Below are 57671 nucleotides of genomic sequence, written 5' to 3' on the forward strand. Positions count from 1 at the left end.
TCTTTAATCATCTCAATGTAGTGGCACAGTGAATTTGGTCACATAGTTGGATTAGGAAAAGTAAGTCAGATGAAGCTTTGGTAATGGATGTGTTGAATCATTCGAAACAAGGAATGGGGCATTAGTTAGTTCTATTGCCGAAGCGACGAGATCAGAAGCGGGTTAGAGCAGAGGTGATTTACGAAACAACCTGTTGGACAATTGGGAAACAGCTTGTTTCACGAATAAATCTCATGACGGCTTCTTGCGCTCTAAACACATCTTGGGGCATTTTTGATTCAGGCTAATTTGTGCAACAGGCTGTTGCACAATTGGGGGCGGTGACAGTAGTTGCTGATTTTGCAACAACTGAAGTTTTTCACCTCTCAGGCAACTATTGCACATTTTGCAACAGTTCCCGAATCCACTGGAAAGAAGGAATACTGGGTAGTTGATTGATAAGCAATGCCCATATTACTCCTACTGCCAAAACGATGTGTCGAGTAAAAGATTTACGAAATAACTTGTTTCGCAATTTTGCAAGAGCCTCTTGCATAATTAGGTACGAGAAATTGTCCAACAGCCTGTTGGACAAACTATCCCTATGTCGGCTTGCTACTAAAAGCACATTTCAGGACACTTTCAAGGAAAACAAAATCCATTTTCTTCGTTTTGGTACCATAGTAAGCTTGCGATTTTCAACGCTCAATTTTAGACTATGCTTGAGAGCCTCGGGTATTCCTGCTTATTCTTTGAGTTACTATTTACTGTCTGGCCAGAAGTAATAGTTTCGATTTGAGCTTGGCATAACTGCAAAGTAGCCCACCGAGGACATCCGATAAGCTTAGGTGTTTTCCCTCCCTATTGTGGTGATAAAACACCCAGCGCTGCACACAGAATGCGTTCCCTCTTCAAATTGAATGAAAAACATTCTGTCGCTGTTATACAAAGCCACAGGTCCTGCTTGTGGCTTTGTCGTATCTGAGAGAGCGAAAAATAGCTGTACCGTTTGCCTAATAAAGCATTCCAATTCGAAATCAAAGAGTGGCTTAGTCCTGCGGTTAGAAGAGGTACTCAAACGCTGTCATTGTGCGCCATAGTTACGTTTTGTTTGTTTATTCGACTAATGTGGGTGCGTAGCGTACCTCGATTCAATCCTAGTATTCTTGAAGCTTTCGCTTGATTGCCTCGACAATGTATGACGACTTCCTCAAGCACAACGTCTCGAACAAATGGCAAAAGAGCAGACACATCCGGCGTAGCTGTCCGACTGTCGCGAGTGTGCGAAAGAAGTGCATTGAGGTGTTCTAGAAAGAGTTTATTATCAATAGGTTTACAAGGCATGATGGTATTGCTGTGTTATGACGATGAATGCCCTCATTATACGACACAACTCTCAAAATACTTGATCAAGCTTGAGACGCAATATGGCAAAATGATGCTATCTGAATGCTCAACGTTGGGAAGAGATGGGAAAACTCAATGATGCACAATTGCAGCATCGCATCGAACATATTTTAGAGCGCCATCCTAATGCCTCGTCCTTAGTCGTGCGCCAGCGTCTAATGTCAAATCTAAAGCAATCGCACATATATCCGCTCTTAGTGCCCTTCTACGAGCAGTACCGCATTGATGATAGTGCCGATATTCAGCGCGAGCTGCAAAAAATGATGTCGATGCACTTAGGGCTGAGCATCATCGCGCAAACCTTGTCGATAGGTTGCTTTAACTACCGGCAAGTAGAAAAAGCCTTGTTAGAGTTGACGGCTGATTTTGACCATCTAGCACAAGCTCAACGCTGTAAAGAGTTGCGCTTTGGTCATGGCGCACCAACGGATGAACATCACCAATCTCAAATTGTGATGACGTTACAAAGGCTAGGTCACCGCTTACCCGACATTTGGCAAGTATTGCGGCAAACCACCGAAAGTAACAAGATAGCCAAACCAAGATAACAAATGTTATCCCTCGAATTATCAGTAGCCTATCTCTATTTTGGGAGACTTGCTATAACTTCAAAGTATGATGACAATCCCCACTTGTTGGTGCTTTAGAAGCCTCTTAAACTAGCGATGCGGCTTTTCGAGCTGTGGGTTAAAGTGAGAGCATTGAGTACAGCTATAGGGACGTACAAGGATGTGAAAAGCCGCCCACAGTCTGTCTTTATCCTTTTTTGTTTTTGAGCAAAACACGCCAATTACCGCTCATTAATCAGACGCATTTTAGGAGCTGCATCGCTAATTAGGCTTTGAATAATCAATCGTGTATCGACACGTTGGAAACGAAGTACAACCATAGAATGCCTTCCCTTTATTTACTCCTCGTTTCGCCACTCGTTTTACAAGGATAGACTGACAGTTTGGACACACTTTCGGTACCGGTTTCGCGTCGCTCGTTGGTTTTGGTGGTTTATTTTCAAAGCTCCGTCCATCCTCAATCATATGAACCAACTCTGAGCCGTTGACCAACCACAGGCGTTTATCTTGTGCGTAAGCAATGGCTTCTGATGTAAAGTCTCCTGACGTGACGATAATCATTTTGCTTGCGTGGTGCTCTATCATGACACCGTACATTTCTCGAAGTACCTGAATGCCAACTTTCTTGGCCTTCCAGTGCTTACATTGCACTAGGCTTAGCTCTCCATCTTTTGTCAACCAAATATCAATGCCGCCGTCAGGCTTTTGTGAAAAAGACTGCTTCACCGTATAGCCTTGATGCTTAAAGTACTCGCCGACATAGGATTCAAACTCTAGCCAGCTTAATTGGTGAAATGGCGTGGTTACTCGTCTCGAGCGAATATGTGAAGTGGTCGTCCGATACCTCTGCCTTCTCTGAAATTGTTTAAAAAAAGCAATCGGCGCGGGAATGAAAAACAGCAACGCAAAATACGGTGCGAACATGGAAAGATTTGGGGCGACAGCATTAAAAACAAAGTTGTTACTGCTAGCAGCAAGCTCTGGTAATACATATGAAAGAGCGACATACACACCTATCGATAAAATCACACTTAACCACCACGGTGCATCCATCAAATGCCAGATGATGCCATCACTTTTCCTTGCCATTAACCTTTCCTTAAATATGCACCAATGCGCATTTAACCATAGTTTGGGTGGTAGGCAAATCATGATGAGCATTAATCCATAAAACAATTCGTTACGGGCTCCAATTTTTATCTTCTTCTAGGGCAACTTCCTTAAAGTATCGTGTCACTCTCAAATATTTTTGCCTACCAACGTCACAAAACTGAACTGTTAGAGATGGCCTAAATCCGCTCATATCACTATGCAAAGTGTGAACTTTCAGATTGGAACATTTAATCTCTCTACCTACTCAACCAAATGCACTGTTGAATACTCACATTTCCCGTCAAATCACCACGGTGATGAGTGTCATGGAGCTTGATACAGTTTGACTATTTATCGTGTGGCGGTGAGCCCTTTCCGCTCATTTCCTCGTTGTCATAAGAGCCGAATGGTATGGTTAATGATGTAAATTTCACCTTTGATGTTTCTGGATTCTCCGGTGCATTTAAAGTCGAAAGCTTCCGGGTCACGGAAACAGTCTCTTCTCCCTTTGAAATGAATCTAACGGTATTGTCTGACGATGATGCCATCACGTTTGATGCCTTAAGCCGAAAAATGGGTGTTCTGAGCCTGTTTGGCCAAGGGGTGGGAACGGCTCGTCAGTTTAACGGCAGCATCTCTGAGCTCCGCTACTTAGGCTCTGGTCGCCGCTTCTCGCGCTATCATATTACCTTGGTTCCACACCTTTGGTTTCTCACTCAGCGCCAAGACTGTCGTATTTTCCAAATGCAAACCACTCCGGACATCCTTCGTCAGGTCTTTGATGATGCAGGCATGAGCGATTACCGCTTTGAGTTGTCAGCGCAATACGAAGCGAAAGAGTACGTTCTTCAATACCGTGAGAGTGACCAGCACTTTGTTCAGCGATTAATGGCAGAGCACGGGCTTTGGTACTATTTCGAACATAGCGACGCTGGACATTCCATGGTCATTGTCGATAGCAATGATGCGATACCAGAGCTTATCAGTTCGCCCACTAATGCTTCTTACCTAGGACCTGTGATTTATCATGCCCAAGGTGGTGGTACGCCAGACCGAGAACATATTTTCGACCTTGAGCAAATCCATCGAACTCGTACTGGGTTAGTGAGCTACGGCGATTACAACTATCTCACGCCAAAAATTCCGCAAGGAAAAAGCGCCGATGAAGGCCCAAACTTTGATTTGCAGCGCTACGACTATCTTGGTCGTTACACAACGCCAGAATTAGGTCAGCAGCGTGCAACAGAGTGGATGTCCGAATACACGGTGGATAGCCATCAGATTGAGGCCGCGAGCGATATCATGCGTCTCACCGCAGGTTACAGCTTCGATATCAGCCAACATCCTCGTTCCAACATCAACCGTAATTACCTCATGTTGACGGTGATGCACACAGGCTTTAACCCTCGTGTACACGAAGAAGAATCGAGCGATGAGCCTACGACTTATCACAATCAGTTTGTCTGCTTACCACGAAACGTAACATTCCGTGCACCTAAAATGGCGTCACCTGTCGTTGATGGTCCTCAAACCGCGGTTGTAGTTGGTCCTGCGGGTGAAGAAATCTACACCGATGAATATGGACGCATCAAAGTTCAGTTCCATTGGGACCGCTATGCGCAAAGTGATGAGCATAGTTCATGCTGGCTACGTGTTAGTCAATCAATGGCAGCCCCGAACTGGGGAGCTGTCTATCTACCTCGTATTGGGCATGAAGTGATTGTGACCTTCCTAGAGGGTGACCCAGACCGCCCGTTAGTGACGGGCGCAGTGTACAACGGTTTACACACGCCGCCATACCCATTACCAGAGAACAAAACGCGTACCGTGTTTAGAACCCAAAGCCACAAGGCTGAAGGTTACAATGAAATGTACTTTGAGGATGAGAGTGACCAAGAAGAGGTGCATTTCCGTGCTCAGAAAGACATGAAGACCAAAGTGCTCAATAACCGTTATCGAGATATCGGTAATGATGAAGAGTTAAAAGTCGGCAACAATCAAGAAAATAATATCTTAGGCGACCGTAAAGAAGTGATTGATGGGCATAAAACCTCCATCACTAAGCAAACCTTTATGGAGCAAGTTGAGGAAGATGTTCACGTTACTTACAACGCGAATGAATCCGAGAAAATAGCCAACAACCGAGATTTGTACATCGACGAAAATCGTCAAACTTTGATTGGTAAAGACGATTCTCTGGATGTAGGGCAAGACCAAAACACGGTAATCATGGCATCGCGCTCTATTGATGTAGGGGCTGACGACACACATAGCATCGGCAATAACCTCAGTGTCGAAGTGAACGGTAACACCTCTATCCGCTCTGATGGCGAAACTGCGGTGGTCTCTGCGGATGAAATCAAGGTCCTCGTCGGCGCATCCAGCTTAGTGCTAAAGAGCAGCGGTAATATTCATTTAAACGGCACCTCCATTACGATTGATGGTGCGAGCAACGTTACTGCAACGGGTGGAAAAGTAGACATCAATCCTGGCGGCGCGGCAAATGGCAACAGCAGCGTTTCTACAAGGCGTCCTAAAGGATTATCTATAGCGAAGAAAACACCACCTGTTATGTCTCCGGCCGCTTATAAAGGGTTTGTTGAAGATGGTGGCTTAATGCAAGAACTGTGTGATTGTGGGAGCGGTAAAACATGTCAAATACACAGCTAAATCCAAACTGGCGAATTCAAGGTAATGCCCAACCGAACCTAATTACGAATCAACAAGCGTACGCGATTATCGAACCTCTTCTTTGGCCTGAATGGAAAAAGAAATTGGAGGCGCATCTTGAGTCATTCGAGGTTATCCCGTTGATGGCTGGTACTCGTCTATCACACCTCAATGAGGGGCCTGTCTTAGTTTCTATCGGATCATCAGAAGAGGCTCTTCAGGCATGCGTAGCTAAGATGAGCCAGACCCCTTGTGGTTGTTTGGTTTGGAGTTCGCCATCTTACTCTTCTTCGGAGGTCGCAACCTCATTGCGTCAGCGTCTATTTGTATCGCGCAATCAAGGAGAAGCATTGTTTCGATTTTATGAGCCCAGAACTCTAGTACCTTTAATGGCAGCATTAAGTGATGAGGAGCGACGACAAATGTTTCCTTTACTCTCATCTCTGCATTGGCATAGCAAACAATGGCTAAGTATTAACTTATTCCACGCTAATAAGGCTACTACGTCAATTCAACCTTGGACACTCTCGCAAGAACAACTGAGCACAATGCAAAACATTGCGCAGCAATGGTAATGGACGCGTTTCATGAGTAACAAAACCTACGTAATTAAACCCGGTGACACCCTTATTGGCATCGGTATCGAGCAAAGTGTTAACTTCAACATCTTGTTAGAACTAAACCCCAAGTACCAACCAAATCCTGATTTAATCCAAGTTGGCGATACGTTAATCCTTCCTAGTCAGGAAGAGGAAGAGCCTATCCCTGTCGAGTTTCCGGTAGAGCCAATCGCCAAAATGTGTCCAAAAGAGAAAGGGACAATTGTTGCGCCGCCTTTGTGTGAACCAAAGGAAATTGAAGATATCATTTTTGCCACGGGTGAATCAGCAAACCGATTCTATTGCCTAACGAAAGAATCGGTGGAAAAGCTTGATAAGGAAATCGAAGAAACGACGAAGTTGTTTCAATGCTACAGTGGCCTAGTCCACCAAGCTCCAACGGGCAAAGAAACATGGGCTGAGTTGGAAAAGCATACGCAAAAGCGAGAAGCCCTATGCGCCGACCTGATATACGCAGGCATATTGCCAGATCCCAGCCGTAAAAATCCAGCAAGTGTCAAAGCAGAACAGTCTCGAAAAGAAAAGGCTGAGAGAGAAAAAGCTTTAGAAAACCAGCGAATGGCTAACGCTAAAGTAACCGAGTTGAAAAAGCGTATCCGCTACATTGAGGAATACTCAAATTGGTTTGGCTCTGAAGATTCAGCCATTGAGCTAAAAGAGCGTTTGACTGCGACAGTCGTACCAAACCTTAAGAAAGAGCTTGCGAAGTGGGAAAAGATGGCCAAAGTCCCACCAACCAAAGAGAGCTCTTCTGGCAAGCCTGTTGATGCTAAAAAAATGGCGGTAAAAGAGAGAGCATTGGATGGCATTGTAACAAATACTGGGGTTAGAGAGTTGTACTCGATTAATCGCGGCGTTTACACCTATGTTCGAGAAGCATTCTTTCAAGAGGAAACTACCGTTCGTAACAGTTGGCGAAATACCTCTAATACCAACAACGCGAACCGAGCATTACGTACGGGGAATATCAAAGAATTTGGTAAAGCTATCGCTGACGATATTACAAGCGACCTTGAGCAGAAAAAGCTTGGCCCTGATATTAAAGCCAATCTTGCGAAGTGGCAGGCGCCCGGCGGAAAAATTGCTGAATGGAAATCTACGGATACACTCTTGCGCGATGATGAAGGCAATACAATGTTTGCGGTGAGTTCTGAGGCGCAACTTGGTCGCTGGGGAATGCAAGCGGCTGTCGATGCTGAGTTAAACCCATTTGAGAAAGATGAGCACGGTAATGCGAAAGGAAACGTAGATTTAGGTGTAGGTGCTTCTGCGGGCTTTTCTGCCTTTGAAGCGGCCATTACGGCAGAAGTCTTCTTACCTAGCGATGCGGGTTATACGCCATGCCTAAATTACACCGATGCGAATGGTCAGCCAGCCTTACACTCCTTTGGCAGTTTTCGCTTTAATGCCAAAATGAAAGTGGGTTGTTTTGTGGGCGTAGCTGCTCAAGCAAAAGCAGGTGTCAGTAACAGAAGACCGGAAACTGGTGATGATGTTGGGATATTGTTTGACCCTCATGTCAGCATGGGCAACGCAGGAGGTGGTCAAATAGGCATCAAGGCCAGTGTTTTTGGTGGTGGCCAGTTAAGTGGTGAGTTTGCAGGTGGCGTTCAATGGAAAGCGCCAGAAATAGATCAAATCACAAACTTTAACTCTTTGGCTGAAATTCAGACCGAAGGTAATGTTTCCGTTGGTGGTGGATATAATGCGGATTTTGAGCTCTATTTAGATGGTACAAAGTTCTTCCTTAAAATCTCAGCCAAACTGGTTTGGGGGGCAGGCGGCGGCGGTGGCTTTTCTGTCGCTATAAACGCACAAGAAATTTGGAATCTAGCGAAAGTAATCTGGCAAGGACTTCAATATATCGACTACCGACGTTTAGATAACATTAATAACGAAGCATATAAATATTTGGTGGATGCGACTTACTTTGCCTTTGCGATTGCCGAAGGATTTGTCTCACCTCATGATGCTCTTAAAAACGCAGTTGAGAAAGGGAATAACACGATACAACTTATTAGGGAAGCGAGGGAAGAAGCGCTAAATTTCGAGAGTGAAGCAATAACATTAGCAGAACGCGTATTAAATGATTCGACGCGCAGCGGAGTTTCTTTTGACCAACTCCAACCTGAGGCAATTGGCAGAATGCTCGATACTTTAACGCGAACCTTCATATTCAATTGGGAGGAAAAGCAAGAGGATGCCATTTGTAAATTACTCGCAGAAAGCACCCATAGTTGGCATAAGTTTGAAGAAATTCTTGCGAGAATGAATGACAAAGGAGAAAAGGTTTCAGGTGAACAAGCTCTCTTTAAGAGCATTCAGCGAATCAATGCCACACTTGATGGGAAGCAGCAAAAAGAATTTAATCTTTGGGTAGCAATCTTAGCAGAAACAAACTCTGCTGTTGAAATTGCGTCTGCTCCTTTTACACCCTATAACAGCACAGACTTTACTCATAAAAGAGTACAAATAGAGCAACAATATGCTTCACTATACGGTGTTGGCGACATGTTCCCCTACGTATAGACAGCAGGCCCAGTTGGGCCTGCTCGATTTTACTTCGTCAAAGGTTTCAGTTTCTGAACTGAACAACGAAAGCTAAGTCGTGAAGTATAGACATCCGACTCTAAATCTTCTCCGCTACGTCCAAAGGTCATTTTGTTGCTTACGCTATCGCGTAAAACTTTTTGTGTTCCTGTATTTGGACCTACAGGATTAGTTTCCGCTGAGCTGAGGTAATAGTCTTTTTCGTACCAATCATTAACCCATTCAGAAATACCATTGCTCATCCCATAAATACCCAAGGGATTAGCAGGCCATTGACCGATATATTCCTCAGTACTAATGCTGCTATTGACTTCTGTAGCTAGTATATCTTTGAATTTACCGAAATTTGAATCGTAATATTGCCCTTCCTGAAGAGAGCGGTAACCATCATTGGTTGCATAATAGTAATGCTGTCCACGGCTTCGAGCTGCGAATTCCCACTGTGCCTCGGTGGGAAGGTCAAAAGGTAAATTGGATACCTCTCCTAGCCACTGACAATAATCTTTACTCTCTTGCCATGCTTTGGTCTTCGCAACTTTCTGACGCTTCAAATGCCGCTTGATTAAAGTAGAATATTCTTCTGTACCGCGTTCAACAGCTTCTTTAAGTTGTACATACCCTTTTAGTTTGTTGGCTGCTACCGGTAATCCATTTATTTGGCGCATCCACTCCATATCCAAGAAGCTCGTTTCATACTTAGATATCGAATAAGAGTCGAGGGTTACCCTGTGCAAGTACTGAGCACCAAACATACTACTCGCAAAATGACTTAAACATTGCGCATCAGGAGACCAGTCTAAACGGTTCTCAGATTTTGTTGGGAAATCACAATCCATCTTGAAATCACCCATATCGAAGCTGCCGCCTTCGACGAACACCATGTTCTCGATTGCTCGTACCACCACTTCTGCCGCTTTCTGCTTTTGCTCTGGAGTTGCTTCTGGGTAGAGCTTATTGATATTCGACGTTATCGTATCTATTTGCTTTTGTGAGACGGTCTCGCTAGACACCTTAATTGCTGAACTTTCGATGTTGCACGCAACCAATAAGGGAAGCAAGCAAGCCATACCTAACCATCTGTTTTTCATTTGGTATTCCTTTTACTTTATGTGCATATTTTACGCAAAAATAAAAGATGAGAACAGTTTCAAAGGCACTGTATGACTAGTTATAACGACGGCGTTCCTGTTTTTTGTTTAGGAGGAGGCGAGACTGTGCACAAGTGAGTTTAAGCATGTGGTGCTTATTTAGGGATGAAATGACAATACTGTTTGAGTAGACAGGAGGGAAATGTGTTGGCTCATATCTTGTCTATTCTGTAAGTGGTTTTGGTTGTTGAACTGAACAACGGAAGCTGTGGGTTGGGGAGTAAGCGTCAAGAACAGGATCTTTACCAAAACGGTCAAAGGTTTTTACTCCTCCACCATCTCGAACAACCTTTTGAATACCATTTTCCGGTCCTTGCGGGTTGTGTTCAGGTGAGTTTAGGTAATACTCTTTTACATACCAATCATTAACCCACTCCTGAATACCATTACTCATCCCATATATCCCCAGAGGATTTGCTGGCCATTGACCAATATATTCTTCACTACTCGTACTACTATTTACTTCTGAAGGGAGTATATCTATATATTTACCCATATCTGGATCAAAATATTGTCCTTCAGTTAGAGAACGATAACCATCATTGGTTGCATAGTAATAATGCTGTCCGCGACTCCTTGCCGCAAACTCTCATTGCGCTTCTGTCGGAATATCAAATTCTAAAGTGGAAACTTTGCCCAACCACTGACAGTAATCCTTTGCCTCTTGCCAAGATTTTGTATATGCAGCCTCATTGTTTTTCAAATTGTATTCAATAGCTTTCTTATATTTTTCATCTGTCCGCTCCATAGGCTTTGTCTTCAAAGGAATTACACTAATGAAGTTAGTGAGGGCTACCGGTAATCCATTTATTTGACGCATCCATTCCATATCTAAAAAGCTAGTTTCATATTCAGAAATCGAATAAGAATCGAGAGTAACTTTATGTAAATGTTGGGCTCCAGATAGATTAGTAGCAAAGTTAAAACACTGCGCGTCTGGAGACCAATCTAAGCGGTTTTCAGTTTTTGTTGGGAAATCACAATCCATCTTGAAATCACCCATATCGAAGCTTCCGCCTTCGACGAACACCATGTTCTCGATCGCTCGGACCACCACTTCTGCCGCTTTCTGTTTCTGATCTGGAGTTGCTTCTGGGTAAAGCTCATTGATATTCGACACAATCGTATCGATTTGCTTTTGTGAAACGGTCTCGCTAGACACCTTAATTGCTGAACTTTCGCTATTGCACGCAACCAATAAAGGAAGCACACAAGCCATACCTAACCATCTGTTTTTCATTTGGTATTCCTTTTACTTTATGAGCATATTTTACGCAAAAATAAAAGGTGAGAACAGTTTCAAAGGCACTGTATGACTAGTTATAACGACTGTGTTCCTATTTTAGGAAAGAGGCTGATTGTCACCAGCGATAAGAGACTTAGAAAATATCGTCCTAATTGGACGTTTGATATGTGTGCCATTTACTGGTGCTGGAAATTTGCGGTGGAACTGCCAGACCTCCCCTTTAAAGAGCCCTCTAACACAGATATTCATAAGATCATTCAGGATGCAACTCTCTTTGCGGTAACAGGGGTTCATACCCTTACAGATAAAAGGGCAAGAATTAGCCCAATCTATTGAACCTGTTTAGGTGAGTGTAGACGCGATACAAGGTCAAAGCTATATTAATGTCTAATCGTTACCGAATGAAATCCGCGGCTAGCCATCTAAGATATACGACATGACACAACAAACTAAAAGAATTCGCCTTTCCGACCAACAGCGTCGTGAAGCAGTTACTCGCTTGATGAGTAGAGTTATTGTGAGTGAGGGTCGTGCCCGCAATATCCAGAAAGTCCACCGTAATGTTATACAACAGATGTGCGTTGCATTTACCAAAGCAGTTCATGCAGAGTAGCAACTACTAGTAATTCTTTCACAACTTTCAATGATGTTTTGTTATCTAGCCAAAAAGCTAGCGCTGTTGTTGCGTTAGCTTTCTCTCTAGAAATTGAATGAAAATGTCATCTTCTATGTAAAACAGATCATAACCAACATGCTGAATACCCTCTTGCGAGATTTCCGTGATTTGCCCTTTACCATCGTTCTCGAGTGAAAACTCTCGTTGAAGGTTATACATCAACTGATTGAACCGAAGGTCAGCATTGTTGCCCCAAAGCTCCTTCAAAAGTAAAAGCGTTGTTTCTATTCGTTTAGGGTCACGCATTGAGGCACTCCTTGTGGTCTAACGTCCAAATACATATTTGAATCAATTTTAATGGTGTTAATTATCAGCGCCAAGAGGCAACACGTCTAGCGTACATACATCTTAATTGAAGTGTTCCCAAAGGTACTACTGTTTAAAACCAATACCAAAATTTAACTCTAGTTTTGGTATTTCACACTTTTCTGGTCGTGTATTTGAGCGCAAATACCAAAAGTAACGTTGAATTTAGTACATATACCAAAAATATGCATAAGTTTTGGTATCGCATGTAGAAAATGCAGGATGCAATATCCCTTCAACCAATTTGTATCAATTTTGTGCATGCAGGAACCTGTTAGCACCTAAAGTGTTGGAGGCGCTTTAGTCTAGAGGAAGCACCTAATAGAGAAAAAGACAATATAAACCTGATTGATTGGAACGATATCTTTACTTAGTTATTACTTGGTCTTTTCCACAAATAAAAGCAAACGTATCACGCAAGTTGCGTCACGCAACCTGCGTGATGCGTTTTTTGGCTCGGAGAAGGAATCAAGAAAGGTTTGCCATTAATGCACAGCACACTCTTGGACAAAAATTAGTTTGGGGGGAATAAAATATTGGTAATCCGTGGATAACTAAGAATATGGAAAGCTTGTGCTTTGTAGCGTTATACCAAAGTCAATCACCTGCGTATTTTCATCCCAGCAGATCAACCAATAACCAGATCTCCTTTATGTAAATACGCAATCACCTAGCTTCGGCCTATGGATAACATTGAGACAAGCTTAGAAGGCAATCACAAAACGTCAACATGCAACCAAGATCGCATCATTCATACTTGTACACTATCCATGCCTCATTACTTCTACTAGATTGACGATGAGGGAAAATGTTTTTTCCTTAGTCAACCATCGCTCGGATCTAACCGCAGAACCAAAAACTAATAAAAATACTCAAGCAGTCGTAGTACTTAGGTGTACCCAGTGAAGTCGACTTAGTTCTGTTTGTAAGCGACGCGCCCCTAAATTACGTTTCTCACACATATCAGGAATCAGCGCTCTTATGTCAGGAGTGAACTTTGTGTTTGGAGAAGAACGAGGGCGTGTGCTTTGACTTTCCAAGCCTAAGAGTCCGTCCTGCCCATATCGGTTTACTCACTGCAGCCTTTGTTGAATTTCTCTGTCCATAGACATCTAGTATAGTTGAAAGGGTATCTATCAATCACACAGTTGAGAATAGTCTTGGGGATTCATATTTCTAGGTGAAAATACCAAAACAGCTTTCGCTTTAGAGCAGCTAAGTGGCTTATTCCCTAGGTTCCAAGAGTTGTCGTAAACCCTGCCGTCCAACGTTAGGCATTTCAGATGCATTTAAGAAAATTCGCTCAAGCGTTTCCAATTGCAAATCACGCTCCTCTGTCAACTGTCTCACTTGGACTTCCAAGCGTTCAATTTTATGAATCAGAGCGGCCCGATCTTTATCGACCAAATTTGAACGCGTCGTGACGACGCCTCTTAGCTCCTTCTTTTTTAAATCATATTCTTTTTTTATGCTGATATAACTTGAAAGAGATTGTCTTGATATATAAAAGCCGCACTCGCGTTTGATGACTTCCACCAACCTCTGCCATGTCAATTTACTCTCCCACAAAGCAATGACGCGACAAATATCGTTTATTTGTTTGTTAGTTAAAGCTTCGTTTATATTTTTCTTCATAAATCAAACTCGTGGAATAAACGCTGTAGCCCTGTCTCGTGTGTTGTCTGCTCAACGACAGCTAAACTTATCGCTTCTTGTAATTTATGAGATGGATCACTTAGAGCAATTTCCTTCAACACACGATTTTTATTCTTCAAATCAATGACAGCAAAACCTGGGGTTGAATCTAGTGGGCGGATTAATGAACCATCTGGAATTTCGTCATCTTGCATCAAGTCAATTAGAGCCTTGTAACGCTCTACCTTTGCAAAATGAATCTTAAACCATCGTTGAGATATCTGATTTATTGATAGATGTTCATTCAATAATGGATCTGACAGCCTAGCCTCTTGTATTTCCAAATCCTGCTGCATCCTTAGTAATGATTTCCTGTCCCCTTTGCAGTAAGCGCTTTTAGAACAACCTATGCAATTCTCCTCAAAATCATTAAAAAATGCACATGGGCTTTCTGTTAAATCTTGAAGACATAGACCAACGCCCGTATCGGTAGCTGCTCGGCCAACCAAAGTAGTGTATTCGGCAGCAGTAATAACTTTTACATCAAATGATAGCCCATTATACAAGTCAACTACTTGTGCATGACGCTCATCCTCTGTTTGGTGGTTATAAACTACATTTGACGTAACGTCTTTACGCCCAGAAAACTCCGCAATAATTTCATCTGATAGGCCTACTTCATGGCACATTGTATTCATAAAATGGCGAGGCTGGTGAGGAGTCATATTAAAACTCTCATCATAGCCTGACTTAGTGAAATACTCTTTAAGATGAGTTGCATACATGGATTTCATCTCATATGGTTCCACCATAAACGCACTATTGGTAAGAGTTTTCCCTGACGATGAGAAAACTTGGGCCCCTGTAAAAACACAGAGAGCTTGCGATAAACGTACAGAGTTTCCATTTTGATGAGAACGATATGGAAAGTTTGGCACGCTCCTCTTAACATATTGAATGAAAGAGTCCTGTAACTGCATAACCGTTTTCAAACCTTGAAGCTCAGGTGGAAGCATTTTATCTATTGCGGTATTGGAGCTCGGGTACTTACCTAGCTTTCTTTGCAAAAAAGACAATTTTTCTTCTAAGCTCAATATCCGGTCTGGATCTATATGATGAGGAAAACCATCTATAGCCTGAATCTTTTGCCTATTTTCTTGCGTAAACAGATCATAAAGCCCAAGTATATCACCCAGCTCCCACAACGTCGTTGCTCGCTCTAAGTTCACTGGTTTTCCCTTGATTCTATATTTTCCTATGATCCGTTTTAATGGTTCTTCTGGGTTTTCCATGAATCGACACAAAATTCTGGCTGGTTCACATGCCTTATCAAAAAAGTGCAATGTTCTTACTAAAGTTGGAGCCATTTGATTAAACATATGCTTTTGCCAATTAGAAAATCCTTTTGAGCCTTGCCAATCTAAGCTATATATTTTTTTTCTATCTCCATTTTGTCCTATAACCTCCTTAGATTTTAACTTTTGATTAGCTAAATATAGCTGTTCGGCAGCTGCTCGGTTTGGTGACGAAAAACTGATGGAAAGCATACCAGCAACGAACTTCCTTCTTATATCATCATAACAATCAATAGATTCTTCTTCAGCAGGCATTATCTCGTTAAAAATTCGACCAGCTGCCACTACAGATTTCTTGCTTGGTAATCGACTACGACTATGGTTCAATGACGCTTTTGTGTCTTGTTTGAAGTTTATGTAAGGAAGCCTTGTACTATGAGAACAGTGCTGCTGTGATATTACCCAATCAAAACACCCTTTGAGTATGATCTTAGTTTTATCTGATAGCTTTTCTATCTCTTTGTGTTCAAAGAAGTCTATGACTATTTTCGTATTTATGTCAGATATAAATAGGTTGTTAAGCTCTAAGAATGAAAGAACGGTTCGGAAACCAACCATCCAATTAGAGTTTGTTTTAGCCTGAAACTCTCTCATTCCAAACTGTAATGATACAGCCTTTAAATAATCTGAGTAGTATTTAGATAAATAATCACTCTTATTGCACTTCATACGCCTATAAATACGACGGTCACCAATTTTAAATGTATTGACAAATACAATCGCCAGATTTTCGAACACAAAATACCCATCATCCCATGAAAACGTTTTGTTATGTTCTTTCATGAAACTAAGAGGAATTGCTTTCTTTTCAGATATAAAATTACTAATTTTTTTTTCAAATCTATTGATCATGATGTCGCTCCAATTGAGAGTTTTGCGCATTCACAAGCTTGAATTGTTGCCTTGATCGCCAAAATTCTATGGGATATAGCTGTCAAAGCTCTAGGAGAAATACCGTTTGCAATCTGATAGTCATACCTTGCCTGGACAGACAAAAGTTGAGACTGATGGTCTGCATCAACAAGGGGACGAAAAGAAGGACAACCATAACAACCAGCAGGTGGTGACTTTTCACAGACTAAACAGAGATTTGCTTCCGAGCTTTTACCCAACCGACCATTTTCACTTTCAATTGAAACCTCATTTTGGCCTATCCATGAAGTGACCTTTCCACTAAATGCGTCAGCAAGAAAAGTATAATCAGATAAATGTGAGTCAATCTTTTCACGAATTTCATCCGCCATATCAATATAAACTGAAGCTGCTTTAGGGGTGTTACCTAACGTGACTGCAATCTCATTTCGAGATAATCCATCAACTACCATTTTTACGGCACGAGTATGCCTTAGGCGATTGTTTCCCAAAGAAAAAGAACCTTGTGGAGCACGATCACTACTTACATTAAGTAGTTTTAGAAACCGCCTAACTCTACCTTCTAAAGCTTCTGGTACGTACACAAAGCCCTTACCATCTATTGAAAAAGAGTGTATAAGAGTACAATCTTCCTTAATATGCTCTTTAAAATCAAAGTGATACAATTCTGTTGTCGGAATTAAAGGCAAACATGAAAACACTTGACTGAATTCCTCTTTGGACAAGGAATAACCTTGTCGCTGAAAGAGCTTCCTTATTAGTTTTTGGTACTTTGATAGGTAATTGGATAACTCAAATAGAAATCGGCCACTTATCCTAATCGAACTGATTTCAAAACTGCGCCTAAAAAGGTCTTCATGCTGTTTTACTGACGGTACTCTAACTGCAATTTCTGGTTCACTGTCATTATGATTCACTTTCAAAGGCATGGTGATTCTTAGCTCATCACCATCAATAAAGTCGTTAGCTCTAAGTTCAAAATCACCAACCTTTAACAAAGCTACTTGAGATAAGCGTTTTTGATAGAGCTGTTGAAAACGAGCGGCAATGAATACTGAAAGTTCAGAGACGTGTGAGTTCGAATCAAAAATAGAACTAGAGTGTTCATTCATTTTGATAGCGAAATCTGTAAACTCGTAATCAGTAAGAGCTCCTTTGTCTGGGTCAAAAACCTTACGCGAATCATTACCAAAGGACTTATCTTTTAAGATAGTTAGTAGTGGATCATACTTATTATCGAAAGCAGCTAGCCTTTCTATTATCTTCTTAACTCGCTTCTTATAACTTAGCGATAGGTTGAAGAAAGCCGACTCAACATCACTTACTCTTAGGCTGCTTGCATTCAATTTCTTGATAGCTACCATTTTCCCTCTCACCGTAGATATTTTTCCATAGGTGGCTTCTTGAGCTAAGCAATACCTGATAGCTAAGTTATCATCTACGTTCAAAAATAACTGATCTACCCAGCTCAGAGAGATATGACGACCGATCACTAGCTCCCAAGAGTTATCAAACATATTGAATGGAACGTTTTCGTAGGATGTAAACTCTGCTCCTCTTGCATATTCATTTTTTAAATCTTCTAGATTGATTACAAGAGAATGATTAAGAGTCATGACTAGTTACCGACAATAGCTTTTCTTGCAATTGATGCTGATATTCTTGTGCTTTTTTGATGATTTGATATCTGTTATATAGCGCCGGCATCTGACTGTTTTCTGACCACCCCATTTGATACTTACGCACTTTTTCAAGGTAATCAGGTGAAATACTCTCGTCCCCATCTTTGATACCATCTAATAATTCATTCCATTTGTGTCTAAGTTTATGAGGCGTAATTTGAAAACCAATGACCTCTGATAATCTTCTCAAAATATTATTCACAGACGAAATTGACAACGGCTTCCCACTTTCTCCTTGTGTCGCCATCTCTGAGATAAAAACGAACTCATGACGTTCTGCACCAATATATGCTTTCCGTTTGTTTGCAATGTAACTCTTCAATTCCAACATCGTTTCCTTAGCTACGTATGCTGTGTGCTCTCGAGTCTTCTGACTAGGTTTATCTTTCCTTGGATCAGCCAAATCATTAGGTGTTCTTCGTACATAAATTCTTGTACATGTACCTGTAAAATCACAATCTGATATTTTCAGTTTTAAAATTGCTCCCTTTCTCTCACCTACTTGAGCTAGGAGAAGAACTATCAGCGCATTACGCCACTGAGAGTGCTTAAAAGGATTACTAGGATGATTTGGTTGAATGATTTCTAATAGCCTGTAGAAAGCTTCATCTGGAATGACGGATACTTCAGGATCACCATTCAATGTACGAAGCTCCGTATCACGCCGAATACCAAGTAACATGACCGACTTCATATCAGAAAAGCGTTTATCGATATAAGCAGGTACATTTCCAGTATTGTGGTGATCTAGGTATAAATATTCGAGAAATGCAAGAGACCTTCTAATTCGATTATTTGTCGTTGGAGGCACTACAAGCGACGAAATCGTCTTAGTGGAATGAATTAAGTTATTAATCGCCTTGTTTGATAATCGGAAAGAAGCAACTTCTTTATGAACAGTTATACTTTTAAAAGTAAACTTCGAGCTCTGAGTAAAGCGTCTAACTTCTTCTGGCTGCAGCATCTCACCTGTTGAGAATCGTTGCTCAATATCAATACCCTCATGATCTAACCATTCAAAGAAAAATCTTAAATCATGTGCGACTGATATTTGAGTGTTGATAGCGTCATTTCCGTAACTTTGATACAGATGATTACAAAGGGAGTAATCTGGAAGGTAACTACTATTAACAAGGGATACTCGGGTTTTTCCCCCTATTTGGTATATGTGGAGTTTTACTCGCATAATCTGCCTTTACAAAAAAGTTTATACACATTAACTACTAGTACAGTTAGCCAGTAATAACCAGTTAGTGATATGAGTTATCATTAACCTACTAAGAGCCTGATGTTTAATAGTTTAATATAAATAATGTATTTACAGATTAAAGATTACACTTAATTACCGCTCGACCAACTGATTACGACACGTTTTGGTTTCGTCATTTTGTTTTCCAGCCATGTTCTGCACACCAATAATGATAAAGACCGCCAATAAGGCGGCCTTTGTTGTATCAAACGCAATTAGAATCGGTAGTCAGCAGATACAAAGTACTGACGCCCAGGAGTTGCGTAACCTGAGTACATCTCGTAGTTTTTATCGAAAGCGTTGCTTAGTTTGGCGTTGATGTTCCAACTTGAGTTTACAGCGTAAGAAGCGGTGAAGTTCCATAGGCTGTAGCTCGGTAGTCTTGTACTACCATTAAAGCGCTCACCTTGGTAAAGATACTGCGAGCCCAACGTCCATTGGTCAAATGTCGCATAAGCATTCCACTTAGCACCGCGCTTGGAGCGGTATGCTAGTTGGGAATCTTCTGCACCCGACTTGTCGACAGGATCTTTGTAATCTAGGTAGAACTCATGAGAGACAATATCAGTATCGAGTTTAACTTCTAGTTCGATACCTTTAATCTCAGCTTCACCAATGTTTTGCATGCCCGCACCTTTCCAGATCAGCATGTTTTCAATTTGGTTGTAATACCCAGTTACAGTCCAATCAACAATCGATGCCACACCAGATAACGATAGTTCCGTGTTTTTTGACTCTTCTGGCTTTAAGTTCGGCATTTCATAGCCAGGGTAATACAAATCAACAAAGCTAGGCGCACGGAATGCAGTGCCGTGGCTCAGCGTTAATTCGTATCCTTCGTAAACTTTCCAACCTGCTGCGGTTTGCCACGTAGTGTTGTTGCCAAACTGGTTGTTTTCATCATTACGTACGCTGGCTTCGAAGGTCCATGCATTCAATGCATATTGAGCAATTGCGCTGATGCCAATGTTTGTTCTTGGGTTCTTCTCTGGGTTGTAGTCTTTCGCTGGTCCCCAGTCACTTGGTGCAAGGTAGCCTTTTGCTAACTTCTCATTACGGTAATCTAAGCCGCCCCCAATACTCAGTTCATCATTGATGCTGTATGAGTTTAGCCAAATTGCATTGAACTGTTCGATGGCCACGTGATCGCCGGTCGACTTACTTTGGCCCGATTTAAGGTCATAGTTGTCTTGTTGACCGTAAGCTAACTTCAACTCAGAAGTGTAAACATCTTTAGAATACTCAAGTGACAAATCTGCACCTACGTATTCCACTTCACCCGTTTTCTTTTCGTGCTTATCAACTGTTCCCCACCCAGGATTGCCATAACTGCTGTTGTCATAGTCGTATTCGTTGCTGTATGTACTAAAGCCAACGTAACCAGAAAAATTATCAGAAAAGTTTTGCTGGTAACCTAATTTAAGGTTCAACGTTTCAAATCCGTGCTCATCGCCATCATTCAAACCCGGCAAAGGTTTAACGTTAAAACCATCCGTTTTCTCGTAACCTAATACCCCTTTGATGTGCTTACCTTCACCTACAGGTTTAGATACGGCAAACGTGCCTTTTTTATGATTGTTGGAGCCATAACCCGCCGACACTCGGCTTGCATCATCATCAATACTTGCTCGAGTAATAATGTTGATTACGCCGGAAATCGCCTCTGAGCCATAGATAGATGCGCGTGCGCCGCGAATGTAGTCGATACGTTCAATAGAGTTGATTGGAAATTGGTTGAAATCGATACCGCCCATGATTGCGCGAGGCATACGTACACCATCAACCAAAACCAACACTTGGGTGGCACTGCCACCGCGAACAAAAATCGATGCGCTTTGGCCACGGCCACCATACTGAGCAACCTCAATACTAGGCAAAGTACGGAACACATCAAACAAACTGTCGGCTTGCTGACGGCGAATATCTTCTTTCGTTACTGTCACGGTTTGAGCTAGAACAGCACCATCGATTTGCTTGAATCGATTCGCAGTAACAACGATGGTTTCGTCAACAGAAACTTCTTGGGCCTGTAGATAAGAGACAGGTGAAAGCAGCGATGCCAGGGTGATCGCCAATGCGGATTTTTTCATTATATTGTCCTAAATCGCGTAATTCCTTCCGAGCCCTGCCTCCTTAGGCAGTCCAATGCTGTGGCTCAGTTGCTGGCAGGTATTCGGACTGAAGAGCGAGGTTTACACCACCTAGTTGCTCGACTTCCCACATAAACTAATGCAGTGTCGTGATGAGCGTTCGTTCTCTTTTACCGCTGCGCGTCAGTTCTGGATTTTCACCAGATTCCCATTTCAGCCATCTAGATTGCTAGATGCCACCAGCTTGAGGCAAATATTATTCAGCTATTGATTATTTGTCCAGCCAATATTGCCCATAGAAATTGTAACGTTTTGATTAATTTTGCTTTCTCCTCAACCTGTACGCACTATCTTTAAATCAATTCCCGTACAAAACTGGACATACTGTTGAGATTGAATAAAATCTGCGCTCTTAAATTGAATGCACCATAAAAGGTAAGATCATGGCTACTCTTGATGTAAATCCACAACGCTACCAAGAACAACTGGCTGAAAAAGTCGAACGTCTCACTGATATGTTCGCGCCATACCACGTGCCAGAACTGGAAGTGTTTGAATCACCAGAGCAGCATTACCGTATGCGTGCTGAGTTCCGTGTTTGGCATGAAGGCGAAGACCTGTACTACATCATGTTCAACCAAGAAACTCGAGAGAAGTACCGTGTTGACCAATTCCCAGCAGCCAGCCGTCTGATCAACGATTTGATGCCGCTATTGGTTGAAGCGATGAAAGACAACGAATCCCTACGCCGTAAACTATTCCAAGTCGATTTCCTCTCGACGCTAAGCGGTGAGATTCTGGTTTCTCTGCTTTACCATCGTCAATTAGATGAGGAATGGATTGAAAACGCGAAAGCGCTGAAACAGCGCCTCAACGACGAAGGTTTCAACCTCAACATCATTGGCCGCGCACGTAAGATGAAAATCATCCTAGACCGTGACTACGTGATCGAAAAACTGGACGTAAATGGCCAAAGCTACATCTATCAGCAAGTTGAAAACAGCTTCACCCAACCGAATGGCAAAGTAGCAGAGAAGATGTTGGAATGGGCGGTTGACTGTACTCAAGAGAGCACTGGCGACCTACTAGAGCTTTACTGTGGTAACGGCAACTTCTCGTTAGCATTAGCGCAAAACTTCGACCGTGTACTTGCTACTGAGCTTGCTAAGCCTTCGGTAGAATCAGCACAATACAACATTGCAGCGAACAAGATCGACAACGTACAAATCATCCGTATGTCGGCAGAAGAATTTACAGAAGCAATGGAAGGTAAGCGCGAATTCCGTCGTTTAAAAGACAATGGTGTCGACCTGAAGAGCTACAACTGCAACACGATTTTTGTCGATCCACCACGTGCAGGTATGGATGTGGATACGTGCAAAATGGTGCAAGGCTACGAGCGCATCATGTACATCTCTTGTAATCCAGAAACACTAAAAGAGAACTTGGACATTCTAAGCGAAACTCACAATGTGACGCGCTTTGCTCTGTTCGACCAATTCCCTTACACCCACCACATGGAAGCCGGCGTTTTACTAGAACGTAAAGCGTAAGCCACCAGCGAAAGACATAAAAAAAGCGAGCTTAATAGCTCGCTTTTTTGTCGGAATTTTTTCAATTATTCAGCAGAAGTTTTCTTTTCCATGAAACCCAGCTTTTTACCAATCCATGCCAATAGGATCATCGACACCATAATTGCGAAGAAGTTTGAGCCTGCTTCTGGGTATTGCGCTTTGATAAACGCAGAATGACCAAAGGCACCAACAAAGAAACACGCTAAGCCCACTAGCGGAATATCTTCCGACACCGGATTGTTTAAGTACTCTTGGTAAAGAGCTTGTACAGCCAGTACGAGTGCAATCAGTGGGAAGATTGAGAAAGACACTTCACTCATGGTCAACCATGACAATAAAGCATCACCACACATACCTGCAACCAGTGCCAAAATCAGCGTTTTCTTTTCAGATTTATTTCCATTCGACATTATTCTATCCCGCCTTTTAATCGGTTACGTTCACGTTCTTTGCGATACCAATAAGCCCCTTTGGCTATCATTCGCAATTGCATGATCAATCGCTCGGCGAGTTCATCGCGCTCACGTCGATCTAAATCTAAAGCTTCAGCACCCGAACTAAAGACCAAAGTCACCGACGCCTCTGCTTGAGTATACGCCTCTTCTCTGGTCATACCGGTGCTCATTAAATACTCGGTTAATTCTGCCGCAAAATGTTGGATTTCTCGAGCGACGGCAGTACGAAATTCAGAAGAAGTGCCAGAGCGCTCACGCAATAATAAGCGGAATACGTTAGGGCTACTTTCAATGAATTCCATAAAGGTTTCAACCGAAGTTCGAATCACACTGCCTTCTTTGACAATACGTTGACGTGCCTGACGCATCAGTTGACGTAATAGTAAACCGCCTTCATCAACCATTGTTAAGCCTAGCTCATCCATGTCTTTGAAGTGACGATAAAAAGAAGTGGGTGCAATTCCTGCCTCTCGGGCAACTTCTCGCAAGCTGAGACTGGAAAAGCTGCGATCCGCACTTAATTGACTAAATGCCGCATCGATCAGTGATCGACGTGTCTTCTCTTTTTGTTGCGCGCGGATTCCCATCGATTTCATTCTTAACTTGCTCTTTTCTGTAGGGTACAAGAGCTTCAATATAACGCAATTCACCCCTACGGAGAAAGATATGTTGCCTCACCTAAGGTAAGCGGCGAGAACGTTACTATTGGCATGCATCTAATTGCAATGTTCTCGAGTCAATTTATAGACATACAACATACCAATTCATCCTTTTGTTCGATTCTGCGTGATCACTTCCACTCTCTCGCAGCCATTACGTGTACGTATAGAGCAAATGAGTTAAAATCGCGCTAAAGCAATGTTAAGCAAATATAACAAGGAAGGCATCATGGCGCATGTTAATCACTATGACGTGATCGTAATTGGTAGTGGCCCTGGCGGAGAAGGGGCTGCAATGGGGTTAACCAAAGCGGGACTGAATGTTGCCATCGTCGAGAAAGAAAGCAGTGTGGGCGGCGGCTGTACGCACTGGGGAACCATTCCATCGAAAGCGCTGCGCCATGCAGTAAGTCGTATCATCGAATTCAATAGCAACCCGCTATTTTGCAGAAACAACACCAGCCTTCATGCAACATTTTCTGACATTTTAGGCCATGCAAAAACGGTCATCGATAAACAAACTCGCCTTCGTCAGGGGTTTTACGACCGCAATGACTGCACGCTGCTGTTCGGTACTGCACGTTTTATCGATACGCACTCTATCGCGGTAATGCAAAATGACGGTACGGAAGAAACCTACTCGGCCGATAAATTTGTCATCGCGACGGGCTCTCGTCCTTACCGACCAAGCGATGTCGACTTCTTGCATGAACGAATCTACGACAGTGACTCTATCCTGAGCCTGAAACACGACCCTCGTCATATCATCATTTATGGTGCAGGCGTTATCGGTTGTGAGTACGCCTCTATCTTCCGCGGACTTGGTGTGAAAACCGACCTAATCAATACCCGGGATCGTTTGTTGGAGTTCTTGGATAACGAAGTGTCTGATGCACTGTCTTACCACTTCTGGAACAGCGGCGTTGTCATTCGTAACGACGAAACCTACGAGAAAATCGAAGGCACAGAAGATGGCGTCATAATTCACCTGCAGTCAGGCAAGAAAATGCGCGCCGATTGTTTGCTGTATGCGAACGGCAGAACCGGTAACACCGACAAACTCAGTTTGGATGTCGTCGGTCTAGAATCGGATTCTCGCGGCCAGCTTAAAGTGAACCGCAACTACCAAACGGCGGTTGAGCACATTTACGCAGTGGGTGATGTGATTGGTTACCCTAGCCTTGCAAGCGCAGCCTACGACCAAGGACGCTTTGTCGCACAAGCGATCACCAAAGGTCAGGCTGAAAACTATCTGATTGAAGACATCCCAACAGGCATCTACACCATTCCAGAAATCAGCTCTGTTGGTAAAACAGAACAAGAACTGACGGCAGCGAAAGTGCCTTATGAAGTTGGCCGCTCTTCATTCAAACATCTGGCCCGTGCGCAAATTGCAGGCAAAGATGTCGGCAGTTTAAAAATTTTGTTCCATCGTGAAACCAAGGAAATTCTCGGCATTCACTGCTTTGGTGAACGTGCAGCGGAAATCATCCACATTGGTCAAGCCATCATGGAACAGAAAGGCCAAGCCAATACGATTGAATATTTCGTGAATACTACCTTCAACTACCCGACCATGGCCGAAGCCTATCGTGTAGCGGCATTGAATGGGTTGAACCGATTATTCTAGTAGCCATACAATGCTGAGATAATGAGGTTAAATGAGTATTTGGGTTACCATGATCCAAATGCAAAAACAGCAGGTTTTCGACCTGCTGTTTTTATTTACGCGAGGAACGTTCCTTTACGCCATTGATAGAAGAATATTACTCCAAGACCAATCCCTCGCATTGCCATAAAGCTGGTCATCGCAAACCACAGTGCATGGTTTTGCCAGCCAGAGAACAAAAAGAAGATTACGAAGAAACAGCAAGTCGCCACGAACATACTGTTCCGCATATCTTTACCTTTGGTGGCACCAACAAAAATACCATCGAATAAGAAACACCACATAGATGTCAACGGCATCACCACCAGCCAAGGTAGATAGATCGCTGCTTGCTGCTGCACAATCGCAATAGAAGTGATCATGGCGATCAAATTCGATCCCGCTAAGCCAAATACCACAGTAAGCCCTAAGCAGATGATCAGACTCCAAAAGAATGTCCCGATCAGAGAATCACTAAGCTGAGCTCGGTCTTTCGCGCCAATCGCTTTCCCCACCATCGCTTCCATCGCGTAGGCAAAACCATCCATGCCGTAGGAAATCATCATCAAGAAGCTCATCAACACAGCGTTTGCCGCGACAACATCATCACCAAAGCTCGCGCCCTGAAACGTCATAAAGCTAAACGCAGCTTGCAAACATAATGAACGAAGAAAGATATCGCGATTGAGTTTCACAAATAGCCCTAGCCCATGCTGAGTGTCAGCAAGTAATTGCTTGGGTGACGGCAACTGACGTGCTTGCCATGTCTTCCACACGCAGACCAAACCAAACGCCATGCCTGAGTAATCAGCAATCACGGATGCAAGCGCAGCACCTTCAACTTTCCAACCTAAGCCCATCACAAATAACAAATCGAGAGCGATGTTGGTGACATTGGTGATGATCACCATCCACATAGGCGCTTTGGAGTTTTGCGTGCCGAGCAGCCAGCCCAACAACACAAAGTTCATTAGAGCTGCGGGGGCACTCCACACACGGATAGAGAAATATTGCATGCCGTAGTGCTTCACTTCGGCACTGGCATCACTCCAGCCAAAAATCAGATCAGCAAGTGGGCTATGGACTATGAGGAACACAAAAGCAAACAGCAAAGCCATAAGTGAGCCTTGCATAAACACCAAGGCAAGTTGCTTTCGGTCTTCACCGCCATAGGACTGCGCCGCCAACCCAGTAGTCGACATACGCAAAAAACCAAGCAACCAGAACGTTACGCTGATCATAGTGCTGCCCAGCGCAACGCCGCCCAAATACCAAGCGTGGTCTAGATGACCAATCACCGCAGCATCGACCAAACCGAGCAATGGAACAGTAATGTTCGACAACACCATCGGGATCGCGAGCGCTAACACCTGACGATGCACTTGAGGATTCGATAAAGGAGAGAAAATAGAGTTTGTCACAGGCACCTCGTTGTTTAGATCGACGAGTGTACCTGAGTGCTTAATGACTAGCCAATTACCACTTGATGTGAACAAGCACTGGCGTGAGACGGTGCTTTAGCATTGGAATTTTATTGAGCCAGCGTTGCCAAGCTTTCCATCGTGAACAGAATCGGTCGAATGGCGAGAACGCTTTCACCCATTGTGCCCACGGCAGCCATCTCAGAACTTGTTCCGCCGGTGCCTCAAATCCATGGGCATAGTAATCCGAACCAAGCTTTTGCCCCCACTTGCTTTCTGTTAAGTCTCCAGCGAGTACCATACAGAGCTCAGCCGAGACAAAATGGCGACCTAAGTTTTGAATAAACCGCGCAACATGTCGCTCAGAGCAATCCAACAATGCCATTTCGCACAGAATCAATACGGGTGATTTATCTGGAATGGTCAGAGATTCGAGCCACGACATGTCTTCCACACTCCCACTGCGATGTTCGTAGCGTTCGTTTTTATGGAATAGACGCTGACGCCAAACTAGATTCTCCGTAACATCCAATTCAATCCAGTGACAGCGGCCGTTATCCAAACGGTAAAAACGGGTATCGAGTCCAGCACCAACATTGATGATCCAAGCGTCCGGATTTTGCTGCAAAAACTGCGTTACCTGTTGGTCGCACAGTTGAGTCAACGTCACGTGTAGCAGCTGCTTTTGCGCGACATCACCACTTAAACAATCAGGTGCCATCTTGCAGCTTAGACAAGCTTTCGCCGCAATGGGGTCATACACCAAACCATTGTCGACCATGCTTTCACGGCTGCGTAATAGCAAAGGCTTCAATAGATGATTAGGAACTTGATGTTTTGACTTAGACATGGGCATTTCCTGCGCCAGTGAGAAAGAGTGGACACTGGAGAAGATGATAATGAATATCAATTACATTATCAAGCACAGAGAGAGCCGACAAGAATATGAGAAATAAACTGCGAGCAGGAACTCAAAGCGGATGAGAAAAAAAAGTGCTAAGACAAATAGGTAACAGCCCAGCGAAGCTGGGCTGTTACGATAAACTTACATCCAATCGGTATTGCGAATAATACCAACGGCTAAGCCTTCAATAGTCAGATGCTGAGACGTTAAGTCCACTTGAATTGGTGCGAACTCTTCATTCTCGGCATGCAATAAAACGGTTGAACCTTTACGTTCCAAGCGCTTGACGGTCACATCGTCATCAACACGAGCAACGACAACCTGACCATCGCGAACATCTTGTGTTTTGTGCACAGCAAGCAAATCACCGTCCATAATACCGATGTCTTTCATACTTTCGCCATTTACGCGAAGTAAGAAATCCGCTTGCGGCTTGAACATCGCAGGGTCAACTTGGTAGTGCGCTTCTACGTGCTCTTGAGCCAGAATCGGCTCACCCGCAGCGACTTGACCAATCAGAGGCAAGCCCTGTTCGTCATTGGCCGCATCTTCAAGCAGGATTCGGATCCCACGCGATGCGCCCGGAATAATTTCAATGGCTTGCTTACGAGCAAGCGCTTTTAGGTGTTCCTCTGCGGCATTCGCAGAGCGGAAGCCAAGCTCACGCGCAATCTCTGCACGAGTTGGTGGCATTCCGGTGTCATCGATTTTGCTTTTAATCAAATCGAAGACTTGTTGTTGGCGTGGCGTTAACGGCTTCATGTCTCACCTGTCTTTTTATACAGTTAACTGTGAGTATATCCAGTAAATGGTCAAATGGAAACCCAATTGGTTGTTTTTTAATTTATTTGCTGCGCTTTCTGAACTGGCCCACAAACTGTGGCGCAAAGCGCGTTTAAAACACCGTGTCTGAAGTTAATCAAAGTAAAGCAACAACTTAGGAGTTCGACTAATTTCCACTCAATAAAATTAAAAGGTTTGACCAGTTTCTGGTATCCTTGCTGCGCTTAAAATTTATTGCCTAGGCTTATTTCTATTGCCGTACTCATTTCTTTGCCAAGAAGTTGAACCACGCGGACACAGAACTAAGGTTGGGCCTGTTTGAATACCTATTGAGGCTGTGAACTTTATGTCTTCTGGACAATCATTTTCACGTTCATTACTAAAACTACCTTTATCGGTAATGGTAAAGGGCACCACAATCCCATCGAATCCGATTGACGATCTCAACATCGACCTAACTAAGCCGATTGTGTATGCCTTGCCGTTCCGTTCGAACGTGGATTTGCTGACACTGCAAAAACAAGCCATGAGCCTTGGGCTACCAGACCCGCTCAGTCCGCTGGAAATCAATGGCAAAACGCTTAATCGTTTCGTCTTTATTGCCTCACGTCCAACCGTGATGGGTAATGACAACGACATCCCGACAGATTCTGTTTCTCTATTTACTGAGCTGCTGGAACTGCACAAGCTTGATAGCGAGCTTGATGTGCAGATGATCCCAGCGACCGTACTTTGGGGACGCAAACCAGGTAAAGAAGAGAACCATCGCCCGTACCTGCAACCAATGAATGGGCCACAAAAAGCGAAAGCGGTAATGGCAGCAGGTCGTGACTGTTTGGTGCGCTTTAGCCCGGTAGTTTCACTGCGTTATATGGCGGATTCTCACGGTACAGACAGTGCTATTGCGCATAAATTAGCGCGCGTGGCACGTATCCACTTTTCTCGTCAAAAATTGGCGGCATCAGGTCCAAACCTACCGCAACGCCAAGTGCTATTTGCTCGCCTGTTAAAGTCACCTGCAATTGAACAAGCGATTGAAGACGAGGCAAAAAGCAAAGACATTTCGATTGAGAAAGCGCGCAAAGAAGCCCATGACATCATGGATGAAATCGCAGCCGACTTCTCATACGGTCTGGTGAAAAACGGCGATCGCATCCTGAGCTGGCTGTGGACCAAACTATATCAAGGCCTGCACATCAACAACGCTTCGACAGTGCGTCGCTTAGCGCAAGATGGCCATGAGATCGTTTACGTGCCGTGTCACCGTAGTCACATGGACTACCTACTGCTGTCTTACGTTCTGTACCATGAAGGTATGGTGCCACCGCACATTGCTGCGGGTATCAACCTGAATTTCTTCCCTGCGGGTCCGATTTTCCGTCGTGGTGGTGCGTTCTTTATTCGTCGTAGCTTTAAAGGCAACAAACTGTACTCCACGATTTTCCGCGAGTATCTAGCCGAGCTGTTTGCAAAAGGCTACTCGGTAGAGTACTTCAGCGAAGGTGGTCGCTCACGTACCGGTCGTTTACTGCAAGCGAAAACTGGTATGTTGGCCATGACGATTCAAGCGATGCTGCGTGGTCTAAACCGTCCGGTAACGCTGGTACCGGTTTACATCGGTTACGAGCACGTAATGGAAGTGGGCACTTACGCCAAAGAACTGCGCGGTAAACGTAAAGAGAAAGAGAACGCAGGTCTTGTTCTGCGTACTCTACGTAAACTGCGTAACTTTGGTTTGGGCTATGTGAACTTCGGTGAGCCAATTCAGCTCAACCAATACCTTAACGAGCACGCGCCAGAGTGGACAAAAGACATCGATAGCATGGGCGGTAGCAAACCACAATGGATGAATCCTGTGGTCAATGAGCTAGCGAACAAGATGATGACGCATATTAACGATGCGGCAGCGGCAAACGCCTTAACGCTTTGTGCAACAGCATTGTTGGCTTCTCGTCAACGTGCACTGTCTCGTGATTCTCTGATCAATCAGATTGAGTGCTACTTGAAGCTACTCAAGAACAACCCATACTCAAGCACTTCAACCATCCCAACAGAAAGTGCTGAAGAGTTGGTTGATCATGCTATCTCGTTAGATAAGTTTGTGATTGAAACAGACAGTATGGGCGACATCATTTCTCTGGATCGTAGTCAATCGATTCTGATGACTTACTATCGCAACAACATCATTCACTTGTTTGCGCTGCCATCGTTGATTGCTCAGATGATTATTCGTCAGCGCAATCTCACCGTGGAGAAAATCCAAGAGAACGTTGCGCAAATCTACCCATTCTTGAAGAAAGAGCTGTTCCTAAGCTACCAAGAAGAAGATTTAAACGACCTTGTGGTGAAAACGTTGAATGAGTTTGCCGAGCAGAAAATGATCTGTCTTGATGGCAACAAATTGGAAATCAACCAATCAAACAACCAACCGCTGGTTCTACTTGGTCGCACGATTACTGAGACGCTGCAGCGTTACTCAATCGCCATGAACCTATTGGTTGCATACCCTGAGTTGGGTAAATCGGATCTGGAACAGAAGAGCCAAGACATCGCGCAACGTTTAGGTCGCCTGCACGGTATCAACGCGCCGGAGTTCTTCGACAAAGGTGTGTTTACCGCCATGTTCAATACGCTCAAACAGCAAGAGTACCTCGATAGCGACGGCAACTGCGATAAGAAGAAAACGCAGAAATTTGCCAAGCTACTGTTTACGCTGCTGTACCCAGAAGTGAAGTTGACCATCGAAGAAAGTATCCACCAACTTCAGGCATAGCAAACACACAAAAAACAAAAGGCATCCAATTGGATGCCTTTTTTGATCTTCGGATTGATTACCAGAACGCGACTAATAAACCTATCGCTATCACCATACCAACGTAGTTGTTGTTAAGGAAAGCTCTGAAACACAAATCGCGCTCGCGGTGACGGATCAAATGCTGCTGATAAACAAACAATGATGCGGCAATCAGCACCGTCCAGTAGTAACTTTGGCCTAATTGATAAAACTGCCCTAGCCCCACCAACATCGCCAACGTCACTAACTGTAACACTCCAATAATTAACTTGTCGTGGCGACCGAACAGAATCGCTGTCGATTTGATACCGATTTTTAAATCGTCATCGCGATCCACCATTGCATACTGAGTGTCGTAGGCAATCGTCCACAATGCATTAATCACAAACACAAACCAAACCATCACTGGTAGCTCACCGGTTTGTGCCGCCCACGCCATAGGAATCGCCCAGCTAAACGCTAATCCCAAAAACAGCTGCGGGATATGCGTGTAACGCTTCATAAAAGGGTAGATAAAGGCTAAGACAAGGCCCGCAAAAGAGAGCTGAATCGTTAAGGGGTTCATGGTCAACACAAGTAAGAATGAGCTCACGGCCAAAACCAAAAATAAGCCAATCGCCTCTTTCGCCGTGACCTTACCCGAAGGCAATGGACGCTGTTTAGTACGCTTCACATGACCATCGACTTTGCGGTCTGCAAAATCGTTAATGACGCAGCCTGCGCTACGCATTAAAAATACACCCAACACAAATACAATGAGCACATCCCAACTCGGTATGCCTTGGGCTGCAATGACCAGAGCCCAAACCGTTGGCCACAACAATAATAGTGAACCAATTGGGCGATCCATTCGCATCAGCTGCCAATATGCTTTGGCTTTTTCTGCGGACATTTACCCTCTCTCCTTGGCGTAAATAGGTGAATTCGATAAGAATAACTCAGCGACTAACATAGGTTTGTGATTCATCCACAACCTTGAGCGTCGTGCGAGAAAACGGCCTTGAGGCAAGTGAACCCAACCCATTTGGAGCGAGTCGCGCTCGACATTATCGGCGCTAAAGACGGTGAGCCCTAGTGGGATATCGCCTTGCTGCGCTAAGTCGTATTGCTGATCGACCAACGTAGTACGTGGGATCAAAGTACGACCAACAACCCAAGGGCAGTCGTCTCCACACAGGACGACCTCTCTTAGGAGGCAATCTTGCTCAGACAGTAACTGACTTTCATCCGATTTCAGTGTCTTCGCTGTGACGATATGATTTTGCAGCAGTTCTACCGTCAATTCCTGACAGTGCTGCTTTAAACGACGTGACAAAGACCCTTGTTCTTCCAGCCAATGCTTGGCAAATTCGTTTGGAAATTCAAATTCTTCGGGCTTTTGCCACTCTACTTCCAATAAAGAAGCAAGATAGAGTGATGTTGGCTGATTCATACTAGTATTCAATTGGAGGCTTTATGCGTACAATAAAGCAACAACTTACCGTCTTATTGAAACCGTAAGTTCCGTTATTTGTTATAGACGGTCTATTGTATCAAGACTGAAGCGATTCGAATATCGCGATCCAGAGAAAGAAAAGTTAGAAATATGTACAAACGTTATGTAGCCCAAATTATTTTTGCGTTAACAATCCTGATCTCCGCACCAAGTTGGGCTGAAACGGAAGAGACTGGACCAAAATTAGCGTACTTCACCCTAGAGCCAGATTTAACCACTAACTTTTACACCAAAGGTAAAAAATTAGGCTATGTACAAGTGCGTATCGACATCATGGTGATGAGCCAACAAGACCTAGCGATTGTTGAGCACCATCAACCCTTGATTCGCGATGCAGTCATCGAACTCCTAGGCAAACAAACCGAAGATACGATCAAGTCGCTTTCTGGCCGAGAAGACCTACGCAAAACGTTGGTGAAAGAGCTAAACGAAACCTTACTGCCAGAGACCGGGAAAACCGTCATTGCTGATTTGCTGTTTACCAAATACCTCTATCAGTAAGTAACGCTGCTTTAGATAAAAAAAGACCGCTTTCGAGCGGTCTTTTTTTGTTTTTGCTATCACGCTTGTTGTTGGTATTTCTGCTTGCCCGAGTCGAACAGCGCAATCGCCATCCCGGCCAACAAGCCAGCTAAGTGAGCCGTATTGGCAATGGCCATAAACGGTTGCACAAAACCAAGTACCAACCACACCAACATAAAACCAATGATGGATTTCGGCAGCGTTAAACCTAAATGAGGTAAACGGTAACCCAAAACCCACAAATAGCCGAGTAGCGCGTACACAACACCAGATAACCCGCCGAAGTTCGCACCTTCAACATAGAACTGGCCAGCACCAGAGAGTGCCGCAGACACCACAAAGATTTGCAGTAACTTGCCAGAACCAAGTCGACGTTCAATATCGCCACCAAGTTGCCACCACCACAACAAGTTAAAGATGATGTGTGTTACCGAGAAATGCAGCAATGCATGACTCACCCAACGCCACAATTGCCATTGCTGGCCTTCAAATGCGGGAAAGTGCAACAGAGCAAATACCCCACTTCCAAAGCCTAACATCTGCAAACCATAAATCACGGCGCATACGGTCATGATCAATAAGGTCACTGGACCGGCTTTGGCTTTGATCATTCCCATGATGCTTGGGCTAGCGTAATGAAATTGGCTCTTACGAGTATCGGCAACGTCCCAGGAAGCGGCGCTGTATTTGCTCGCGGATGGATTCGCCAAAAATTGCTTCAGTTCGGCCTCTGCCTCAACTTCATGCTGGCTGTCCGTAAGCCAAAGTGCAAATTGTCCTTCACCTTCGGGCATCATCTCAATATCTATCTGACGAGAGGCCATATAATCGATAAAGGCTTGCGCCATGCGTGGATTATTTAACGTTACCAATCTCTTCATTAACTTCTCACTATCGGTAGTTGTGCTCGCTGCCAGGCTTCAAAGCCACCGTCTACACTGTACACCTGTTCGAAGCCTTGGTTAACTAAATATTGCGCTGCGCCTTGGCTGCTAATTCCGTGATAACACATCACAAGGATCGGCTGTTCAAACTCTACATCTTCCATAAACGCCACAATCGTATCGTTGGTTAGATGATAAGCCGACTCAGCATGTGCCACGGCAAACGATTGAGGATCACGAATATCTACAAGCTTTGCCTCGCCCTGCTCAAGCAAAGCCTGTGCACCTTGTACATCGATATGCTGAAACTGGTCCATTTACTTTCTCATTTTGTCGTTATGAATATACCCAAATAACCTTGGCACCCGAACTAAACACTCAGCTGCTCGGTGTATTAAGTCGGAAAAAGTCATTTGGGTATACTGCCGCCATTGTAACCTATCCAGTGGCAAACTTAGACACAAGGATAATCAGGGCTTTTAAAATTGTACACATTCCAACCATTTGTGGATAAAGCTGTGAATTGCGTTGATAAAGTATATTTGGATCTTTTGATCCACAAGATGTAGTGATGATCCTGATCTAGCTGTGTGTATATTTATAACTATCCCCAAGCGACAAAACCGCTATCACCCTTATTTTGTCTGGGTTTCGAACAGTTGATAAATAATTACTTCACAGAGTTATGCACAGGTAGCACAGAAAATTGAGATCGCAAACGCTATCTATTTTCGATCGAAAATAAAAAAGCCGAGATCACATGATCTCGGCTTTCTATGAAAATCTTACTTTATATTAGAGACTGAAGTTAGAACTCACCAACGGCCAATTTCAGCTTCTTCATCGCATTCTTTTCTAACTGACGAATACGCTCTGCAGAAACGCCAAACTCATCAGCCAAGTCTTGCAATGTTGCTTTCTCATCGTCTAACCAACGAGAGCGCACAATGCGTTGGCTACGCTCATCTAGGCTTGCTAGTGCGTGACCAAGACGATTATTAGTGTGCATTTCCCAGTTTGCAGCTTCGATGTTGTCAGCCACGTCCGACGATTTGTCTTCTAGGTACAGCATCGGGGCAGTGTATGAGCTAGTCGCACTGTCATCATCGTCAGTTGGCATATCGAACGTTGAATCGACCGCCGCAAGACGTGATTCCATCTCGCGAACTTCGGAAGGTTCTACGCCCAACTCACGAGCTACGGTTTCGACTTCGCCATTGTTAAACCAACCTAAGCGTTTTTTCGATTTGCGTAGATTGAAGAACAATTTACGCTGCGCTTTGGTTGTAGCGATTTTAACGATACGCCAGTTACGTAGTACGTACTCATGGATCTCTGCTTTGATCCAGTGAACAGCAAAAGACACCAAACGTACGCCCACTTCTGGGTTAAAACGTTTAACGGCTTTCATTAGACCGATATTGCCCTCTTGCACTAGATCTGCCATTGGCAAACCGTAGCCTGAGTAACCTCGAGCAACGTGAACAACGAATCTTAGGTGTGACAGGATCAGGCCTTTCGCAGCCTCAATCTCACCTTTGTAGTGTAATCGTTCTGCCAGTTCACGCTCTTCGTCTGCTGTCAGCATTGGGTAGCTGTTTACAGAGCGAATATAGCTATCAAGGCTATCTTGCGTGACTAGAGCCATCGGATACGCTTCTTTTGTCATTCAATTCCTCATCAATCTCTGATCTGGAGCATTACATTGCAATTTAGCTTCGATATCTTGAACTCAAAATGAACAAGTTTCAAGAAGGGCGAGCAATTATCCATAAACAATTGGTCTAAACAAGAGGTAAAAATTAGCTTGTGCTAATAAATTCCAAGTATAAGACCTTCATCACTTAAACTGGTTCAATTTCTTTTAAGTGGCGCTGCGCTGAAATGCGCGCGGCAATACAACCTAAAAGGCTACCGGTGATAATCAGCAGCAAAGATTCATCCCAACTTAGGCCAATCAAACGGAATTGGCTGTCGTACAACGCGGCAAGATCTTCTACGGCGCTGTTCATCACAATGGTCACTAACGCCGTGACAAACCACGCAATGACAGCACCTAATACACCAAACCACATACCTGTGTATAGGTACGGACGCAAAATGAAGCTGTCGGTCGCACCGATAAGCTTCATGGTTTGAATCTCTTCTTTATTCGCCAATACATTAAAACGTAATGTGTTACCAACGATTAAAAATACCGCACCCAACATCAGGATTGTCAGAGTCACGACAATAATGCCTGCTAGTGTTTTGATGGCATTTAAGCGCGCAAGCCAGTCTTCATCTAGCCTAACATCGGTCACGTCTTGTTGTTGACCTACTTCTTTTGCTAGGGCTTGAATGTCTGTTTTGATATCAGATTCTGGCGTAATCACCAACACGCCTGGTAATGCATAACCGCTTAGCAAGCTCAGTGCTTGGTCAAAACCCGCGTACTGGCTTAAATCGGCCAAACCTTGCTGTGGAGAAATATATTCCACTTCTTTTACAAGAGGCCAAGTTTCAATTTGATCTTTGAGAACCATCACACGCGCATCCGGCATGCCTTCCACTAAGTAAGCACTAACTTGCGAGGGAGATGCCACATCTTCGGCAGCGCCTGCCACGTTTTTGCCCAATAGATACAAACAAGCTGGCATGGCAAGTGCCATGGAGATCACCGCTAGAGTCAGAATGTTGCCTAGTGGTCGTTGCCATAAGGCGCTAAAAGAGGATTTTGCTTGTTTTGCATGGACAGAGAAAAAACCGTCGGTATTTGCACGCTTGGCACTGCGGCCTTTCCCTTTCTTTTGGGAGTGCTTGTTACCTGCCATAGTCTTCTACCTCACTTAGGAAGCCTTGGTTCAATTCAAAATGACGATATTGTGGGCGAGTGTTTACTAACCCAACATCGTGCGTGGCAAGTAGGATGGTCACGCCCGCACGGTTAAATTCTTCGAATAAACGCAACACACGGTTGGATAATTCTGGGTCAAGGTTACCCGTTGGCTCATCTGCCACTAATAACGTTGGTCGGTTTACCACTGCACGGGCAATACCAACGCGTTGTTGTTCACCACCAGAGAGCTGGCTCGGCAAACAACGGGCTTTATCGAGTAAGCCCGTTTTGTCTAACGCCGCAGAAACGCGACGCTTAATTTCAGTTTCGGAAATCGATTCAATACGCATCGGCAGTGCGACGTTATCGTACACACTGCGGTCCATTAATAGACGGTGGTCTTGAAAGACAATCCCAATATTGCGGCGCAAAAATGGAATGTCTTTGCTTGGAATGCGCGTGATGTCGTGACCATTGAAATGGATTTTGCCATCGGTCGGACGCTCTATCGCACATATCAATTTCAACAAGGTACTTTTACCGGCGCCGGAGTGCCCGCCTAAAAACGCCATTTCTCCGCGCCTCAGGTGAAAATCGACTTTTTGTAGTGCTTGTCGACCACCTCGGTAAGCTTTACTCACTTGTTGAAATTTGATCACCGTTGATTTCCTCTAACTTCAATTACTCTTCACGGCTAAACAAAGCGTCGATAAACTCTTGAGTTTCAAAAGGACGCAAGTCTTCAATGCCTTCGCCTACACCAATGTAGCGAATTGGAATACTAAACTGATCAGCGATAGCGAAAATAACGCCGCCCTTCGCTGTACCATCCAGCTTAGTCAATGTAATCCCGGTTAGAGGAGCTACATCACTGAAAAGTTTCGCTTGGCTAATCGCATTTTGGCCAGTACCTGCATCCAGCGTCAGCATGATTTCATGTGGTGCAGAATCATCAATTTTCTTCATCACACGTACAATCTTGCGTAGCTCTTCCATTAGGTTGGCTTTGTTTTGTAGACGACCCGCCGTATCGGCGATAACCACATCGACGCCACGCGCTTTTGCCGCTTCAATCGCATCGTAGATAACCGATGCGCTGTCTGCGCCAGTATGCTGCGCGATCACATGAACATTGTTACGCTCGCCCCACACTTGCAGCTGCTCAACCGCTGCCGCTCGGAAAGTATCGCCAGCCGCTAACATCACTTTCTTGCCTTGGCTTTGGAACTGCTTCGCAAGTTTACCGATGGTGGTGGTTTTACCCACACCATTCACACCAACCATCAAGATGACGTAAGGTGTTTTGCTGCTGTCGATCTCTAGAGGCTGTTCTACTTTAGATAGAATCTCCGCCATTTCTTCTTTCAGCAGGCCATAAAGGGCTTCGCCATCTTTCAGATCACCACGAGAGGCTTTTTCTGTCAGGTTGTTGATGATTTTTGTGGTGGTGTCCATGCCCACATCGGCAATGAGCAGTTGCTCTTCTAGCTCTTCAAATAGGTCGTCATCGATTTTTTTACCGCTGAACAGGCCAAAGAAACCAGCACCGATGTTTGCTTTTGTACGGCTAAGGCTGCGCTTAAGGCGAGCGAAGAAGCTTTCTGTCGGCTTTTCTTGCTCTTGAATACGAGGCGCAACCGGTACTTGTAGCTCTTCTGCTTCTGCTTCTGCTTCTGCTTCTGCTTCTGCTGGGGCAGCCTCAGCTTTTTCTGGCTCTTGTTCAAGCTCTTGAGTCTGTTGCGCTTGCTCAGCAACCTCTTCGGTTTGCTGCTCTTCAGAAGGCGCTTCCACTGCTTCTTCTGTTACTGTTTCTTCAGTTTTTGGTTTTGGGCTTTGTTCTTCGTCACCAAAACCTAGCCACGAAAGTAATCCGCGCTTCTTTTTTTCCGTCATCTGGGGCTATCCTAGATTGTCTTTTTATCTATTAATGACTCTTTTTTGACAAGATTATTATCTGTCTAAAAAAGGCTAATGACAAAGTTGTGAAAACTTTCCAATTAGGTGATTCTAATCTTATTAGTGTTACACTCTGTCATCTTGAATTTTCTGGGCTGTATCCAAGCTCAAAGCTTGGGCGATTGGGTATAGTATCACTTTATTAGCGGTCAAAAAATCTATGGTAAGACGTCGCCAGCAAAACACATCACAAAAAAAGCCAACAACGGGCTTTGTTCGCATTATTAGTGGTTTATGGAGAGGCAGAAAACTCCCTGTTCATGACGCTGAAGGTTTGCGTCCAACCACTGACCGCGTGAAAGAAACCCTGTTTAACTGGTTAGCACAAGATGTGCCGCAAGCAAAATGCCTCGATTTATTTGCTGGCTCTGGTGGTTTAGGTTTTGAATCGGCTTCACGCCAAGCAGAACTCGTGACCATGATTGAGCTCAACCCGCAAGCTTTTCAGCAGTTACAAAAAAACGTCGCGTCGTTGAAAGCCACTAATATCCAAGTGGTGAACACCGATGCCTTGAGCTTTCTGAAACAACCAGGCACACCACATCACGTGGTTTTCATCGATCCACCTTTCCGTAAGGGACTATTGGATGAAACCGTGACCTTGCTAGAGCAAAACGGTTGGCTTGCAGAAGACGCAATGATTTATATTGAAACGGAAAAAGAGCTGAGCATTGCTGGGCTTCCGGAAAATTGGCACCTGCACAGAGAAAAAACCGCAGGCCAAGTCAGTTACCGTTTGTATGAACGTACCTCAGCCTAACGCCTCGATTTAAAAGGACACTTAAATGAAAGCACTACTTATCCTAGCTAAAGCGGCGATTGCCTTTGTTTGGCTGGTTTTGATTCTGAACATTGTGATGCCATTTCCAGGTAATGCTGCGATTGCGCTGTACATCATGACAGCCTTCTTGTTCATCATGCACGGTTTGCAAATGGCGATCTTCATTGGTGCATTTGGCGATAAGATTCAGATGAGCAGTTGGGAAAAGTACTCCATTTTGATTTTTGGTATTTTTGCCCTGCTCGACATTCGTCGTAAACACATGATGTAAACATCGTTATAAAGAAAAGCCGCTCACTAGAGCGGCTTTTTGTTGTCTTTGATTTATCCCAAATAGCTTTTCACACCATCTAGGAACATCTGGGTGGAAATCATCACCAATAACAAGCCCATCAAGCGTTCCACCGCTTTCAGACCGCGTTCGCCCAACAGACGATTGAAAAAGCCATAGAACATCAAAATAAAGAAGGTCGCGCCCCACGCAATCACCACCGACGCTGAAAGTTCGACCAGTTTGTCGGGATGCTGGGAAGAAAGCAGAAGCAACGCGGCAATCACTGATGGGCCAGCAATCATTGGAATTGCCATTGGCACAATAAACGGCTCTTCACCCGCTGCTAACCCGGTGATGCTCCCTGCACTTGGGAAAATCATCTTAATTGCGATGATAAATAAGATGATGCCACCAGAGATACTCAAAGTTTCCGGCTGTACGTGCAAAAAGCTCAAGATGCTTTGTCCGGCGAACAAGAACAACATCAAAATCAACAAGGCAAAAATCAGCTCGCGGATGAGCACCTTACGACGACGTTTGGGATCGATGTGTTTAAGAATGGACAACACAACGGGCAAATTGCCAAGAGGGTCCATGATAAGAAACAGCATGGTCGCTGCAGAAAGAATATCCATGTTCTGGCCTCGACGAAAAAAATGGCGACCAGTGTATAGTAAGGAGATTGCGCGAGTATACGCCTAAGGGCGAAATCAGATAATTCGCCCCCGATTACCGAAACAACCTCAGACGCCGCTTAATGGTTGCAAATACGCGCCATGTTGACGACGAACTTGCCTTCGAGTTCGCGAACCTTATCGCGCTGTAATAAAAAGGTTAGCAATGCATCTAAGTCTAGATCATTCAACTTACAGGTATGAAAGCGTACGTCTGCGCCAAAATGTTGTGCGAGCTCGTCGCGGCTCATTGGGGTTTCACGTAGTAGGTTTAGTAAGTTGTGAGCATGAATGTCACTCATCGTTAACTCCAGTTAGCAAATAGAACCCGACCAGTGTACTGAAATCGTCGAGCACTGCTTTGACTTACGTTAGTAAATGATAGAAGCAACAATGAGTGCATGAGCAAGAAAGTAGCTTCCACTTACCCAAACATACGCGCGCTTCATTGGTTTACGGAATCCGTGTATGGCGTAAGCGAGCGCGGAATACGTCATGATGACGGTGCCACTAAAGCCAATGGCATTCGCGTAGCTAGGCGTTTGTAGCCAAACCTCACCGGCTGCCCAAGCGAGCTGCACTAGCATTATGCCCATAGTCACTACGGGAAAAACGAGCGAATCTAACTGCGGTAAAAGAAGGAAAAACGCCACGATACTGGCGGCAAGCAACAAAGCCAGCAACCACCACACGATATCGCCATTGAGCTGAACCCAAAAAGATTTGCTGTAGCACACTTGCGCTGCGAGATAGGCAGCAAAATAGATCAGCTTGCGTGTTTTAAACGAATGCAGCGTATCGGCGAACATAGAAACCACCAAACCACCAGCAATCCAGTAGCTGTGATCGGCCGACGGCCCTTGGGTTAGCACCAAAATAAGAAGAAGTAATAGCGTAAAGATTTTAAACACTAAGGATTGTGTCGGGTTCGCTTGCTTTGCACCCAACACGGAATACATACCTGATAACCCTATCGCCAGCCAACTCCACATGCCGTACATACCTTTTACTTAAACTCGCCGCTAGTCTAGGTAGACCAGTTTTGATGTAAAGACACAATCTACGAAAGTTGGATCTCGCTAGCGATTCGAAACATTTTGTAACCCTCTCTAGCGCTAGCAAAAATGATGTGGATTGGAATTCGTGGTTAGTGCTCACACGATTTCATAGTGTGTATAAAAAAGCCAACTTGTGTGTATGACCATCAACACGGACAAACATCAACCACAAAAAGTCTAGTTACCCCTATTCATCCTGATATGGGAAAGAATGCCATGATAAGCCCATCTAAACATCACTCCCCAAGTAGATTTGTTTGTATTAAAAATATCATTAAAAAAACGTAACCCAATGATAAATAAAAACACATTAACGTTAATGAGGGCAAAAACACTATTAGCCGCTCTACGACCCACCAATTATACTTCCTTGCCAAATTTTCTCATCAGGTAAGAAATTCTTGCACCATCCTAGTGCCTTCATTAACCACCGCCATAGCACAACACTCACTTTTCTCAACTTTTGAGAAATACAGACAAAATACTAAATCAACCACCAAACTGAGACAAAAAACAATATAACAGCCACTTATTAACCATTTATAACACATTAAAATCAATAACTTAAAATACGAAAGCATAATTAAGACCCAAAGCGAACACTTTAAATACAGCCCAAAAAACACTGTTTTATTGGTCAATTTAAAGTAAAAACAGCCAAGTTAAGTATGAGTTTTGAAAAGTTTTCTACAGATACGTTGATCAACAGCCAAAAACAGTGCTATATTTACTCCATCGAGTTCATCAAAGATTTAAGAGGTAGTGTTATGATTTCATCTTCTCAAAAACAAGGGCTGGTTATGATTGCAGTGGTTGTGGGTTTAATGACACTGCCAATGATGTACTAAGTCACTGATTAAAAATAAAAAAGGACGCTTTCGCGTCCTTTTTTATTTCTCAATTTTTAGGTTTACTGTATGTGCTCTGACAAGATGTCCCAATGCATGTAGTAAAAACCGAGTGCAGCGAGTGTGATTAGCGCCATTAGCAAAATAGCGGTTCGCCAAATAAAACGGGAACTTCTTGGCGTTAACTCTTTTTCACAGTCATCACACGCTGCCATGAAACCTTTTCGATCATCCAGCTTATAGTTGTCCTCATGCACAACTTTATTACGCACAGTGGCGATAAAACGCAATTTCGCGATCACATCATGAGGTAAGCGCTCTTCACAACTGCTGATAAGTTGGTGCAACCCTTTCCCTTCTGCGTGATATTGAGTACGCAAAAGCTTTTCGATCGTTCGGGTACGCATGACTACTTTTTCGATATCTGACATCGTAACCCTCCTTTACTGACCTTCCCTTCGTTAGTCATTTCATTCTTCTATAAATTTAGAGCTTTTTCGAGCGGTTAAGTGCAATTTTCCTTTCAAATTGTGCCCTTGCACGCATATAAACTGTGAAGTCCGCCGAATAAAATCTACACCCCTTTTATTAGATCACGAATAGTTTATCTCAACTCATAGTTTAATCAGGGAGTTCTGTAGAATAAGGCCCAATGAAACATTGGAGGTTATCATGCCAATCTCACTTATCTTGGCCACTTTTGCCCTCATCGCTCTTGGCGCATGGGTGTTCTTTCGTTTCTACAGCAAACATTACGTTGGTGAAGATGCGCCAGAACAAAGTGTTCAAGTCACGATTTTAGACAAACAAGCGATCGATGTGCCGGATGCGCAGCCGGGACAGGACGACCAAGAATATTGGATTTATGTGCAACGTGGCCCAATCGGCCCGAAACGAGAATTCCAAATTGGTGTGCACTATTACCACGCGCTTAATCCAGGTGATAAAGGCACCCTGACCTACTGCGGCGACAAATTCCTACATTTCGCAATCAAACGCTAACTTACGGCAGCAACCAACGAGTCTTGGCTGATTTCGAGAACAAATAACTCATCGCCAAGGCTCCCGCCCCACTTAACACAATCCACACAGGGATCACCCATGCCGGATGACCGGTATACCAACCGAACTCTTTCATCGGCCATAAAAAGATTGGGTGAAGTAAGTAAATGCCTAAGCTGTGCTGGCTGATAAAACTCACCACTTTCTGCACGTTCTTCGGCAACCCTTCCCCAAAATACCGACACAGCATAAAAATCATCGATGCCGCCAAAATCACGTTCAATGTTTTGTATGACAACCAACGCCCCACGGTGTATTTCTCCGCTTCCAAACTGTTGGTCACCACCATGGTGAATGTCACGGCTAACGCCACCAATCCAAACCCAGTGAACAACGTCACCATAGAACGATTTAGTGGCACTTTTTGAAATAGTACATAACCCAAAGGCAGATAGCCCATATAGAGCCACATTTGGTTACTCCATGGCCCATCAATCTTGAACAGGAATAACGTGCTAGTGAACATCCAAAAAGCCAGATAGGTATAGAGGACATTGTCATCGACATTACGTGCCATCCATTGGAATAGAGGAATCACAAAATACAGTGGAATAAAGTAATAGAAGAAGCCTAAATGGTAATAGGTGGCATGAAACGGACTATTACTCAGCACTTCTTTGACGGTTTCAAAATCGAATCCTTGTGCCGTCCAACCCGATAGATACGCGTAGAACGTCGACCAAATTAGAAAAGGCACCAACACCTTCCCCAAACGCCGCTTCACGTAATACTTGCCATCAAAAGGACGTGTATCACTGAGCATCAGAGCGCCCGTAATCAAAATAAATACCGGCACCGCCCATCGGGTCACGCTGTTCACTCCAACGGCGGTGAGCCATTGGTCCATTGGGATCACGCCCAACTCGTTTCGATAAGGCGCCAAGACATGAATAGCGATCACGGCCACTGCGGCGACGCAGCGCAATAAATCAAAAAACAGAACCCTTTCTCTCATATCCTTTCCTACCTTGGATCGCTTATCGTTTATAGCATAGGGCAATTTTCACTCAATTAAATAGTTAACAATCTGTTTTTGCTTATTTTTAACCCAACAATGACCTGTTAATTGTATTTAACCGATAAATACTGCTGAACAGAATCAATTGAAACAAAACGATATGTGACCAACACTTTCTCGAATATGAAACAGATATAATGAACAGAACCCCCTAGGATACTGAGCACATTACAAAGAAAGGTCTTGTTATGAAGAAAACATTATTGGCGTCACTCGTATGTGTAGTGGCTTTAGCTGGATGTAATCAAAAGGAAGAGACCGAGGCGCCTGCCCAATCGCAACAGGAAGCGAACCCAATCTGTAACTTAGAAAAACTGCCCGGCGGATGGTCGCAAAGTGACATGACCGATGAAGCGCAACCATTGCTTGATGTGGTACTCGCGCAAATGAACACTTCCGCTAAGTTAAAGCAAATCCTCAGTGTTCGCACTCAGGTGGTAAGCGGCATGAATTACGCGATTGAATTTGAAATGGATAATGGCGAAATCTGGAATACGATTGTCTACCGTTCGTTAGACGACGAAATCAAAATGACGCAACCTGCAAAGCTTGGACGCTTCTGCTCATAATATGCAGACATAAAAAATGGCTCCCGATTGGAGCCATTTTTATTCACGATGTTCTGTTCAGCCCATCACATTCATCAGAACTAAGCCGTGGCGATATTAGCTTTAGGCAACTTAATCGAAATCAACGTTGTCAGCGCCAAGAAAGCGAAAGAGACCCACAAACACGCCGCTAGTCCAGCTTCTTGGTAAATCCACCCCGACAATACCGTTCCAATCAAACGTCCCATGGCGTTGGCCATGTAGTAAAAACCGACATCCAACGAGACGCCGTCGCCTTTGGCATAGCTCACAATCAGATACGAATGCAGCGAAGAGTTAATGGCAAAGACCGCACCAAAAATCATCAGCCCAACCACAATCACGATTTCCGGCTGCCAACCAATTTGTACTCCGTAAGCAATCCCGCCGGTGATTAAGGCAAGAACCCCCGCCCACACTAATGCCGCACTTCCATCAGGCACGCGACCTTGCGCTTTACCCGTAATGCGCGGCGCAAAACCTTGCACAAAGCCATACGCGATCACCCATGATGCTAAAAAGCCACCAACCCACAAGTGATCCCAGCCAAATACGCTGCCGAGATAAACCGGCAAAGCCACCACAAACCAGACATCCCGCGCACCAAACAGGAACATGCGCGCTGCGGACAAGATGTTGACCGATTCAGACTTAGAAAAGATGTGGCTAAACTTAGGCTTATTTTTCGCTTTGCCCATGTCGGCTTCTAGCCAGATCATGCTGCAAATGAACACTACCGCGAGCACACTCGCCATAATAAACATCGAGTTTTGGAAACCCACCCAAGACAACAACAAGCCACCGACAAAGAAACCCGCCCCTTTGAGTGCGTTCTTCGAGCCCGTCAAAATCGCCACCCATTTGTAAAGCGCGCCTTGCTGCTCATCTGGTACTAGCGTCTTAATCGCACTCTTGGCACTCATCTTGTTGAGGTCTTTAGCGATACCAGACAAAGCTTGCGCAGCCATCACCCAAGGAATCGTCAGCCAAGCGTTGGGCACTGCCAACATTAACAACGCAAACACTTGCATCGCTAGGCCAATATTCATGGTTTTGTTCAGGCCTAACCGGGCCCCTAACCAACCACCAATCAGATTGGTCACCACGCCAAAAAATTCATAGAAAAGAAAGAGCGAGGCAATGGCTAACGTTGAATAACCCAAGTCGTGAAAATAGAGCACCACCAGCATACGCAGCGCTCCGTCGGTTACGGTAAAGTTCCAATAGTTAAACGTCACTAACATGTACTGACGAATACTTTTGCTCAATTGAGAAATCATATTGACCTCTTATGTACAGCGATAGACGCATTTAGATCATCATGTTCTAAATACTGATTAACCTGTACACCAACCATAAGGCGATACAACCTTAGTTCGAGTTTACAAACACGCTGGCATTTATAATTGAAAATTAATAAGCAATAAAAACAAAAGGTTAACCTGTCACCTTCCGTTTTATCTCTGATCTATATTCCATTATAAAAACCAGACAATAGCTTTTGGATCATAATGTTCCAAAAGCTATTTAAGCTGATCACGCGTCTTTTGCCACTCGTTCGATGTACTCAAGCTGCACTGGTTTGGTAAACGCGCCTGGGCGCAGTGCCTGAACTTCTCGCACGATATCGTCCAGCATCCATTCTTTTTCTAGCAGCAAGTGAGCTGCGAACAAACCAGTGCGACCCGAGCCGCCCATACAGTGCATCGCGACTTTGCCATCTTGAGCAAGAATCGCATGCAGTTCAGGGCTAGCTTGTTGCCACTTCACCGCGAAATCCTCACTGGGTGCGCAATCATCTTCAATCTCGATCTGGAACCATTTCATGCCCAGTTGTTGGGTAACTTCACCCAAATCCGCGACGTCTTTCGATGCTAGCTCAGCATTGTCCAATGCCGTAACCACCGCTTGAACACCCTGCTCTTTTAATTGCTGTAAAGACGTTTGCAAATCGACGCCTTTCGTACCCGGGCACGGTGTTAGGACTAATGCACCAGAGTCCAAATCTAATTGCCATGTAGGATGAGACATTGTGAACTCCTATTAAGCCAAACCAACGTTACGAACCAATTCTGCGGTGCGCGTTGCGTAACCCATTTCATTGTCGTACCACGCGTAAATCTTCACCATGCGAGAGCCAACGACCATTGTTGAGAGTGCATCAACGATGGTTGAGCGTTGATCGCCTTTGTAATCGATCGACACCAACGGACGCTCTTCAAAGCCAAGAATGCCTTTTAGCTCACCTTCTGACGCTTCTTTCAGCAAAGCATTCACTTCTTCTGCGGTGGTATCGCGTTTCACATCGAAGATGATGTCTGTCAGTGACGCATTCGCCAACGGTACACGCACTGCGTGGCCGTTAATCTTGCCTTTTAAATCAGGGAAAATTTCCACAATCGCAGTCGCACTGCCCGTGGTGGTCGGGATAAGACTCATGCCACACGCACGGGCACGACGCAGATCTTTGTGCGGTGCATCCAAAATGGTTTGCGTATTGGTCAAATCATGAATCGTCGTGAAAGAGGATTGCTCAATGCCCAATTTCTCATGAATGACTTTTACTACTGGTGCGATGCAGTTGGTCGTGCACGAAGCCGCTGTCACGATACGATGTTTGTCAGGATCGAAAATGTGGTCGTTCACGCCAACAACGATGTTCGCAATACCTTCTTCTTTCACTGGTGCGCTAACCACCACTCGCTTCACGCCCTGATCGAGATATTGGTCAAGGTACGATGTTTTGCGGTGCACGCCTGTCGCTTCAATCACAACATCACAACCAGACCAATTCACAGCATCGATGTCGCGATGCTGTGTCGTCGCGATGCGCTTGCCATTGATGACGAGTTCATTTCCCTCAACCTGCACTTCATGGTGCCAACGGCCTTGAACAGAGTCGAACTCCAATAAGTGGCCCAACGTTGCTGCATCGCCCGCAACATCATTGATTTGCACAAATTCCAATTCTGGCCAATCGAATGCCGCGCGCAGCGCCAAACGCCCAATGCGCCCAAACCCGTTAATCCCTACTTTAATCGTCATAGTCTTACCCTTTAATCTTCAACCTTGAATCTTTGTTCGCTGTTAACAGCAAGCCTCACGACTTTTATCGTGCAAGCGTGTAATGTCGTCTTGGTATTCTTGCTTCAAGCAATTCGATGCTACTAAGTCTTCAATCAACTTGCGCATCCATCCTGGCAATTGCTGCGATAACTCGTAGTACACCCATTGTCCCTGACGCTTATCGACTAAAATGCCACTCGATCTTAACTGAGCAAGATGACGAGAAACTTTCGGCTGACTCTCTTGCAATGCAAACGCCAAATCACCTACGCAAATTTCTCCTTCGCGGGCCACCAGCATTAAGCAGCGCACACGAGTCTCGTCAGATAAAAGCTTGAAAAACTGATGTGGAAGCATAGTTAACATACCTATATATGGATATGCGTATATATTTATTTAATTGTGCCAAGGCGTCAAGAGCCACACCCTTGCCTTCATAAAAGTTTCATACTAATAGAGAGAATTAGACCGCGACGACGCTTTGGCTCCAGCGAACCGCTTCACTTAACGAGGCTTTGACTTCATCAAATGACAAACCCAACTGACCCGAGAGCTTTTCGACGCCATGCCAATCAGCTCGCTCGTAGCATTCTTCTAGCGAGATCAACACACCGTACTCACCCTTACGATGCAGTAACGCTTGCTGCACAGAATCACTCAACGGTAGTTGCTTCACCAAAGCTTCGATCGATAAGTCGAGCATGGCATCTAAGATCGACAATAAGCCGACCATAAAGCCTTGCTCATTGAGATGAGAAAAAGGTTGGTAACGCGACATCAGCTCACAAAACTGGGCACGTTGCAAAGAGAGGTTGTACAACTCACGCGGTTTGTTGCTTGAGATGTAAGACGCCACCACCAAAGAGACAAATTGCTTCAGCTTGTCTTGACCAAGGTAAATCAGCGCCTGACGGAACGAGCTGATTTCCACCTCTAATGTGGTGATCTGGGTATTCACAAAACGCAGTAACTTGTACGACAAGGCCACATCTTGCGTAATGATGCTTTCAATGCGGTCAAAATCCGGCTCTGGCGCGCAGACTTCCCGAAACAGTTGTAACGCTAACACCTGCTCCGGACTGACGTATTTGGTTTGCGACACCAATGGCTTGCTAAAAAAGTAGCCTTGAAAGAATTTAAAACCCGCCGCTTTGGCTTGCTCAAACTCTTCTGCGGTTTCGACGCGTTCCGCTAAAAAGTGATATTTGACGCGCTTAGCGAGGTGGGTTTTAACCAGCTCACACGCTTTTTCTAGCCCCATCGCCATGATATCGAGTTTAACGATGTGCACATAAGGTAAGAAGCGACGCCACTCCGGCGTTAAGGTGAAATCATCCAGCGCGATCAAATAACCTTCTCGATATAACTCGCGAATTGCATCGAGAAGATCATCGGTAGGTTGGCAAGTCTCTAAGACTTCTACGACGATTTTGTTTTTTGGCAAGCTGCGAGGCAAACGACGTACCAAGCTCTGATGAGGAAAGTTGATAAAGCATCGCGAAGAAGCAATTACTGGGTTAGTACCCAGTGATAGAAAGTTCTCGACGATTAATCGGTATGTCGCTCGGTTTGATTCGATATGAGCGGGATAGGCGTTGCTTTCCCCATCTCTAAATAACAATTCATAACCCAGCGTCTGTCTTTTACGGTTAAAAATCGGCTGACGAGCGACATACGTTGTATTCATGCGATAGAACTACCTATAAATGGCTTAGGATTTTGCAGCCGCTAATAATGCGCCACAACCCATAAACATTGAACCGAATACTTTGTTAATTTTACCCATGATTTTGTCTGAACGGATAAAGCGTCCCATCTGCGCCGCCAACGTGGTGTAACCCAGCATTACGCACGCATCAATCACCACTGTCGTCACCCCTAGCGCCAACAATTGCGTCAGTTGGTCTTTTGCAGGGTCGATAAACTGTGGGAACAACGCCACCAAAAAGACGATCGATTTAGGGTTAGTCAGGTTAATTAAAACGGCTTTATACAATAATGCGCTACCTGACATCTCTTTGTGACTCTCATTGGCAATCAAGCCTGAAGTATCACGCCATTTCTGAATACCCAACCATACAAGGTAAGCCGCGCCTACCCATTTAATGATAGTAAACGCAGTTGCCGATTGCGCCACCAGCGCACCGATGCCAGCGCCAACCAAGGCGATGTGAATCGCGAGTCCGATTTGCAGACCAACAATCGCGCCAAGCGATTTACGCGTGCCGTAACTCAAGCCATTGCTGATTGAGTTAACCGTGCCAGAACCCGGAGCCAAACTAAAAACGATTGCAGTTACCACATAGGCCAACCAAACGTGGGTATCCATTGCATTTCCTCACTAATTCTTCGATGATACATCGCGTCTACAATGTATCTTCAGGTAATCGACTAATGGCTACTAACCATTCACCTTTGACTTATACTCAAGAGACTTTATTTGAGCAAGCAATTGGTGGTCCGATCGCAGCACTTTGGCAAACTCGCCAAGAGGGCTTTGTTAAAGGGACAGAGAAAAAGAAAATCTACTGGTGCAAACTCACCAACCCTGAACACAAAAAAGCCGTGCTGATCGTCAATGGCCGCATCGAATCTTCCTGGAAGTACCAAGAGCTGTTTTACGATCTCTACCGCCAAGGTTACGATGTGTATTCCTTTGACCACCGAGGACAAGGTTTATCAGATCGCCTATTATCTGACTCTGATATGGGTCACGTCTATGACTTTACTGACTATATTGATGATATGGACGTGGTGATCAAACAACACGACCTTAAACAATATCAGCAGTGCTTTATCATCGCGCACTCCATGGGCGGTGCCATCGCGACGCGCTACCTACAAACCCACCCAGAGCACCCATTCACTGGTTTGATTTTAAGCGCACCCATGTTTGGCATTAACTTGCCGTGGTACTTATCGCCTATCGCTATCCCAGTGACGCAAATTCTTTCTGCCGTGTCACCACTGCCGCGTTATGCGCCGGGCCACAAGCCGTACTTTCCCAAGCCTTTTGAGGACAATCCTCTCAGCCAAAGCGCAGGCCGCTACCAGTGGTTTCGCAATCTCTATACAGAAAAACCGGAACTGCAAGTCGGCGGACCAAGCACGCGCTGGGTATGGCAAGGACTCATGGCAGCAAAACAGTGCTTTTTGTTAACTCGCCAAGTAAAAGTGCCTGTGCTACTGGTTCAAGCAGGCAATGATCGTATCGTCAGCAATCTCGCGCAAAAACGCTTTATCGAGAAGCTGCGTAAAACCAATCCTCATGCGGCATTGCTTTCTATTGAAGGCGCACAGCATGAAATCTTGTTCGAAACAGACCAGTACCGCAATCAAGCGCTCGATGCGATCTTCCGCTTTATGGATGACCCTACTTCGTCGTCAGACGAAAAAATGCAATAAGAGTTGTAGGCGACCACTTCACCGCAATGATTAAAGAGGAAATGTCTCTCAAACGATTTACCCTCTTTTTCATCCTTATTTTGGCGTACACTGCTTGCGTCTGTTTCGCCCACCTCGCACGTTTAACGAGGAAAGCAGGCAGCATTAAGTTCCCCCGCATTCGGAGCAGTATGATCTAGTCAGTCTACTGTACTCCGTTTGCAATCAACCTGTTCCACTCTATCCAAACCGTTTACGAGGGCTTCATGAGCACATCGCTACCTTGCAAAGAGATCACTAAAATCGTTGCCTCAGATCTGGATGGCACGTTACTGGCACCAAACCATCAGCTAAGTGCTTACTCAAAAGAGACGCTAAAAGCGCTGCATGAAAAGGGTTACACCTTTGTCTTTGCAACGGGTCGCCACCACGTAGACGTTGCAAGCATTCGTCGCCAAGTGGGCATTCCGGCTTACATGATCACCTCAAACGGTGCGCGTGTTCATGACCAAAACGATCAACTGATGTACAGTGAAAACGTACCTGCAGATTTGGTTCAAGGCGTGATCAACACGATCAAACATGATCACGAGATACTTATCCACATGTATCAAAACGACAGTTGGTTGATGAACAAAGACGACGAAACACTGCGTGATTTCCATGACGAATTTACATACGTCTTATTCGATGAAGACCAAGCGCCTACCGACGGCATTGCGAAAATTTTCTTCACCCATCCAGCGCAAGATCATGAACGTTTGGTGGTGTTTGAAAACAAACTGCGTGAACAGTTTGGCGACAAATTGAATATCGCGTTCTCTACTCCTTGGTGCTTAGAAGTAATGAGTGCGGGCGTTTCGAAAGGCCACGCGCTACAAGCAGTCGCGGAAACTCTGGGTTTAACGCTCGAAAACTGCATTGCATTTGGCGACGGCATGAATGATGTCGAAATGCTATCAATGGCAGGCAAAGGCTTAGTAATGGGCACATCACACGAGAAAGTGATGAAAGCGCTGCCAAACAATGAAGTGATTGGCAGCAACGCAGACGATGCCGTGGCGCATTACCTGCAAGATCACCTGCTCTAACCCTTGGGTTAACAACAAAATCACGAAGGGCTGCAATTTGCAGCCCTTTTTTTATCTCTGGCTTGGTAACTTCTCTTTGCCAAGAATCGCTTCCCACTCATCTTCGGTCACAGGCATGATCGAAAGACGATTTCCGCGTTTCACCAGCGGCATGTTCTCAAGTTCAGGCATCGCTTTCATGACCGACAGTGGGATCACCCGCGCGGTTTTACGCACAAACTCAATATCGACCATGATCCAACGAGGGTTATCTGGGTCCGATTTTGGGTCGTAATAATCACTTTCTGGGTCGAACTGAAAATGGTCGGGATAGGCTTCTCGCACGACTTTGGCAATCCCCGCCACGCCAACATTTTTACAGGAAGAGTGGTAAATCAGGACGAAATCGCCCACCTTTACTTGGTCACGCATCATATTGCGCGCCTGATAATTACGAACTCCCTCCCAACATGAAACCTTTTGGGTTCTAAGCGTGTCAATAGAAAAGGTATCTGGTTCTGTTTTAAATAACCAATATGCCATAATGCCATCCGATGCCGATTGAGTAACAATAATGAGGAAGATATAACATGAAGGCTTTGAAAAACCCAGTGGCACTCGCCACTCTGCTGGTTCTGCAAGCATGTAGTTCGCAACCGCCACAATCTGGCGCGGAAACACCAACCTCTCCACCAGCATCATTAGATAAGCCTGAAACTATTCAACCTCAAACTTTTATGTTGCGCGGCAAAGTAATCATCGGCCATGAAAGCCAATACATCATGCCTTGCGGCAGCGACAAACAATATTGGTTGCAACTGTCACCACAACAAATTCAACGCGCCATTAAGCTCGGCAATGAACCGTACCAAACCATGTATGGCGAAGTCATCGGTCATCTTAATCCTCCGGGCATTGATGGTTTCTCTGCGGATTTCGACGCCAACTTTGTGGTTGAGCAAGTGAACTTTCTCACCACCGAAAACCCAAATCGTTGCAGCCAACCGCAAAAACCGACGCGTGTATTTGGCAACGAGCCGTCTTGGGCAGCCAGTTTTGAAGCCAATGCGCTTAAGTTCCAACAGATGGGAAAAACCACCGAAATGCTGCCTATTCAAAGCAGTCAACTGCAGCCGCGCCAACGCACTTATAGGCTTGATGATGGTGAACTGCGTATGACGGAAAACCTCTGTTCAGACACCATGAGCGACTCTTTATATGGCTGGAAAGCAACACTCCAACACGATGGAAACACTTACCAAGGGTGTGGCATGGCAGCGAACGTTGATGCAACGCTTGGCTGGGCAAATACCTATGTAGCCACCTCAACGCAATCACAAGGTTTTGAGGTGCAAATGACCTTAAACCCTGACCACAGCGCCACGACGAAATACAGCTACTCAAACGGTCAAGACCCATTAGTGGAACGCGGCTTCTGGCAACAGTTGAGCCCGTCGCAAGTTCAAGTTGTGATGACCCACCACCAGCAACAACGTTTGATGTCTGAGCGACTCTTTACGCGCGAAGGCAACCAACTCAAAGCCACCAAGGAAAAAGTGGGCAGCATGGTGTACCCGATCGCCGATGGTGGCTTAGTGCTTTACCCAGCAACCGTTCGTGATGCAGGCGTTCAACAACCGGCGGCGAAGCGCGCAGACCAACCTATCGGCAGTGCTGACGTCCCATCCAGTGCCGATTTCGATTCCAAAGTCGATGCTGCGGTACGTAACTACTTCTTCATTCACCAAACCGACCCAAGCAATAACCAATACCGCTGGTTAACGTACGATCTCAATGGTGATGGTAATGAAGAACTGCTGGTTCAATTGGATTGGTGCGGCTCAGGCGGTTGTACGCTCTTGGTGTTCGAAAACCATGAAAAAGAATGGCGCTTCAACAGTCGAATTACACTGGTAAGAAGCCCAATGATGCTCGGCCAACAAACGTCGCACGGTTGGCGCGACCTGATTTTCGATGTTAGTGGCGGCGGCGCAACACCAGCAAAACATGTCATGCAGTACACAGGCGTAAGCTACCCTCTGAACCCGAGCATGGCACCAACAGCCACACCTGAACAAATCAGTGGTGTTCGTCTGTTCTCGGATGGTATTAGCCCAGTTCGTGAAGGGGTTCGACTGTAATGTCACAACCGTGTCCCCATTGCGGTTTTCAGTTCAACTGTATTTGCTCGCTGGTGCCGAAACTCACCAGCAAGCACAACATACTGCTATTGATGCACCCAAATGAGCTTACTCGTGACACCAATACGGGCCAGCTATTACAGCATTGCCAACTCAACGTCGAGCAAGCAATCTGGGATCGCAAACAACCACCAGCAGAGTTGCTCACTCGCTTGGCCGATCCTTCGCTGTACCCGGTGATTCTATTCCCAAGCGAAGAAAGCATCACACTCGAACATGTGGAAATGCAAAGCCAGCAACAAGCCAAAATGCCGCTGTACATTATTTTGGATGCCACCTGGCAAGAAGCGCGCAAGATGATCAATAAGAGTCGCTGGTTAGAAGGTATCCCTACCATGGGACTTTCCGTACTCGCCGATTCTCAATATCAACTGCGACGTAATCAGCAACAAGGCAATTTGTGCACCTTTGAGGTTGCTGCCCACTTATTAGGTCAACTTGGTGAACAGGATAACCAACAGCAAATGCATACGTTTTTTGCTCACTACCTTGTACTGTTCCAAGCCGAGAAAAGTGGCCATGCTATCAAACCGTCACCACGCACTCTCGAGTAAACCCAATCGACGAAACAAAAAACGCAGCCAAGGCTGCGTTTTTTTATTGGCATTGTTTCACGTGAAACACGATTAAAACAGACGCGTAGGTTCACCTAAGTAGTAGCCTTGCAGATAATCGACGCCCATATCCTGCGCGATTTTGCACACCTCTCGATTGTGCACAAACTCCGCGACCGTTTCTGCATTAAACACCTGGCACAAACGCACCAACTGAGAAGCTATTTTTCGCTGCTTTAAATCCTTATCGATGTCTCGAATCAAGCTGCCATCCAGCTTTATCACTTCCGGCTCTAGCTTTAAGATCTCATCAATATTGGAGTATCCAGAACCAAAATCGTCCACGATAATGCGCGCACCCAGTTTTCTGAAATGGCTGCACACTTCTATCATACGACCGTAATCTTTAATCTGTTCAGACTCCAGTACTTCCAGCCCTATCCGCGTCGGGTCATTCAACTGGCTGATTTCATGCTCCAGCAACATCAACGTTTTGTCGCTCAACAAATCTTGCGGAGACAGGTTAATCGAGAAATCCCCTTTCTTATCTCGCATGTAATGCAGCGTCGAGCGGATCATGTGACGACTCAATCTGGTGTACAAATGCGTGTCTGAGATGATCGGTAAAAATCGCCCTGGAGCAATCACTGTTCCGTCTTCTTCTAAAATCCGCACCAGACATTCTTGGCTGGCAGGAAGATGACTGTAAGCGTGCACAATCGGTTGGCTATACGTAATGATGTTCTGCTTAAGAATCGCGCGACTGACGCAACTCAACCACCCTAGTTGCTCTTTACGTACATCTTCACTGACTTCGATGTCTTTAGCGTTGCAAATATGCGTGTTGCTGCGAACGCCAGAACGACGCGCTTCTATGCCTTTTAATAAGAGCTCATCAGGAGAAGCCGAAGGAAAATCACGACGGCTAACCAAGCCACCACACAAGGAAATAGACAGGTAATCAATTTCGCGCAGGCCGAGCGGCTCAAAGTTAGTTTGCTCAACTGCATCAGCAAAACGAGTAAAGTGTTGTTTGATAGTCTCGCTACTTTGTTCAGCCTTAAACACAAAAGCCCACTCACCTACACCAATGCTGTACAGTTGCAGCGCCGCTGGCATGCCTAAGCGCTTTCTCAATCGATTGGTAAAATGCATCGACAGATCTTTGAGCAGCTGGTCTCCGACTCGATACCCGTACTTTTCGTTGATGTGGCTGAAATTGAGCAGCTTAAGCGTTAACAAATGCTCGTCACAATCGATGTAACTTAAGCGCTCTTGCAGCGCCACGCGATTTTGCAGCCCCGTGCGACTGTCACGACGGTAGCTTTCTTGTAACTTGCGAGTTTGACGATCAAGTTGATAACCCATGTGAGCGTTCATATGATTCAAATCGCCAATCGCATTGCGTATTAAGCTAAACAGCGGTGAAATCGAAGCGCTCACTTGTGGTTTAGGCAAATTCAGCGATTGCACTTCATCGCCTTCGCGCATCGCAAGGTACGTCAAACTGTGGTGAAGAATTTCTGGTTGGCCAATGTCACCATGTATTTCACCCATGCAGTAGCTGCCAAAGCTCGCGGCAATATCCATAAACGCCTGCACTTCATCGCTGCTATCAATAAAATCCAGCCGTGAGGCACAGTTGTAAATCATCACTACTTCTGGCTGATGCATAGCAAGTTCCACCACCCCATGACGCACTTGTTCTAACGTCAGAGAAGGATGGTTATAGCAAAACTGAACCTCATCACCGAGGCACCACGGCCTATCGAAACTCATGCTTCCATCGGCGTGAAGTTCTGTGACGGTACAAACTTCCTTGCGCCCCAACGTTTCTCGATACAACGGGAAACTGAGTAATTGGTTAATCGTCACGTCGTGCCCGTCGGCAAGATAATGCTTATAAACATCGAGGGCTTTACGCTCTCCTAAGCAATACAAGCGCGTGCCTTTCGCATGCGTCACTTTGTGCGGCATGCCGATTGGGTTCCACTCGGAATACGCGTCTGTCCAAGTTTTCAAAGTATCACTGTG

Annotated in this window: 52 protein-coding genes, 3 pseudogenes and 1 riboswitch (1 of these 56 running past the window's edge); of the genes and pseudogenes, 18 read left to right on the forward strand and 37 right to left on the reverse strand. The window is 44.8% G+C overall.

The window, feature by feature from the left end:
- Nucleotides 1-1053: 1053 nt before the first annotated feature.
- Complete coding sequence (locus NL646_RS23470; protein WP_367618115.1) at nucleotides 1054-1323, reverse strand: helix-turn-helix domain-containing protein; 270 nt, start codon at nucleotides 1321-1323, stop codon at nucleotides 1054-1056.
- Between the two features lie 125 nt (nucleotides 1324-1448).
- On the opposite strand from NL646_RS23470, the gene NL646_RS21100 reads away from it, so the two are divergent.
- Complete coding sequence (locus tag NL646_RS21100) at nucleotides 1449-1934, forward strand: hypothetical protein (protein ID WP_253664653.1); 486 nt, start codon at nucleotides 1449-1451, stop codon at nucleotides 1932-1934.
- Nucleotides 1935-2216: 282 nt separating this feature from the next.
- Here NL646_RS21100 and NL646_RS21105 read toward each other — a convergent pair whose 3' ends face one another.
- Nucleotides 2217-3044, reverse strand: a complete 828-nt coding sequence (locus tag NL646_RS21105) for a restriction endonuclease (RefSeq protein WP_253664654.1) — start codon at nucleotides 3042-3044, stop codon at nucleotides 2217-2219.
- Between the two features lie 414 nt (nucleotides 3045-3458).
- On the opposite strand from NL646_RS21105, the gene tssI reads away from it, so the two are divergent.
- The 4 genes and pseudogenes from tssI (at nucleotide 3459) to NL646_RS21120 (ending at nucleotide 8866) form a co-directional block, all read left to right on the forward strand.
- Entirely contained in the window at nucleotides 3459-5717 is a 2259-nt protein-coding gene (gene tssI, locus NL646_RS21110) for a type VI secretion system tip protein VgrG (protein WP_253664655.1), read from the forward strand.
- Nucleotides 5699-6292 (forward strand): DUF4123 domain-containing protein, encoded by a 594-nt coding sequence (locus NL646_RS21115; RefSeq protein WP_065645817.1) that lies wholly within the window; start codon nucleotides 5699-5701, stop codon nucleotides 6290-6292. The genes tssI and NL646_RS21115 overlap by 19 nt, the downstream gene beginning before the upstream one ends.
- A gap of 12 nt (nucleotides 6293-6304) precedes the next feature.
- Nucleotides 6305-6445 (forward strand): annotated as a pseudogene (locus NL646_RS23475) (LysM peptidoglycan-binding domain-containing protein); the annotation flags it as partial.
- Between the two features lie 192 nt (nucleotides 6446-6637).
- Entirely contained in the window at nucleotides 6638-8866 is a 2229-nt protein-coding gene (locus NL646_RS21120) for a hypothetical protein (protein WP_253664656.1), read from the forward strand.
- Nucleotides 8867-8895: 29 nt separating this feature from the next.
- On the opposite strand, the gene NL646_RS21125 is transcribed toward NL646_RS21120, so the two are convergent.
- From NL646_RS21125 to NL646_RS21165, 9 genes and pseudogenes are all read right to left on the reverse strand, one after another.
- Nucleotides 8896-9975, reverse strand: coding sequence for an SUMF1/EgtB/PvdO family nonheme iron enzyme (locus NL646_RS21125; protein ID WP_253664657.1), 1080 nt, complete (start codon nucleotides 9973-9975; stop codon nucleotides 8896-8898).
- 223 nt (nucleotides 9976-10198) lie between these two features.
- Nucleotides 10199-11275 (reverse strand): annotated as a pseudogene (locus NL646_RS21130) (formylglycine-generating enzyme family protein).
- A 676-nt stretch (nucleotides 11276-11951) separates the two neighbouring features.
- The gene (locus NL646_RS21135; RefSeq protein WP_065645813.1) at nucleotides 11952-12203 is read right to left on the reverse strand and encodes a hypothetical protein; all 252 of its coding nucleotides are present in this window, start codon (nucleotides 12201-12203) and stop codon (nucleotides 11952-11954) included.
- A 938-nt stretch (nucleotides 12204-13141) separates the two neighbouring features.
- Nucleotides 13142-13369, reverse strand: a pseudogene (locus NL646_RS21140) (IS481 family transposase); the annotation flags it as partial.
- Between the two features lie 118 nt (nucleotides 13370-13487).
- Nucleotides 13488-13898 carry a hypothetical protein gene (locus NL646_RS21145; protein WP_078558210.1) on the reverse strand — a complete coding sequence of 137 codons (411 nt, stop codon included), beginning with the start codon at nucleotides 13896-13898 and terminating at the stop codon, nucleotides 13488-13490.
- Nucleotides 13895-16105 carry a hypothetical protein gene (locus NL646_RS21150; protein ID WP_253664658.1) on the reverse strand — a complete coding sequence of 737 codons (2211 nt, stop codon included), beginning with the start codon at nucleotides 16103-16105 and terminating at the stop codon, nucleotides 13895-13897. The genes NL646_RS21145 and NL646_RS21150 overlap by 4 nt, the downstream gene beginning before the upstream one ends.
- Nucleotides 16102-17742, reverse strand: coding sequence for a hypothetical protein (locus tag NL646_RS21155; RefSeq protein WP_230731997.1), 1641 nt, complete (start codon nucleotides 17740-17742; stop codon nucleotides 16102-16104). The genes NL646_RS21150 and NL646_RS21155 overlap by 4 nt, the downstream gene beginning before the upstream one ends.
- On the reverse strand, nucleotides 17732-18994 hold the full coding sequence (locus NL646_RS21160; protein WP_230731993.1) for a tyrosine-type recombinase/integrase: 1263 nt from the start codon (nucleotides 18992-18994) through the stop codon (nucleotides 17732-17734). The genes NL646_RS21155 and NL646_RS21160 overlap by 11 nt, the downstream gene beginning before the upstream one ends.
- Nucleotides 18995-19272: 278 nt before the next feature.
- Nucleotides 19273-21147, reverse strand: coding sequence for a TonB-dependent receptor (locus tag NL646_RS21165; RefSeq protein ID WP_253664659.1), 1875 nt, complete (start codon nucleotides 21145-21147; stop codon nucleotides 19273-19275).
- 56 nt (nucleotides 21148-21203) lie between these two features.
- Nucleotides 21204-21406: riboswitch (cobalamin riboswitch) on the reverse strand.
- A 184-nt stretch (nucleotides 21407-21590) separates the two neighbouring features.
- On the opposite strand from NL646_RS21165, the gene trmA reads away from it, so the two are divergent.
- Nucleotides 21591-22700: a tRNA (uridine(54)-C5)-methyltransferase TrmA gene (gene trmA / locus NL646_RS21170; protein ID WP_031852861.1), complete on the forward strand. Its 1110-nt coding sequence runs from the start codon at nucleotides 21591-21593 to the stop codon at nucleotides 22698-22700.
- Between the two features lie 65 nt (nucleotides 22701-22765).
- On the opposite strand, the gene NL646_RS21175 is transcribed toward trmA, so the two are convergent.
- Nucleotides 22766-23131 (reverse strand): YijD family membrane protein, encoded by a 366-nt coding sequence (locus NL646_RS21175; protein WP_005460363.1) that lies wholly within the window; start codon nucleotides 23129-23131, stop codon nucleotides 22766-22768.
- Nucleotides 23131-23772, reverse strand: coding sequence for an HTH-type transcriptional repressor FabR (gene fabR / locus NL646_RS21180; RefSeq protein ID WP_005480868.1), 642 nt, complete (start codon nucleotides 23770-23772; stop codon nucleotides 23131-23133). The genes NL646_RS21175 and fabR overlap by 1 nt, the downstream gene beginning before the upstream one ends.
- 262 nt (nucleotides 23773-24034) lie before the next feature.
- On the opposite strand from fabR, the gene sthA reads away from it, so the two are divergent.
- Nucleotides 24035-25465 carry a Si-specific NAD(P)(+) transhydrogenase gene (gene sthA, locus NL646_RS21185; protein ID WP_072829052.1) on the forward strand — a complete coding sequence of 477 codons (1431 nt, stop codon included), beginning with the start codon at nucleotides 24035-24037 and terminating at the stop codon, nucleotides 25463-25465.
- Nucleotides 25466-25560: 95 nt separating this feature from the next.
- Here sthA and dinF read toward each other — a convergent pair whose 3' ends face one another.
- The 3 genes from dinF to lexA form a co-directional block, all read right to left on the reverse strand.
- A complete protein-coding gene (gene dinF / locus NL646_RS21190; protein WP_031821545.1) occupies nucleotides 25561-26904 on the reverse strand; it encodes an MATE family efflux transporter DinF in 1344 nt (447 codons plus the stop codon).
- Between the two features lie 55 nt (nucleotides 26905-26959).
- Nucleotides 26960-27754, reverse strand: a complete 795-nt coding sequence (locus NL646_RS21195; protein ID WP_005496421.1) for a class I SAM-dependent methyltransferase — start codon at nucleotides 27752-27754, stop codon at nucleotides 26960-26962.
- A gap of 195 nt (nucleotides 27755-27949) precedes the next feature.
- Nucleotides 27950-28570 (reverse strand): transcriptional repressor LexA, encoded by a 621-nt coding sequence (gene lexA / locus NL646_RS21200; RefSeq protein WP_005480871.1) that lies wholly within the window; start codon nucleotides 28568-28570, stop codon nucleotides 27950-27952.
- Between the two features lie 367 nt (nucleotides 28571-28937).
- On the opposite strand from lexA, the gene plsB reads away from it, so the two are divergent.
- Complete coding sequence (gene plsB, locus NL646_RS21205; RefSeq protein ID WP_023583990.1) at nucleotides 28938-31364, forward strand: glycerol-3-phosphate 1-O-acyltransferase PlsB; 2427 nt, start codon at nucleotides 28938-28940, stop codon at nucleotides 31362-31364.
- A 58-nt stretch (nucleotides 31365-31422) separates the two neighbouring features.
- On the opposite strand, the gene ubiA is transcribed toward plsB, so the two are convergent.
- Nucleotides 31423-32277 (reverse strand): 4-hydroxybenzoate octaprenyltransferase, encoded by an 855-nt coding sequence (ubiA, locus tag NL646_RS21210; protein WP_005460372.1) that lies wholly within the window; start codon nucleotides 32275-32277, stop codon nucleotides 31423-31425.
- Nucleotides 32278-32817 (reverse strand): chorismate lyase, encoded by a 540-nt coding sequence (locus NL646_RS21215; RefSeq protein ID WP_021448417.1) that lies wholly within the window; start codon nucleotides 32815-32817, stop codon nucleotides 32278-32280.
- 153 nt (nucleotides 32818-32970) lie between these two features.
- Between NL646_RS21215 and NL646_RS21220 the strand changes: the two genes are divergently transcribed.
- Complete coding sequence (locus NL646_RS21220) at nucleotides 32971-33381, forward strand: flagellar basal body-associated protein FliL (RefSeq protein WP_005460376.1); 411 nt, start codon at nucleotides 32971-32973, stop codon at nucleotides 33379-33381.
- Between the two features lie 59 nt (nucleotides 33382-33440).
- Here NL646_RS21220 and glpG read toward each other — a convergent pair whose 3' ends face one another.
- From glpG to ftsY, 6 genes are all read right to left on the reverse strand, one after another.
- On the reverse strand, nucleotides 33441-34283 hold the full coding sequence (glpG, locus tag NL646_RS21225; protein ID WP_025528532.1) for a rhomboid family intramembrane serine protease GlpG: 843 nt from the start codon (nucleotides 34281-34283) through the stop codon (nucleotides 33441-33443).
- Nucleotides 34283-34603, reverse strand: a complete 321-nt coding sequence (gene glpE, locus NL646_RS21230) for a thiosulfate sulfurtransferase GlpE (RefSeq protein ID WP_005460380.1) — start codon at nucleotides 34601-34603, stop codon at nucleotides 34283-34285. The genes glpG and glpE overlap by 1 nt, the downstream gene beginning before the upstream one ends.
- Nucleotides 34604-35094: 491 nt before the next feature.
- Nucleotides 35095-35955 (reverse strand): RNA polymerase sigma factor RpoH, encoded by an 861-nt coding sequence (gene rpoH / locus NL646_RS21235; RefSeq protein WP_005490420.1) that lies wholly within the window; start codon nucleotides 35953-35955, stop codon nucleotides 35095-35097.
- Between the two features lie 175 nt (nucleotides 35956-36130).
- On the reverse strand, nucleotides 36131-37099 hold the full coding sequence (ftsX, locus tag NL646_RS21240) for a permease-like cell division protein FtsX (RefSeq protein ID WP_024699859.1): 969 nt from the start codon (nucleotides 37097-37099) through the stop codon (nucleotides 36131-36133).
- Complete coding sequence (ftsE, locus tag NL646_RS21245; RefSeq protein WP_005481953.1) at nucleotides 37089-37763, reverse strand: cell division ATP-binding protein FtsE; 675 nt, start codon at nucleotides 37761-37763, stop codon at nucleotides 37089-37091. The genes ftsX and ftsE overlap by 11 nt, the downstream gene beginning before the upstream one ends.
- Before the next feature lie 22 nt (nucleotides 37764-37785).
- Nucleotides 37786-38997 carry a signal recognition particle-docking protein FtsY gene (gene ftsY, locus NL646_RS21250; RefSeq protein ID WP_253664660.1) on the reverse strand — a complete coding sequence of 404 codons (1212 nt, stop codon included), beginning with the start codon at nucleotides 38995-38997 and terminating at the stop codon, nucleotides 37786-37788.
- 223 nt (nucleotides 38998-39220) lie between these two features.
- On the opposite strand from ftsY, the gene rsmD reads away from it, so the two are divergent.
- Both rsmD and NL646_RS21260 read left to right on the forward strand, forming a co-directional pair.
- Nucleotides 39221-39820: a 16S rRNA (guanine(966)-N(2))-methyltransferase RsmD gene (gene rsmD / locus NL646_RS21255; RefSeq protein ID WP_005455148.1), complete on the forward strand. Its 600-nt coding sequence runs from the start codon at nucleotides 39221-39223 to the stop codon at nucleotides 39818-39820.
- A 25-nt stretch (nucleotides 39821-39845) separates the two neighbouring features.
- A complete protein-coding gene (locus tag NL646_RS21260; RefSeq protein WP_005496405.1) occupies nucleotides 39846-40112 on the forward strand; it encodes a DUF1145 domain-containing protein in 267 nt (88 codons plus the stop codon).
- Nucleotides 40113-40165: 53 nt separating this feature from the next.
- Here the strand turns inward: NL646_RS21260 and NL646_RS21265 are convergent, their stop codons facing one another.
- The 3 genes from NL646_RS21265 to NL646_RS21275 form a co-directional block, all read right to left on the reverse strand.
- Nucleotides 40166-40750 (reverse strand): YhgN family NAAT transporter, encoded by a 585-nt coding sequence (locus tag NL646_RS21265; protein WP_253664661.1) that lies wholly within the window; start codon nucleotides 40748-40750, stop codon nucleotides 40166-40168.
- Between the two features lie 119 nt (nucleotides 40751-40869).
- On the reverse strand, nucleotides 40870-41091 hold the full coding sequence (locus NL646_RS21270) for a YecH family metal-binding protein (RefSeq protein WP_015297472.1): 222 nt from the start codon (nucleotides 41089-41091) through the stop codon (nucleotides 40870-40872).
- Between the two features lie 69 nt (nucleotides 41092-41160).
- Nucleotides 41161-41781: a lysoplasmalogenase gene (locus tag NL646_RS21275; protein ID WP_005481960.1), complete on the reverse strand. Its 621-nt coding sequence runs from the start codon at nucleotides 41779-41781 to the stop codon at nucleotides 41161-41163.
- A gap of 734 nt (nucleotides 41782-42515) precedes the next feature.
- On the opposite strand from NL646_RS21275, the gene NL646_RS21280 reads away from it, so the two are divergent.
- Nucleotides 42516-42695, forward strand: coding sequence for a hypothetical protein (locus tag NL646_RS21280; protein ID WP_005458791.1), 180 nt, complete (start codon nucleotides 42516-42518; stop codon nucleotides 42693-42695).
- Between the two features lie 62 nt (nucleotides 42696-42757).
- Here the strand turns inward: NL646_RS21280 and NL646_RS21285 are convergent, their stop codons facing one another.
- Nucleotides 42758-43126, reverse strand: a complete 369-nt coding sequence (locus NL646_RS21285; RefSeq protein ID WP_005489749.1) for a hypothetical protein — start codon at nucleotides 43124-43126, stop codon at nucleotides 42758-42760.
- 241 nt (nucleotides 43127-43367) lie between these two features.
- On the opposite strand from NL646_RS21285, the gene NL646_RS21290 reads away from it, so the two are divergent.
- On the forward strand, nucleotides 43368-43697 hold the full coding sequence (locus NL646_RS21290; protein ID WP_023583986.1) for a DUF2500 domain-containing protein: 330 nt from the start codon (nucleotides 43368-43370) through the stop codon (nucleotides 43695-43697).
- Nucleotide 43698: 1 nt separating this feature from the next.
- Here NL646_RS21290 and NL646_RS21295 read toward each other — a convergent pair whose 3' ends face one another.
- Entirely contained in the window at nucleotides 43699-44712 is a 1014-nt protein-coding gene (locus NL646_RS21295) for an acyltransferase (RefSeq protein WP_017449415.1), read from the reverse strand.
- 251 nt (nucleotides 44713-44963) lie between these two features.
- Here NL646_RS21295 and NL646_RS21300 point away from each other — a divergent pair, with 251 nt between their 5' ends.
- Complete coding sequence (locus NL646_RS21300) at nucleotides 44964-45344, forward strand: cystatin domain-containing protein (protein ID WP_005478972.1); 381 nt, start codon at nucleotides 44964-44966, stop codon at nucleotides 45342-45344.
- Nucleotides 45345-45424: 80 nt separating this feature from the next.
- On the opposite strand, the gene arsJ is transcribed toward NL646_RS21300, so the two are convergent.
- From arsJ to rhtB, 6 genes are all read right to left on the reverse strand, one after another.
- Nucleotides 45425-46642, reverse strand: a complete 1218-nt coding sequence (gene arsJ / locus NL646_RS21305) for an organoarsenical effux MFS transporter ArsJ (protein WP_021454415.1) — start codon at nucleotides 46640-46642, stop codon at nucleotides 45425-45427.
- A 256-nt stretch (nucleotides 46643-46898) separates the two neighbouring features.
- Nucleotides 46899-47393, reverse strand: coding sequence for a cyclin-dependent kinase inhibitor 3 family protein (locus NL646_RS21310; protein ID WP_025787110.1), 495 nt, complete (start codon nucleotides 47391-47393; stop codon nucleotides 46899-46901).
- 12 nt (nucleotides 47394-47405) lie between these two features.
- Nucleotides 47406-48407, reverse strand: a complete 1002-nt coding sequence (locus NL646_RS21315; RefSeq protein ID WP_005459102.1) for an ArsJ-associated glyceraldehyde-3-phosphate dehydrogenase — start codon at nucleotides 48405-48407, stop codon at nucleotides 47406-47408.
- A gap of 42 nt (nucleotides 48408-48449) precedes the next feature.
- Complete coding sequence (locus tag NL646_RS21320) at nucleotides 48450-48785, reverse strand: metalloregulator ArsR/SmtB family transcription factor (RefSeq protein ID WP_005478993.1); 336 nt, start codon at nucleotides 48783-48785, stop codon at nucleotides 48450-48452.
- Nucleotides 48786-48891: 106 nt separating this feature from the next.
- Nucleotides 48892-50115, reverse strand: coding sequence for an EAL and HDOD domain-containing protein (locus NL646_RS21325; protein ID WP_015297478.1), 1224 nt, complete (start codon nucleotides 50113-50115; stop codon nucleotides 48892-48894).
- 24 nt (nucleotides 50116-50139) lie between these two features.
- Nucleotides 50140-50757, reverse strand: coding sequence for a homoserine/homoserine lactone efflux protein (rhtB, locus tag NL646_RS21330; protein ID WP_005459098.1), 618 nt, complete (start codon nucleotides 50755-50757; stop codon nucleotides 50140-50142).
- A gap of 65 nt (nucleotides 50758-50822) precedes the next feature.
- On the opposite strand from rhtB, the gene NL646_RS21335 reads away from it, so the two are divergent.
- Both NL646_RS21335 and NL646_RS21340 read left to right on the forward strand, forming a co-directional pair.
- Nucleotides 50823-51833: an alpha/beta fold hydrolase gene (locus tag NL646_RS21335; protein WP_005459120.1), complete on the forward strand. Its 1011-nt coding sequence runs from the start codon at nucleotides 50823-50825 to the stop codon at nucleotides 51831-51833.
- Between the two features lie 245 nt (nucleotides 51834-52078).
- Complete coding sequence (locus NL646_RS21340; RefSeq protein ID WP_024699866.1) at nucleotides 52079-52903, forward strand: Cof-type HAD-IIB family hydrolase; 825 nt, start codon at nucleotides 52079-52081, stop codon at nucleotides 52901-52903.
- A gap of 51 nt (nucleotides 52904-52954) precedes the next feature.
- On the opposite strand, the gene NL646_RS21345 is transcribed toward NL646_RS21340, so the two are convergent.
- A complete protein-coding gene (locus NL646_RS21345) occupies nucleotides 52955-53425 on the reverse strand; it encodes an EVE domain-containing protein (RefSeq protein WP_011106124.1) in 471 nt (156 codons plus the stop codon).
- 47 nt (nucleotides 53426-53472) lie between these two features.
- Here NL646_RS21345 and NL646_RS21350 point away from each other — a divergent pair, with 47 nt between their 5' ends.
- Both NL646_RS21350 and NL646_RS21355 read left to right on the forward strand, forming a co-directional pair.
- The gene (locus NL646_RS21350) at nucleotides 53473-55023 is read left to right on the forward strand and encodes a COG3650 family protein (protein ID WP_253664662.1); all 1551 of its coding nucleotides are present in this window, start codon (nucleotides 53473-53475) and stop codon (nucleotides 55021-55023) included.
- Nucleotides 55023-55637 carry a tRNA-uridine aminocarboxypropyltransferase gene (locus NL646_RS21355; RefSeq protein WP_253664663.1) on the forward strand — a complete coding sequence of 205 codons (615 nt, stop codon included), beginning with the start codon at nucleotides 55023-55025 and terminating at the stop codon, nucleotides 55635-55637. The genes NL646_RS21350 and NL646_RS21355 overlap by 1 nt, the downstream gene beginning before the upstream one ends.
- A gap of 72 nt (nucleotides 55638-55709) precedes the next feature.
- Here the strand turns inward: NL646_RS21355 and NL646_RS21360 are convergent, their stop codons facing one another.
- Nucleotides 55710-57671: the 3' portion of an EAL domain-containing protein gene (locus tag NL646_RS21360; protein ID WP_253664664.1), read on the reverse strand. Its footprint extends 525 nt past the window's final position; only the last 1962 of its 2487 coding nucleotides appear in the window; its start codon lies beyond the right edge, outside the window; the stop codon is at nucleotides 55710-55712.

This window comes from Vibrio sp. Y20_XG_PY13 (assembly GCF_024181925.1).
GTDB lineage: Bacteria > Pseudomonadota > Gammaproteobacteria > Enterobacterales > Vibrionaceae > Vibrio > Vibrio parahaemolyticus.

Coding starts and splice junctions, on each gene's coding strand:
- lexA (WP_005480871.1), bottom strand. CDS start 28,570: ATGAAGCCGTTAACGCCACGCCAACAACAAGTCTTCGATTTGATTAAA.
- NL646_RS21175 (WP_005460363.1), bottom strand. CDS start 23,131: ATGTCGAATGGAAATAAATCTGAAAAGAAAACGCTGATTTTGGCACTG.
- NL646_RS21160 (WP_230731993.1), bottom strand. CDS start 18,994: ATGCGAGTAAAACTCCACATATACCAAATAGGGGGAAAAACCCGAGTA.
- fabR (WP_005480868.1), bottom strand. CDS start 23,772: ATGAAATCGATGGGAATCCGCGCGCAACAAAAAGAGAAGACACGTCGA.
- ftsX (WP_024699859.1), bottom strand. CDS start 37,099: ATGGCAGGTAACAAGCACTCCCAAAAGAAAGGGAAAGGCCGCAGTGCC.
- NL646_RS21220 (WP_005460376.1), top strand. CDS start 32,971: ATGTACAAACGTTATGTAGCCCAAATTATTTTTGCGTTAACAATCCTG.
- sthA (WP_072829052.1), top strand. CDS start 24,035: ATGTTAAGCAAATATAACAAGGAAGGCATCATGGCGCATGTTAATCAC.
- NL646_RS21125 (WP_253664657.1), bottom strand. CDS start 9,975: ATGAAAAACAGATGGTTAGGTATGGCTTGCTTGCTTCCCTTATTGGTT.
- NL646_RS21320 (WP_005478993.1), bottom strand. CDS start 48,785: ATGCTTCCACATCAGTTTTTCAAGCTTTTATCTGACGAGACTCGTGTG.
- glpG (WP_025528532.1), bottom strand. CDS start 34,283: ATGAAGAGATTGGTAACGTTAAATAATCCACGCATGGCGCAAGCCTTT.
- rsmD (WP_005455148.1), top strand. CDS start 39,221: ATGGTAAGACGTCGCCAGCAAAACACATCACAAAAAAAGCCAACAACG.
- arsJ (WP_021454415.1), bottom strand. CDS start 46,642: ATGATTTCTCAATTGAGCAAAAGTATTCGTCAGTACATGTTAGTGACG.
- NL646_RS21265 (WP_253664661.1), bottom strand. CDS start 40,750: ATGGATATTCTTTCTGCAGCGACCATGCTGTTTCTTATCATGGACCCT.
- NL646_RS21340 (WP_024699866.1), top strand. CDS start 52,079: ATGAGCACATCGCTACCTTGCAAAGAGATCACTAAAATCGTTGCCTCA.
- NL646_RS21290 (WP_023583986.1), top strand. CDS start 43,368: ATGCCAATCTCACTTATCTTGGCCACTTTTGCCCTCATCGCTCTTGGC.
- NL646_RS21310 (WP_025787110.1), bottom strand. CDS start 47,393: ATGTCTCATCCTACATGGCAATTAGATTTGGACTCTGGTGCATTAGTC.
- NL646_RS21285 (WP_005489749.1), bottom strand. CDS start 43,126: ATGTCAGATATCGAAAAAGTAGTCATGCGTACCCGAACGATCGAAAAG.
- NL646_RS21325 (WP_015297478.1), bottom strand. CDS start 50,115: ATGAATACAACGTATGTCGCTCGTCAGCCGATTTTTAACCGTAAAAGA.
- NL646_RS21105 (WP_253664654.1), bottom strand. CDS start 3,044: ATGGCAAGGAAAAGTGATGGCATCATCTGGCATTTGATGGATGCACCG.
- NL646_RS21300 (WP_005478972.1), top strand. CDS start 44,964: ATGAAGAAAACATTATTGGCGTCACTCGTATGTGTAGTGGCTTTAGCT.
- rhtB (WP_005459098.1), bottom strand. CDS start 50,757: ATGGATACCCACGTTTGGTTGGCCTATGTGGTAACTGCAATCGTTTTT.
- NL646_RS21260 (WP_005496405.1), top strand. CDS start 39,846: ATGAAAGCACTACTTATCCTAGCTAAAGCGGCGATTGCCTTTGTTTGG.
- glpE (WP_005460380.1), bottom strand. CDS start 34,603: ATGGACCAGTTTCAGCATATCGATGTACAAGGTGCACAGGCTTTGCTT.
- trmA (WP_031852861.1), top strand. CDS start 21,591: ATGGCTACTCTTGATGTAAATCCACAACGCTACCAAGAACAACTGGCT.
- plsB (WP_023583990.1), top strand. CDS start 28,938: ATGTCTTCTGGACAATCATTTTCACGTTCATTACTAAAACTACCTTTA.
- NL646_RS21270 (WP_015297472.1), bottom strand. CDS start 41,091: ATGAGTGACATTCATGCTCACAACTTACTAAACCTACTACGTGAAACC.
- NL646_RS21355 (WP_253664663.1), top strand. CDS start 55,023: ATGTCACAACCGTGTCCCCATTGCGGTTTTCAGTTCAACTGTATTTGC.
- NL646_RS21315 (WP_005459102.1), bottom strand. CDS start 48,407: ATGACGATTAAAGTAGGGATTAACGGGTTTGGGCGCATTGGGCGTTTG.
- NL646_RS21195 (WP_005496421.1), bottom strand. CDS start 27,754: ATGTCTAAGTCAAAACATCAAGTTCCTAATCATCTATTGAAGCCTTTG.
- NL646_RS21295 (WP_017449415.1), bottom strand. CDS start 44,712: ATGAGAGAAAGGGTTCTGTTTTTTGATTTATTGCGCTGCGTCGCCGCA.
- NL646_RS21115 (WP_065645817.1), top strand. CDS start 5,699: ATGTCAAATACACAGCTAAATCCAAACTGGCGAATTCAAGGTAATGCC.
- NL646_RS21280 (WP_005458791.1), top strand. CDS start 42,516: ATGAGTTTTGAAAAGTTTTCTACAGATACGTTGATCAACAGCCAAAAA.
- ubiA (WP_005460372.1), bottom strand. CDS start 32,277: ATGTCCGCAGAAAAAGCCAAAGCATATTGGCAGCTGATGCGAATGGAT.
- NL646_RS21100 (WP_253664653.1), top strand. CDS start 1,449: ATGGGAAAACTCAATGATGCACAATTGCAGCATCGCATCGAACATATT.
- NL646_RS21275 (WP_005481960.1), bottom strand. CDS start 41,781: ATGTGGAGTTGGCTGGCGATAGGGTTATCAGGTATGTATTCCGTGTTG.
- NL646_RS21215 (WP_021448417.1), bottom strand. CDS start 32,817: ATGAATCAGCCAACATCACTCTATCTTGCTTCTTTATTGGAAGTAGAG.
- NL646_RS21155 (WP_230731997.1), bottom strand. CDS start 17,742: ATGACTCTTAATCATTCTCTTGTAATCAATCTAGAAGATTTAAAAAAT.
- NL646_RS21150 (WP_253664658.1), bottom strand. CDS start 16,105: ATGATCAATAGATTTGAAAAAAAAATTAGTAATTTTATATCTGAAAAG.
- NL646_RS21145 (WP_078558210.1), bottom strand. CDS start 13,898: ATGAAGAAAAATATAAACGAAGCTTTAACTAACAAACAAATAAACGAT.
- rpoH (WP_005490420.1), bottom strand. CDS start 35,955: ATGACAAAAGAAGCGTATCCGATGGCTCTAGTCACGCAAGATAGCCTT.
- ftsY (WP_253664660.1), bottom strand. CDS start 38,997: ATGACGGAAAAAAAGAAGCGCGGATTACTTTCGTGGCTAGGTTTTGGT.
- NL646_RS21350 (WP_253664662.1), top strand. CDS start 53,473: ATGAAGGCTTTGAAAAACCCAGTGGCACTCGCCACTCTGCTGGTTCTG.
- tssI (WP_253664655.1), top strand. CDS start 3,459: ATGGTTAATGATGTAAATTTCACCTTTGATGTTTCTGGATTCTCCGGT.
- NL646_RS23470 (WP_367618115.1), bottom strand. CDS start 1,323: ATGCCTTGTAAACCTATTGATAATAAACTCTTTCTAGAACACCTCAAT.
- NL646_RS21335 (WP_005459120.1), top strand. CDS start 50,823: ATGGCTACTAACCATTCACCTTTGACTTATACTCAAGAGACTTTATTT.
- NL646_RS21345 (WP_011106124.1), bottom strand. CDS start 53,425: ATGGCATATTGGTTATTTAAAACAGAACCAGATACCTTTTCTATTGAC.
- NL646_RS21165 (WP_253664659.1), bottom strand. CDS start 21,147: ATGAAAAAATCCGCATTGGCGATCACCCTGGCATCGCTGCTTTCACCT.
- NL646_RS21135 (WP_065645813.1), bottom strand. CDS start 12,203: ATGCGTGACCCTAAACGAATAGAAACAACGCTTTTACTTTTGAAGGAG.